The organism is Streptomyces sp. NPDC005070 (genome assembly GCF_053600395.1).
In genome coordinates this window covers 92840-149109 of the sequence record NZ_JBSFZS010000002.1, presented here as the reverse complement: position 1 = coordinate 149109, position 56270 = coordinate 92840, and the positions used below count along the sequence as shown (strand labels likewise).

Here is a 56270-nt window from a genome sequence, read left to right as displayed (position 1 = left end):
GAGAGGGCCCGGACCGGAGTCCTGGAGCAGGTCCGGTGCGCGTGCGGGCGGCGCGCGCACCGGGCCACCGGCGGATCAGCCGCCGGAGGTGTCCAGTTCGGCGTCCTCGGACACGCCCGCGCAGTCGTAGGGGTCCTTCAGCCAGCCGTCCGGCAGGACGACCCGGTTGTTGCCCGAGGTACGGCCGCGCGGTCCGTCGGCGCCCGACGGCCACGGCTGGTCCTGGTCCAGCTCGGCCAGCCCGTCGGAGAGTTCGGCGAGCGACGAGGTGATCGCGAGACGCTTGCGCATCTCCGAGCCGACCGAGAAGCCCTTGAGGTACCAGGCGACGTGCTTGCGGAAGTCGATGACACCGCGCGTCTCGTCGCCGATCCACTCGCCGAGGAGCGTCGCGTGGCGGACCATGACGGCCGCGACCTCGCGGAGCGTCGGCCGCGCGTAGGCGTCGGGGCGGCCCTCGAAGGCGGCCACCAGGTCGCCGAACAGCCAGGGCCGGCCGAGGCAGCCGCGCCCGACGACGACCCCGTCGCACCCGGTCTCGCGCACCATCCGCAGCGCGTCGTCCGCCGACCAGATGTCGCCGTTGCCGAGGACGGGGATCTCCGGCACATGCTCCTTCAGCCGGGCGATGGCGTCCCAGTCGGCGGTGCCGCCGTAGTGCTGGGCGGCGGTACGGCCGTGCAGCGCGATGGCCGTCACGCCCTCCTCGACCGCGATCCGGCCCGCGTCCAGGAAGGTGATGTGGTCGTCGTCGATGCCCTTGCGCATCTTCATGGTGACGGGCAGGTCCCCGGCGCCGCTGACGGCCTCACGCAGGATCGCGCGCAGCAGGTTGCGCTTGTACGGGAGGGCGGAGCCGCCGCCCTTGCGGGTGACCTTGGGAACCGGGCAGCCGAAGTTGAGGTCGATGTGGTCGGCGAGGCCCTCTTCCGCGATCATGCGGACGGCCTTGCCGACGGTGGCGGGGTCGACACCGTAGAGCTGGATCGAGCGCGGCTTCTCGGTCGCGTCGAAGTGGATGAGCTGCATGGTCTTCTCGTTGCGCTCGACCAGCGCCCGCGTGGTGATCATCTCGCTGACGAAGAGGCCCTTGCCACCGCTGAACTCGCGGCACAGCGTACGGAACGGCGCGTTCGTGATCCCGGCCATGGGGGCCAGGACGACGGGCGGCTGCGCCGTGTGGGGGCCGATCGAGAGCGAGGAGTTCAGCGTGGAGTCCACTGTGGACGTGGGCGTGGGCATTCCCCCATTGTGGCGTACCGCGCCGGATGCTCGCGCGAAAGATCATGTAGCGGTCATTAGTTAGACACACTATCGACAACGCCGTACGCTGAGGCCATGCCTGAGCTCAGCCACCGCCGCCGGATGCTGGTGCTCGCGATCTGCTGCATGAGTCTGCTGATCGTGAGCCTCGACGTGACGATCCTGAACGTCGCCCTGCCCTCGATGCAGCAGGAGCTGCACGCGAGCGTCGCGGGCATGCAGTGGACCATCGACGCGTACACCCTGGTACTGGCCTCCCTGCTGATGCTCGCGGGCTCCACCGCCGACCGCATCGGCCGGCGCAAGGTGTTCATGGCGGGCCTGGTCCTGTTCACCATCGGCTCGGTGCTCTGCTCCCTCGCCCCGAACCTCGACACCCTCATCGTCTTCCGGATGGTCCAGGCCGTCGGCGGCTCGATGCTGAACCCGGTGGCGATGTCGATCATCACCAACACCTTCACGGACCCGCGCGAGCGGGCCCGCGCGATCGGCGTCTGGGGCGCCGTGGTCGGTATCTCCATGGCCGCGGGACCGCTGGTGGGCGGACTGCTCGTCGACACCGTGGGCTGGCGGTCCATCTTCTGGATCAACCTTCCCGTCGGCCTCGCCGCGCTCCTGCTGACGCTCCGCTTCGTCCCCGAGTCCCGCGCCCCGAAGGCCCGCCGTCCCGACCCGGTCGGCCAGCTCCTCGTCATCGCGCTGCTCGGCTCCCTCACGTACGCGATCATCGAGGCGCCCACCTCCGGGATCGTCCCCACCCTGTCCTTCGGTGTGATCGCCCTCGCCGCGCTGCTCGGCCTCCTGTGGTACGAGCCGCGGCGCGACGAACCCCTCATCGACCTGCGGTTCTTCCGCTCGGTGCCGTTCAGCGGGGCCACCGTCATCGCGGTGAGCGCGTTCGCCGCCCTCAGTGGCTTCCTGTTCCTGTCGACGCTGTACCTGCAGAACGTGCGCGGTCTGAACGCCCTGCACGCGGGTCTGTGGATGCTGCCCATGGCGTTCCTGTGCTTCGTCTGCGCTCCCGTGTCGGGGCGCCTGGTCGGCAACCGCGGCCCCCGGCCGTCCCTGCTCATCGCCGGTGCCGCGATGACCGTGAGCGGTGTGCTGTTCGCGGCGTTCGAGGCCGAGACGTCGAACGTCACGCTCGTGATCGCCTACGTCTTCTTCGGCATCGGCTTCGGCTTCGTGAACGCGCCCATCACCAACACCGCCGTCTCCGGCATGCCCCGCTCGCAGGCGGGCGTCGCCGCCGCCGTCGCCTCGACCAGCCGGCAGATCGGCGGCACCCTCGGGGTCGCGGTCATCGGCGCTGCCCTCGCCTCCGGCATCCAGGCCTCCGCCTACCGGGAGACCTTCGTCGCGGCCTCGCTGCCCGGCTGGTGGATCATCACCGGCTGCGGTGTCGCCGTCCTCGTCCTCGGCTGGCTCAGCAGCGGACGCCGGGCCCGCGCGTCGGCCGAGCGTACGGCCCGTCTGCTGGAGTCCCCGGAGATCCGGGAGGCGGCCGGGGTGCGGGCGCAGGACGCGTCCGCCGCCTGACGGGAAGGGCGGATCGGGGCCGTCAGGTGGCGGGCCTGTGCGGGTCGAGGGCGAGCGGGGTCGAGGCCGAGCGGAGTCGGACCCGAGCGGGGTCGAGACCGAACGGGCGGAGCCCGAGCAGGTCACAGCCGAGCAGGTCACGCCCGAACAGGTCGAGGCCGAGCAGGCCGCGGGGTCCGGTCAGACCCCTCCCGGCACCTTCCCCCGGGGCCGCGCTTCGGCTCGGTCCCCGTCCTGGTCCCGGTCTCCGTCCTGGTCCCGGTCTCCGTCCTGGTCCCCGTCCCGGGCGCCCGCCTCCGCTTCGGCCTCCAGCGCGATGGCGTGCAGCCTCTCCAGCCGTTCGCGGCTCTCCTCGTCCTGGGGCGGGTACGTCACCATCCGGGCACCCAGGTCGGGGGCGAGCCACAGGTCCGTGTGATCGACGGTGACCAGGCCGACGTAGGGACTCAGGAACTTCTTCGTCTTCCCGCGGGTGGCGGCCACCTCGTACCGGTCCCAGTTCTCGCGGAACTCGGCCGACTCGGCCCGCAGCCGCTTCAGCAGGGTCTTCCAGGCGGGCTCCCCCAGGTGCCCGGCCATCGACGCGCGCAGCTTCGCGGCCATCAGCCGCGTGGTCTCGTCGAGCAGGACGATCGACTCGCGCCACTCCGCGTTGGTGTAGGCGAGGAGCACGCAGTTGCGGTCGGCGGGCGGGACCGTGCCGAGGTCGCGCATCATCAGCCGCGCGTAGGTGCGGTTGTACGCCAGGATGTCGTACCGGCTGTTCTGGATGCAGGCCGGGACCGGCTCCAGCTTCGTCAGGATCTGTCGCAGTGCCGGGGTGATCACCGCGCACTGCGCCGCGGGCGTGGGGTCGACCGCTCCGGCGAGCTGGAAGAGGTGGGCCCGCTCGCTGGTGTCCAGCAGCAGGGTGCGGGCCAGGGCGTCGAGAACCTGCTCGGAGACCTGGATGTCGCGGGCCTGTTCCAACCAGGTGTACCAGGTGACCCCGACGGCGGAGAGCTGGGCGACCTCCTCGCGGCGCAGGCCGGGCGTGCGCCGCCGACGCCCACGGGGCAGCTGCACCTGCTCGGGGGTGATGCGTTCGCGGCGGCTGCGCAGGAAGGTGGCCAGCTCGTGCCGCCGGATCTCACCCGCGCGGGACCCGACCCGTTCCGGGCCGGGGGGCGCCGGCTGTGGCGGGGCCTGGGTGGGGGGTGTCTCCCGCGTCATCGTCGTCATGCCTCCAGCCTGTCGCTCGGCTCAGCCTGTTGCCAGGTAGCGCTTGTACCAGGATAAGAAGACTCTGGTACCCGTCTGAGTACGGGAGAAGTCTGGAGGACGTGACCGAAACCGGAACTCTCACGACCACCGTCAGCGCCCCCGCCGCGCCACCCGGCCTCGGCGGCCTCGGACTCTTCACGGTGCTGCTCGGCGCGGCGCTGCCCCTGATCGACTTCTTCATCGTCAACGTAGCCCTTCCGACCATCGGGCAGGACCTGAACGCGAGTGAGGCCGTCCTCGAACTCGTCGTCGCCGGCTACGGGGTCGCGTACGCCGTCCTGCTCGTCATCGGCGGACGCCTCGGCGACCTGTTCGGGCGCCGTCGGCTCTTCCTCGGCGGCATGGCGGCCTTCGGCCTGACCTCGCTCGCCTGCGGGCTCGCGCCCACCGCGTGGACCCTCGTGGCGGCGCGGGTCGCCCAGGGCGCGGCCTCCGCGGCGATGCTGCCGCAGGTCCTCGCCACCATCCAGTCGGCGACCTCCGGGCCCCGCCGCGCCAAGGCGATGGGCCTGTACGGCGCCACGGCCGGGCTGTCCATGGTCGCCGGGCAGATCCTCGGCGGGCTGCTGGTCGCGGCCGACATCGCGGGCACCGGCTGGCGCTCGGTGTTCCTCGTGAACGTGCCCGTCGTCGTGCTCGGTCTCGTCCTGGCCCGCCGTGCCGTCCCCGAGACCCGCTCGCAGCGCCCGGAGCCGATCGACGCCCCCGGCACGATCCTGCTCGCGGTCGCGCTGCTGGCGCTGCTCGCCCCGCTCACCGAGGGCCGGGCCGCGGGCTGGCCGCTGTGGACCTGGGTCTCCCTGGCGCTGTTCCCGCTCGCTGCCGCCGGCTTCTACCGCGTCGAACGCCGTGCGGACCGGCTCGGCCGCACCCCTCTGGTCCCGCCGAGCCTGTTCGAGCTGACCTCGCTGCGCCGGGGCCTGATCATGATCGTGCCGTTCTCCATCGGCTTCAGCGGCTTCATGTTCGTGATCGCGGTGGCGCTGCAGCGCGGCGAGGGGCTCGGTCCCGTCCCGGCGGGGCTGGCCCTCGCTCCCATGGCGGTCGTCTTCTTCGTCACCTCGCTGTGCGGGCCCCGGCTGATCGCCCGCTACGGGACGCGGGTCGTGACAGCGGGCGGACTGATCCAGGCGGTGGGGCTGGGGCTCATCACCCTGGCCGCCTGGCGCTCGTGGCCGGACCTCGGGATGGTGGAGCTGCTGCCCGGAGCGGCCGTCGCCGGGGCGGGCCAGGCGCTCCAGCTCCCCGTCCTGATCCGGATCATCCTCTCCGAGGTGCCGGCCGTGCGGGCCGGCGTGGGCAGCGGTGTCATGGCCACCACCCAGCAGGCGGCGCTCGCCGTCGGGGTCGCCACCCTCGGCACCCTGTTCCTGTCCCTCGTCCCGTCCCACGGCATGCGGGACGCCCTGGTGACGACCCTCTTGGCCCAGTTGGCCGGCGTGGCCCTGACCACCGCCCTGAGCCTGCGGCTGCCGCGCACGATCCACTGAGGGCCCGGCCGGGCACCGGGTTCCTCGTGCGGGCCTCGCCGGTGCTCGTCGGTCCGGGGGGCGGACCGGTCGCCCCGGACGAGCGTGCCGGCGGCGCCGGCCGGCCGGTGCCCGACCCCCCGATCGGCCACCGGCATATGCACTGGCCATGAGGCTGTCGCCTTCCCCTCAGGGGCTGTTGACACCAGTGGTGCCTCATGTCGTACTGAGTCGCACCGAAGTCGAACGGAGCGTGCCCGGCGATGGCCGGGGTGTTCCGTCCGGCCTACCCGCGATCCACGATCCACGATCCGAGGAGACTCCGTGGCCGAGATCAAGATCCGCGCGCTGGACCGGAGAAGGACCCGGGACGACAGCAATTCCGGACACTGAGCTATCCCACGCCCGCCGACGTCACCCGCACCGCCGAGGCCCTGACCGCCCGGCATCCCGGCCTGTGCCGGCTGAGCACGATCGGCCACTCCCGGCACGGCCTCCCCCTGCGGATGCTGAGCGTCGGAAACGGGCCACGGCACGCCCTCGTGGTCGCGGGCGCACACCCCAACGAGTACGTCGGCGGGGGCACCCTCCTGGCGCTGGCCCACCGGGCACTGGACGGCGAACGGCCCGGCACCGTATGGCACTTGGTGCTGTGCCTCGACCCGGACGGAGCGCGCCTCAACGAAGGCGGACACCGGGCCGACACCCTGTTCGGCCACTACCGGTCCTTCTTCCGCCCGACCGCGGACGAACAGCCCGAATGGGCACCCGCGCTCCCCCGCCCGCGGTTCCTGCCGGAGAGCCGCGCCCTGCTCGACGTCATCCGCAGGCTGCGGCCCTACATCCAGATCTCCCTGCACAGCACGGACATCGGCGGCACCTTCGCCCAGCTCACCCGGGACGTCCCCGGCCTCGACCAGATCCTCGCCGCCTCCGCGGAACGGCTCGGCATCCCGGTCGAGAGGGCCCCACTGGACGCCCTGCACTGGCCCACCAGCGCGCCCGGCGTCTTCGTCCTGCCGCCGCCCGGAGCGCCCGAACGCCCCACCGCTTTCCCGGAGAACGCCCACCGCTCCACCTGGCTCGCCCCGCACGCCCACGGCGGCGTCACCGCGGTGCTCGAGGTACCGGTCTGGGCCGCCGCCGGATTCGCCGATCTCGCACCCCACCCCGCCCCGGAGCAGCGGCTGCGGCACTGGGCGGACCGACTGCGGGACTACGCCCACACCGTCCGCGGGCACTACGAACGGGCCCGCCCCCATCTCCCGGCCCCCGGCCCCGATCCGGCCTTCAGCATGCGCCGGGCCGTGGCCGAAACGCTGCGTGTGTGCGGCCCGTTGGCCGACAGCTGGGACCCCGCGCATCCGTCGTTCACCCCGCTCCCCGGACTCTCCCGCGCCCGCACGGCCAGCATCGAGGGCTTCGCCCGGCGCACCCCGCTCCGGGCCGCCGCCATGCTGCTGCGCCTCCTCGAGGAGTACGCGCCCGCTCCGGGGACCGTGGCCCAACGCACCGAGCTGGAAGCCCTCGTGGCACGCTGGTGCGCAGCCTACTCGGCGAGTTTCACGGCGACCTGGGTACCGGTGGACCGGCAGATAGAACACCAGGTCAATGTCACCACGGCCGCCGTCGAGGCCGCCGAGGGGCACCTCGCCCCGTCGTGACCACGGGCACGATCGCGCCCGGTCCCACCGAAGTCACCGCCGAAGAACCCCCGTTGATCTTCACCATGCTGCACACTCCTTGCTGCGCAGACGAAGCGGGAGAACCAGGAGGTGTCATGCTTCAGATCAACGCGAGCAAAGTGAGCCGCTGGGACCAGCACGGCCGCGAACACACCGTCCACGTGCAACGGGCGGGCGTCCAGCGCACCATCCGATGCGAGACGTGCGGCTGGCGCAAAAACACCCAGTTCCTGCCCTGGCTGAAGGCGGAGGAACACCTGGCCGAGGAGCACCAGGCGACGGTCGACCCGAAAGAGGCCTGAACCGCGGCACCGAGGGCGACCCCCCGGCCACTTTGGTCCAGACCTCTTGACGAAAGGTCTGGACCGCGCGACTGTCATGCCTACGACACCTCACCGCACCCCCACCGGGAGGCCTCGCATGATGCGCCGGAGACTGCGTCCGCTCGTCGTGGCACTGGCCACGGCCGTCCTCGTCCCGCTGTACGGCGCGGCTGCGCCCGGCGCCTTCGCCGCGGACACCTGCGCCGTGAAGTCCCGTCCCGCCGGAAAGGTTCTCCAGGGCTACTGGGAGAACTGGGACGGGGCGGCCAACGGTGTGCACCCGCCCTTCGGGTGGACACCGATCACCGACTCCCGTATCGCCGCGCACGGCTACAACGTGGTCAACGCGGCGTTCCCCGTCATCCGCTCGGACGGCACCGCGCTGTGGGAGGACGGGATGGACACGGGCGTGAAGGTCGCCACGCCCGCCGAGATGTGCGCGGCCAAGGCGTCGGGGCAGACGATCCTGCTGTCCATCGGCGGAGCGGCCGCCGGCATCGACCTCAGCTCGTCCGCGGTCGCCGACCGTTTCGTCGCGACGATCGTGCCCATCCTGAAGAAGTACAACTTCGACGGCATCGACATCGACATCGAGACCGGGCTCGTCGGCAGCGGCAGCATCGGTCAGCTCTCCGCGTCGCAGGCCAACCTGGTCCGGATCATCGACGGGGTGCTGTCCCGGATGCCGTCGAACTTCGGGCTGACGATGGCGCCGGAGACCGCCTACGTCACGGGCGGCAGCGTCGCGTACGGCTCGATCTGGGGCGCGTACCTGCCCATCGTGAAGAAGTACGCGGACAACGGGCGGCTGTGGTGGCTGAACATGCAGTACTACAACGGCAGCATGTACGGCTGTTCCGGTGACTCGTACTCCGCGGGCACCGTACAGGGCTTCACCGCCCAGACCGACTGTCTCAACAAGGGGCTTGTAGTGCAGGGGACCACCATCAAGGTCCCCTACGACAAGCAGGTCCCGGGGCTGCCGGCCCAGTCCGGCGCGGGCGGCGGTTACATGACGCCGGGCCTCGTCTCCCAGGCCTGGCGCCACTACGGCACCTCCCTCAAGGGCCTGATGACGTGGTCGGTCAACTGGGACGGCTCGAAGAACTGGACCTTCGGCGACAACGTGAAGGCGCTCCAGGGCCGCTGAGCACGCCGGGCCGAAGGACACCGGACGAAGGACGGCCCGGAAAGAGGACGCCCGGACACCCCATGGTCCGGGACACCGCGAAGCCCCCGCTTCCCTGCCCGGGAAACGGGGGCTTCGTGCAGCGCGTGGGTCAGCAGCCGACGAGACGGGCGGCCAGGTAGCCCTCGATCTGGTCGAGCGAGACACGCTCCTGCTTCATCGAGTCGCGCTCGCGCACCGTGACGGCGTTGTCGTCGAGGGTGTCGAAGTCGACGGTGACGCAGAACGGCGTGCCGATCTCGTCCTGACGGCGGTAGCGGCGGCCGATGGCGCCGGCGTCGTCGAACTCGATGTTCCAGTTCTGGCGCAGCGCGGCGGCGAGACCCTTGGCCTTCGGGGACAGCTCCGGGTTGCGGGACAGCGGCAGCACCGCGACCTTCACCGGGGCCAGACGGTGGTCGAGGCGCAGCACCGTGCGCTTCTCCATCTTGCCCTTGGCGTTCGGGGCCTCGTCCTCGACGTAGGCGTCGAGCAGGAAGGCGAGCATGGCGCGGCCGACACCGGCGGCGGGCTCGATGACGTAGGGGGTCCAGCGCTCCTGGGCCTCCTGGTCGTAGTAGGCGAGGTCCTGGCCGGAGGCCTTGGAGTGCGCGCCGAGGTCGTAGTCGGTGCGGTTCGCGACGCCCTCCAGCTCACCCCACTCGTTGCCGCCGAACTGGAAGCGGTACTCGATGTCGGCGGTGCGCTTGGAGTAGTGGGAGAGCTTCTCCTTCGGGTGGTCGTACCACCGCATGTTCTCCTCGCGCAGGCCGAGACCGGTGTACCAGTTCCAGCGCTGCTCCATCCAGTACTCCTGCCACTGCTCGTCCTCGCCCGGCTTGACGAAGAACTCCATCTCCATCTGCTCGAACTCGCGGGTGCGGAAGATGAAGTTGCCGGGCGTGATCTCGTTGCGGAAGGACTTGCCCATCTGCGCGATGCCGAACGGGGGCTTCTTGCGCGAGGTGGTCTGCACCTGGGCGAAGTTGGTGAAGATGCCCTGGGCGGTCTCGGGGCGCAGGTAGGCGACGGAGCCGCTGTCCTGGGTCGGGCCGAGGTGGGTGGAGAGCAGGCCCGAGAACTGCTTGGGCTCGGTGAACGTGCCCTTGTTGCCGCAGTTGGGGCAGTTGAGGTCGGCGAGGCCGTTCTCCGGGAGGCGGCCGTGCTTGGCCTCGTAGTGCTCCTCCAGGTGGTCGGCGCGGAAGCGCTTGTGGCACGAGGTGCACTCGGTCAGCGGGTCCGTGAAGGTGGCGACGTGACCGGAGGCGACCCACACCTCGGGGGCCAGGATCACGGACGAGTCGAGACCGACCACGTCCTCGCGCGACGTGACCATGTAGCGCCACCACTGGCGCTTCAGGTTCTCCTTGAGTTCGACGCCGAGCGGGCCGTAGTCCCAAGCGGCACGCTGTCCGCCGTAGATCTCACTACAGGGGAAAACGAAGCCACGGCGCTTGCTCAGGCTGACGATGGAATCGATCTTGTCGGCGGCCACGGTGCTCTCTTCATTACGAACGGACGGCAGCGAATGCTTCAGGTTACCGGCGTCGCCCACCCCCGCATCAAATCGGTTCCCGCGCTAGGCCGCTTCCTGCCGGTTGGATCCACTTGATACCCGTTGCAGGAGCGCGCGCGGGCACCCTCACGAGGGCTTGTTGACAATCGTTTCCAGATTTGTTGAAAATGACTGTCATGAACGTACGACGACGCCTCATATCGGGGTCCGCCGCCGCGGCGGCCATCGCCCTCGGCCTCGGCGCCCTCACGGCCTGCTCGGGTTCCGCGGCGGCCGGCGCCCGCAACGACGGCCGACTCGACGTGGTCGCGTCGTTCTACCCGCTCCAGTACCTCGCCGAGGAGATCGGCGGCTCGCATGTGAGCGTCACCAATCTGACCCGGCCCGGCCAGGAGCCGCACGACCTGGAGATCAGCGCCCGCGAGACCGCGCGGCTCCAGGAGGCCGACGCCGTCCTCTACCTCAAGAACCTCCAGCCGGCCGTCGACGACGCGGTCGCCCAGTCCGGGGTGCGGACCAAGGTCGACGCGGCCTCGCTGACCACGCTGGAGAAGCACGGCAACGAGGTCGGCGGGCACGCCGCCGCGCACGACCACAGCGAGGGCGAGGACTCCGGCGCCACCGACCCGCACGTCTGGCTCGACCCCGTGCGCTTCGGCCAGGTCGCCGAGGGCGTGTCGGCCGCGCTGAAGAAGGCCGACCCGAAGCACGCCGCGGACTACGACAAGAACATGGCCGCGCTGCGGAAGAAGTTCACCGCGCTGGACAAGGACTTCCGCGACGGGCTCGCGAACACGAAGACCAAGACCTTCATCACCACCCACGCCGCGTTCGGCTACCTGGCCGAGCGCTACGGGCTCACCGAGGAGGCCGTCAACGGCCTCGACCCCGAATCGGAGCCCAGCGCGAACCGGGTGAAGGCCCTGGAGAACCTGGCGAAGGCCGACGGCGTCACGACGGTGTTCTACGAGACGCTCGTCAGCGACAGGACCGCCGGCACGATCGCCCGGGACGTGGGGCTGCGGACGGATGTCCTCGACCCCCTCGAAGGCATCACCGACAAGTCCAGGGGCAGCGACTACATGCAGGTCATGCAGTCGAACCTGAAGGCCCTCCAGACGGCTCTGGGAACGAAGTGATCACTGTGGAGGACGCCGTGAACGAGTCCGTCGTATCCCTGCGCGGTGTCCGGGCGGAGCTGGGTTCGCGCCCGGTCCTGCGCGGCATGGACCTGACCGTGCGCCGTGGAGAGGTGGTCGCGCTGCTCGGCGCGAACGGCTCCGGCAAGTCGACCGCCGTGCGCAGCGTCATCGGCCAGGTCACCGTCAGCGCCGGTGAGATCGAGATCTTCGGCGTTCCGCGCCGCCGCTTCCGCGACTGGCACCGGGTGGGCTACGTCCCGCAGCGGACCACAGCCGCGGGCGGCGTGCCGGCGACGGTCACCGAGATCGTCGCCTCGGGCCGGCTGTCCCGCGCCCGCTTCGGCATCCTGCGCAAGGCCGATCACGCGGCCGTACGACGGGCCCTTGAGCTCGTCGGGATGGCGGACCGCGCCAAGGACTCCGTGAACGCCCTGTCGGGCGGACAGCACCAGCGGGTCCTCATCGCCCGCGCGCTGGCCTCCGAACCCGAACTGCTGATCATGGACGAGCCGATGGCGGGCGTGGACCTCGCCAGCCAGGAGGTGCTGGCCGCCACCCTGCGCGACCAGGTCGCCCAGGGCACGTCCGTGCTGCTCGTCCTGCACGAGCTGGGCCCCCTGGAGCCGCTGATCGACCGCGCGGTCGTCCTGCGGGACGGCTGCGTCCTGCACGACGGCCCGCCGCCACAGGCGGTCGGCCAGCACGCCCTGCCCGGCCACGACCACGTACACCCGCACGCGGCTCACGACGCCGAACCGATCCGGACGGGACTCCTGAGCTGATGGACATCCTCGACTACGCCTTCATGCAGCGGGCGCTGCTCGCCGCCGTCCTGGTGGGCGTCATCGCGCCCGCCGTCGGCATCTACCTCGTCCAGCGCCGTCAGGCCCTGATGGGCGACGGCATCGGCCATGTGGCGATGACGGGCGTCGGCCTCGGCTTCCTGCTCAACACGTCGCCGGTGTGGATGGCGACGGCCGTTTCCGTACTGGGCGCCGTCCTCATGGAGCTGATCCGCTGGTACGGAAAGACGCGCGGGGACATCGCGCTGGCCATGCTCTTCTACGGGGGCATGGCGGGCGGCGTGATGTTCATCAACCTCTCGCCGGGCGGCTCGAACGCCAACCTGACCTCGTATCTCTTCGGCTCGCTGTCGACGGTGAGCGCGTCCGACGTGACGGCGATCTGCCTGCTGGGCGCCTTCGTCATGGCGGTCACGCTGGGGCTGCGCCGCCAGTTGTTCGCGGTCAGCCAGGACGAGGAGTTCGCGCGGGTGACCGGTCTGCCGGTGCGGGCCCTGAATCTGCTGACGGCCGTCACTGCGGCGGTCACGGTCACCGTCGCGATGCGCGTGGTCGGCCTGCTGCTGGTGAGCGCGCTGATGGTGGTGCCGGTGGCGGCGGCCCAGCAGCTCACCCGGAGCTTCGCGGCGACGTTCGCCGTCGCGGTGGCGATCGGGGTGAGCGTGACGATCGGCGGCACGGTGACGTCGTTCTACCAGGATGTGCCGCCCGGCTCGACGATCGTGCTGCTGACGATCGGCGCGTTCATCGCGCTGACGGCGCTCGCGGCACCGCTGGCACGGCGCCGGGCCCGGGCCGTGGCCGCGGCGCAGGCCGCCGGGGATCCCGCGGAGTGCGCGATTCCGGCCACCCGCGGACCGGAGAGCGCCGTCGGCGTCTGACCGGGCCCTGCCCGGGCTGGCACAATGGCCGGGCAAGCGCAGACGCGAGGAGGCAACGGTGACAACCGCTGGATCGCCCGTCCGGGGCCGCTCCACCCGGCAGCGTGCCGCCGTGGCGGCGGCACTCGACGAGGTGACCGAGTTCCGCAGCGCGCAGGAGCTCCACGACATGCTCAAGCACAAGGGCGACTCGGTGGGGCTCACCACCGTCTACCGCACGCTCCAGTCCCTCGCCGACGCCGGCGAGGTCGACGTCCTGCGCACCTCGGAGGGCGAGTCCGTCTACCGGCGCTGCTCCAGCGGCGAGCACCACCACCACCTCGTCTGCCGCGTCTGCGGCAAGGCCGTGGAGGTGGAGGGCCCGGCCGTCGAGAAGTGGGCGGAGGCCATCGCCGCGGAGCACGGCTACGTGAACGTGGCGCACACGGTGGAGATCTTCGGTACGTGCGCGGAGTGCGCGGCGGCGAAGGGCTGAGCCCCAGGGGGCATACGCGCGTCGGGGCCCCGGAAGACTCAGACGCGCGTCAGGTTGTGGTCGAGGATCGCCCGCAGCCGGTCGACGTCCTCCGGGGTGCGCACGGCGCGCTTGGGCAGCACGGTGAAGCCGACGGCGTTCTTGTCGGGGCTGATCATGACGAAGACGTCCTTCGCCTCCCGGTAGCGGGGCTGCATGACCCAGTTGAGCGCCGTGACGGAGTTGTCCGTACGCACCGTCACCCCGGCGTCCGAGACGGTCACCCGGAACACGCCCTGACGCTCCGCGAGCCGCAGGACCTGGCGGGCCATGAGCCAGGGCGACAGCAGCATGAGCGGCACGAAGATCGCGAGCCAGACCCCGAGGAACAGTGACCCCCCGCGTCCGGCCAACACCTCCGCCATCTGTACGGCCGCCACGACAACGGCGCAACCGATCACCCAGTACTGTCGCCGCCCCGACGTGCTGACCCCTCTGCGAGCCCTCAGCGCCGATGCGAAGTCCCCGACGGTCGGCCGGTACTCCAACTCGACGGCGTCGGCCCCGTGCTCCCGCGGCTGTTCCGGCGACTCCTGCTGCTGCGCAGCGCCCTTGTCCTCGACCACGGCCCCTCCCCAGTTCGGTGGTGATGAGCCGTGATCGTAACGCCGGATTCGAACGACCCTGCGGGCGGCGGGGGTTAAGAGCCGTCGCCCCGCATGGCCTGCTCCATGGCGAGCAGTTGCTCGTTCGGGACGGCGCCGCCGAAGCGGCGGTCGCGCTGCGCGTACTCGACGCAGGCCCGCCACAGGTCACGCCGGTCGAAGTCGGGCCACAGCACGTCCTGGAAGACCATCTCGGCGTAGGCGCTCTGCCAGAGCAGGTAGTTGGAGGTGCGCTGCTCGCCGCTCGGACGCAGGAACAGGTCCACGTCCGGCATGTCCGGGAAGTACATGTACTTCTGCAGCGTCTTCTCGGTGACCTTGGACGGGTCGAGGCGGCCGGCCTTCACGTCCTCGGCCAGCGCCTGCGCCGCGTCGGCGATCTCGGCGCGGCCTCCGTAGTTCATGCAGAAGTACAGCGTGAGCGCGTCGTTGTCCTTGGTCTGCTCCTGGGCGACCTGGAGCTCCTTGGCGACCGACTTCCACAGCTTGGGCATCCGGCCCACCCAGCGCACCCGGATGCCGAGGCCGTCGAGGGTGTCGCGGGTCTTGCGGATGAAGTCGCGGTTGAAGTTCATCAGGAAGCGCACCTCGTCGGGCGAGCGCTTCCAGTTCTCGGTGGAGAAGGCGTACAGGGAGATGCTGCCGACGCCGACCTCGACCGCGCCCTGGAGCACGTCGAGGACGCGCTCGGCACCGACCTTGTGCCCCTCGGTGCGCGGCAGCCCGCGCTCCTTGGCCCAGCGGCCGTTCCCGTCCATGACGATCGCCACATGGTTCGGGATGAGCTCACCGGGGAGTTTGGGCGCGCGGGCACCGGAGGGGTGCGGTTCCGGTGCCTTGTAATCGCGGCGCCGGCCACCCAGGATCCCGCGTACGACCATGTGCTTCTCGTCTCCTTCTTGCTCGCGTGCGCCGGGCGCCCGTCTCGTTCTGCCTGCTGTTCTCTGCCGCTGTCGCGCGCCCGAAGCGCGCTCGTGCGCCTTCGCCGCCCCGGCCTGCCCGGGCGGCGCCTACTTCTCCACGTACCGCAAGGAGCGCAGTCCGCGCTCCAGATGCCAGTGCAGATAGGCCGACACCAGCCCGCTGCCCTCCCGGACGTGCCGCGGCTCGCACGCGTCCGCGGTCTCCCAGTCTCCCGTGAGCAGCGCGCCCAGGAGTTCGAGGGCCTGAGGCGAGGGTACGACGCTGCCGGGCACCCGGCAGTCGACGCAGACGGTTCCTCCCGCCGCGACCGAGAAGAAGCGGTTCGGTCCCGGCATGCCGCATTTGGCACAGTCGCTGAAGCTGGGCGCGTAGCCGTTGACCGCGAGGGAGCGCAGCAGGAAGGCGTCGAGGACGAGGTGCGGCTCGTGCTCGCCCCGGGCGAGGGTGCGGAGCCCGCCGACGAGCAGCAGATACTGCTGCACCGCGGGCTCCCCCTCGTGATCGGTGAACCGCTCGGCGGTCTCCAGCATCGCGGTCCCCGCGGTGTAGCGCGGGTAGTCGGTGACGATCCCGCCACCGTACGGAGCGATCGTCTCGCTCTGTGTGCACAGGGGCAGCCCGCGGCCGATCAGTTCACTGCCCCGCGCGAAGAACTGCACGTCCACGTGGGAGAAGGGTTCGAGGCGCGCCCCGAACTTCGACTTGGTCCGCCGGACACCGCGCGCCACCGCCCGTACGCGGCCGTGACCACGCGTGAGCAGCGTGATGATCCGGTCCGCCTCACCCAGCTTCTGGGTGCGCAGCACGATGCCGTCGTCGCGGAACAGACTCATGCGGCCCATTCTCGCCTACGGCACGCGCGGCCCGGCCCGGTCGGGCCGCATTGCTCCTGGGACCCTCGTCACGGCACCTCGCCGCGGCTGCGGGCGTTGGCGTACGCGGTCGCCGCGCTGATCCGTTCCGTCGGGGTCGCCTCCCGGACGGCCTCCGGCCGGCAGTCCCACTCCCTGCCGCCGCCGAGCGGTCTGAGCTGTACGTAGGGCCCCTCGTGCCCCATGACCACGCCGACCCTGCCCGTGCGGGTGTCGACGGCGCAGGAGCCGGTCGGCGGCGGCGCCGCCTTCATCGCGGGGCCGCCGCGAACCGGGCCGCGACCTCGACCCCTGCGAGCACCGTCCGTAAGTCCTGCACAGTCTCCTCCGTCTCTTCGACGCGGTGCGCCGAGTCCCGCCGCCCGTCAGGCGGCGTGTGTACGTGGGTCTGTCCGTGCGTTCGTCCGTGCTGTCGTCGTCCGTGCTGTCGCCCGTCCGTCGACGCCTGTGCTCGTGCGCGCTCTTCCTTCACCCGGCCCACCGGTCCTTGTCGATTTCACGCTTCGCATCTTCATCGTGACGCTCCGCATCTAGAATCGGCAGGGTTCCGTCCGCTACAAGCGCGGTGCAGTGCAAGGGGGTTGGCCCATGGCCAACGGTTCGCGGCAGGCCGCCTGGGAGTTTTTCGGTTCAGAACTGAAACGACGCAGGGAGGACACAGGTTTCACGCAAGTGGAACTGGGGGCTCGGGTCTTCGTCTCCGGTGGCTATATCGGCCAGTTCGAACAGGCCATCCGCAAGCCTCAGTTGGACGTGGCCCAGCGCATCGACACACTGCCGGGCGGCGACGGCTTCTTCGAGCGGATGTGGCACAAGCTCATCGACGACAAGCGCTACGCGGGGTATTTCGCGGCGGTGGTCGAACTGGAGCGGACGGCAACGAAGATCGCGGAGTTCGCGCCCGCGCTGGTGCCGGGTCTTTTGCAGACGGCGGGGTATGCGCGGGCCGTGACGCTGGCCGCGAATCCGTTCGCCACCGACGAGTACGTGGAGGAGAAGGTGACCGCCCGGCTCGAGCGGGCCCATGTACTGGCCGACGCTACAAGGCCGATGTATTGGGCGGTGCTGCACGAGCGTGCTGCGCATCCCGGTGGGCGGGGCGGCGACGATGTCCGGGCAGCTCGCCCACCTCGTGGGCGTGGTGCGTGAGCGGAGGGCCGCCGTCCAGGTGATCTCGTACGCGGCCGGGGCGCACGCGCTCATGACCGGGGATCTCCGGCTCATGGAGTTCGAGGACGCTCCGCCGACCGCCTATACGGAGACGTCCTTTTCGGGAACGCTCGTCGACGATCCGGCTGTGGTGAAGCGCGCACAGCACACCTACGATCTGCTCAGGGCCGTCGCACTGTCACCGGAGGCGTCCCTTGCCCTGATCGAGGCGACGGCGGAGGACTTCAGACGATGCGCGGCCACGACCTGAGCAACGCCCGCTGGCGCAAAAGCAGTCACAGCAACGGCGAGGGCGGCAACTGCCTCGAAGTCGCCGACGGAGTCCCCGGGCTCGTCCCCGTCCGGGACAGCAAGGTGCCGGACGGGCCCGTGGTGTTGATCGGCACGGACGCCTGGACCGCCTTCCTCGGCGGGCCGTTCACGGCCGGGGCGGGAAGTACCGGCGGGGCGTGACGCCCACGACGCGGTGGAACGCGGCCACGAAGGAGCTGGCGGAGGCGTAACCGGTGCGGCGGGCGACGGTCTCCAGGGCCAGGCCGTCGGCGAGGAGCGGCATCGCGGCCTGCATGCGCAGCCGTTCGCGCCACTGGCCGAAGGGCAGGCCCGTCTCGGCCACGAAGAGCCGGGCCAGGGTCCGCTCGGCGGCGCCGACTTCGGCACCCCACGCGGACATCGGGCGCCCGTCGGCCGGATCGGCGCTCAGCGCGTCGGCGACGGCGCGGGCCCGCGGGTCCCGGGGCACGCGCACCGCGACGCTCGTGACGGGGACGGGTGTCAGGACGTCCAGGAGCACGGCCTCGGCCCGGGAGCGGTGCTCGCCGGGGAGTCCGGGTCCCGCCAAGTGCTCGACGAGGGCGGCCTGGAGGGGTCCGACCGCCACGGCCGTCGGCTCCGTCCACGCGATCTGCGGACAGCACCCGGGGTCGACGTAGGCGCTGTGCATGACCGCGTCGCCCGCGGCCTCGGTGACGTGCGGCAGCCCGGCCGGGATCCACAGGGCGAGGGACGGCGGCAGCAGCCAGGAACCCCGTTCGCTGCTCACCCGTAGCAACCCGCGTATCGGAACGGCCAGTTGGTGGACGGGATGGGTGTGCGCGGCGAAGGCGGTGCCCCGGGGCATGGTGAAGTGCCCGACGAAAATGGCGGTGCCCGCCGCGGCCGGCCCCTGTCCGTATCGCGACATGGGTCGGCAGCGTAGCCCGTGGTGGACGTCGGGCCTGCTCGCCTAGCGTCGCTGTCATGCCGATGAACCGAGCGCACCGCAGAATCTGCAGCTCAGAGAACTGGGCGCGGAAAACCAAGGAGCACATCCTGCCCTGGGCCCTTGAGGGCGTGGAGCTGGGCGACGACGTGCTGGAGATCGGGCCCGGCTACGGGGCCAACCTGCGGGTCCTGATCGAGTCGGTGCCCCGTCTGACCGCCGCCGAGATCGACGCGGACACCGCGCGGCTGCTGACCGGGCAGTGGGGCGGACGGGCCACCGTCCTGCACGCGGACGGCGCCGAACTTCCGCTGCCGGACGCCTCGTTCGACTCCGTCGTCTGCTTCACGATGCTGCACCACGTGCCCACTGCCGCCCACCAGGACCGCATCTTCGCGGAGGCCGCGCGGGTGCTGCGCCCCGGCGGCGTCTTCGCGGGCAGCGACAGCCGGCCGAGCCTGCGCTTCCGGCTGCTGCATGTGCGCGACACGATGAACACCGTCGACCCGGAGGGGCTCCCGGCGCGGCTGGAAGCGGCCGGTTTCACGGACGTGTCCGTGGCCGTGCACCCGGACGGCGGCGTCCTCCGCTTCCGGGCGACCCGCCCCTAGGGAGAGCCCCGGGGGCCGGCCGGATCAGTCGCGTGCGCCGAAGCGGCGTACGTACGCGCGCTGCCACGGTGTCTCCACTGCGTGCCGGTCGTAGTGCCGGCGTACGTACCCCACCGCCTCCCGGGGCGGTACGCCGTCGAGGACGGCGACGCAGGCCAGGGCCGTGCCGGTGCGGCCCCGGCCGCCGTGGCAGGCGAGCTCGACGCGCTCGCCGGCCGCCCGTCGCCAGGCCTCCGTGAGCACCGCGCGGGCCTCCGCCCGGTCGGCGGGCAGCCGGAAGTCGGGCCAGCGCAGCCAGTGGGCCTCCCAGGGGACCGGGGGCGGCTGCCCGCCGAGCAGATGCACGGCGTACGTCGGCACGGGGCTCCCGTCGGCCGGAAGCGGCCGGCGCAGCGCCCGCCCCCGGATCAGCCGGCCGGAGGGCAGGGACAGCACCCCCGCGCCGTCCGCGTCCCAGAGAACGCTGTCGGCCGGGGAGTCGGGCGAGGAGTCGGGTTGGATGCCGGGCACGGGTCCAGCCTAGGGCGCGCCGGGGGTGGCGAACCCGGAGTGGGTGGGCGCGGGCGGCGCCGCCCGCGGGATGGCGCGAACCCGGGGCGCACGGACCGGTCGGTACCGGTGCCGACGGGACCCGGAGGGGGAGAGAGCAGGCTCGGAGCGTGGGCCCGCTTCAGCTCACGCCGCGGGAGCCCTGGGCGGCGCGGGCCTCGATGCCCCGGAAGTGGTCGGCCATCGCACGCTGAGCGCCCTCGACGTCCCGTACCCGCAGAGCGCTGAGGATGTCGCGGTGGCGGCGGGCCGTGACCTCCGGGGTGATGTCGTCGCTCCAGCCGCGCACCGCGGCGACCCGCCGGAAGACGGTCCAGAACGCGCCGAGCAGTTGGGGAACGAGCGGGTTGCCGAGCGAGGCGTACAGCAACTCGTGGAACCGGCTGTCGAGTTCGGGGAAGGAGCGGCCGTCGTCGCCCGCCGTCTCCATCTCGGTGACGACGGCTTCGAGCCGGTCCAGTTCCTCCTCGGTCAGCACCTGGGCCACCCGGCTTATCAGCCCCTCCTCCAGCACTTCACGGACCTGGAGGATCTCGGCCAGTGCCGCGGTCGGATCGTCCGGACGGGCGAGCGTGCGGAAGGTCAGTCCGTCGACGAACGGCGTCATGGACGCCTCACCCACATAGGTGCCGTAGCCGTGCCGGATCTCGACTATGTCGAGCGCCTGAAGTGCCTTGAGCGCCTCACGGACCGAGTTGCGGCTCACGCCGAGATCGCTCATCAGCTCGGTCTCGGTGGGCAGCGGCGCACCGGCCGGAAGCCCCTGGTCGAGGATCAGTTGCATGACCTCGCGCTGGATCCGGCCGCTCACCCGGCGCTCGGGCCGGCGCCGGTTCCCGGTCTCCTCAGGCATGCGCCGCATCGTACGCTCGCTGGACATCGGACGTTCCACCTCCGGGCTGATTAAACGCCAAGTTCGGCCAACTGCCCCTGTTTCATACCGCCATTGGTCGCACCTGTGGAAGATACGCCATTCGTGTGCGGGCCCTTGACCCCCTCAGCGCCCCCTCCTATGGTCGCGCTGCCCCCCATGACGTAGGACGTCGTATCTCCTGTGTCCCGGGCCGGCCGACCGACCGCTCCACCGCCTCACCGGACCGTTCAACTGGACCACTCCTTGCTGGAGGAACCGTGCGCGACGTGAACCCCACTCCGACGCCGCACCGCCGGTCGTTCCTGAAGTACACCGGGGCCCTGGGCGCGGCCGCCGCCCTCTCCTCGACGCTCGGCGCCTGCTCGTCCGGGCCGGAGTCGACGAACGACACCGGCGGTTCGGGCAGCGGACAGAACGCCACGCTGACGGCCGTGATCGGCTACGGGAACGACGGAAGCTGGGATCCGACACAGACCGCGTCCGCCTTCTGCATGGCCGCCAACAACCATGTCTACGAGGGCCTGCTCGACACCGACCCGATCTCCCGCGAGCCCTACGCCGCGCTCGCCACCCAGGTGCCCGCCGACCTCACCGGCACCTCCTGGAAGTTCACGCTGCGCGCCGGTGCCACGTTCCACGACGGGAAGCCGGTGACCGCCGACGACGTGGTCTTCGTCTTCGACCGGATACTCGATCCGAAGACCCAGACGCTCGCCAAGGGCTTCTTCGCCCCCTGGCTGAAGGAAGTGCGCAAGATCGACGCGCAGAACGTCGAGCTGGTCCTCAAGTTCCCGTTCCCCGAGGGGATCTCCCGGCTCACCCTGGCGAAGATCATGCCCCAGCACGTCTTCTCGCGGCCGGGCGCCTGGGACGACGCGATCAAGGGCAAGGCGGTCGGTTCGGGCCCCTACCGGCAGACCGCGCACCACCCGAAGTCCAACACGACGTTCGAGGCGTTCGCCGCCTACAACGGGCCGCGCAAGGCCGCCTTCAAGAAGATGAACTGGCTGACCATAGTGGACGCCGCGCCGCGCGTCGCGAAGATCTCCGGAGCGAGCGCCGGGGCCCAGATCGCCGACAACATCCCGTACGCCAACATCGCTCAGCTCCGCAAGGGCGGCATGACCGTCCAGGGCGGCGCCGGCATGAACAACCTGTTCCTGATGTTCAACACCCGGCACAAGCCGTTCGACGACGTCCGCGTCCGTCAGGCGCTGCACTACGCCATCGACACCGGCAAGATGGTCGAGGTCGCGCTCAAAGGGCACGGGAAGCCGTCGAGTTCCTTCCTCAACGAGGCCAACCCCTCCTACCGGCCCGCGAAGACCGTCTACTCCTACGACCCGGAGAAGGCCAAGAGGCTCCTGAAGGAGGCCGGGGTCAAGGGGCTGGAGATCGAGATCCTGTCGGTGAACGTGAGCTGGATCGTCGACTGCCTGCCGACCGTCAAGGCGTCCTGGGACGCGATCGGCGTGCGGACGACGCTGTCCCCGCAGGAGACCACGGCCGTGTTCACCAAGATGGACCAGAAGCAGGACTACCAGGTCGTCGCCGCCGCCTCGAACCCCAACCAGTTCGGCCTCGACGCCGACCTGATCATGCACTACAACTACGGCCCCCAGAACCTCTGGATGGGCTACGCCCGCTGGGCCGGCGACCCCGTCGCGAGGCAGCTCTTCAAGGACATGGACCGGGCGACCCAGGAACCGGACGCCGACAAGAAGAAGACGATGATCCAGGACTACATCGACGTCGTCGCCGAACAGGCCGTGCTCTACCCGGTCGTGCACAACGAGCTGATGACGGCGTGGAATCCGCGCCGGCTCGCGGGGATAAGGCCTCAGCCCTATCCGGGCATCAACCTGCTGCAAGCCAAGTGGGTCTAGGCGACAAGGGAGTTCGTACGTGGTCGCCATCGTCAGGATCCTGCTGCGCCGCGTCGCGCTGCTCGTGCCGCTGATGCTCGGGATCGTCCTGTTCGTGTTCCTGGTGATGCGGTTCTCGGACGTCGATCCGGCGTCCGCGTTCTTCCAGGGCGCCAACCCGACCCCGCGGCAACTGCACGACTTCAGAGAGCGGAACGGGCTGCTCGATCCGCTGCCCGTACGCTACGTCCACTTCGTGGGAGACCTGCTGCACGGCGACCTGGGCACCAGCGCCCTGACCAGGGCGCCGGTCGTCGAACAGGTCACCACCGCGCTGCCGCTCACCCTTCAGCTCACCTTCCTGGGGCTCGGCATCGCGGTGGTGCTGGCGCTGCTCGGCGGGGTGACGGCGGCGATCCACCGCGACCGGCTGCCCGACCAGATCATCCGGGTGGTGTCCCTGACCGGGGTCGCCGCACCGGGGTTCTGGCTGGCGCTGCTGATGATCCAGTACCTCGCCGTCGACCAGGGCTGGTTCCCGACCGGCGGCTACATCAACCCGGCCGACTCGCTGACCGGCTGGCTGAAGACCATGGCGCTTCCGGCGCTCGCGCTCTCCCTGCCGGTCGCCGCCCAGCTCACCCGGATCGTCCGGACGTCCGTGGTCGAGGAGCTCGACAAGGACTACGTACGCACCGCGATCGGCAGCGGGCTGCCGCCCCGGGTGGTCGTCGGCCGCAACGTCCTGCGCAACGCCCTGATGAACCCGCTCACCGTGCTGGGGCTGCGGGTCGGCTATCTGCTGGGCGGGGCGGTCGTCATCGAGACGATCTTCTCCCTGCCCGGCATGGGCAAGCTGATGATCGACGCCGTGCAGAACGGGGACCCGGCGGTCGTGCAGGGCGTCGTGCTGACCACGGCCATCGGCTTCGTGGTCGTGAACCTCGTCATCGACATCCTGTATCTGCTGGTCAACCCACGACTGAGGGAAGCGTCCTGATGTTCACGCGGAAGGAACTGGCCCTCGCCCTCGCCCGGCCCGGCATCCGGCTGCGCGGCCTGCGCAGACTGCCGCCGCTGTCGAGGATCGCGGTCTGCTTCCTGACCCTGGTCCTCGTGGTGGCGCTGTTCGCCCCGCTGCTCGCGCCGCACGACCCGCTCGACCAGCAGCCGCAGACGGACGGCACCGGGCATCCGTCGGCGGACCACTGGATGGGGCAGGACAGCCTCGGCCGGGACATCCTCAGCCGGCTGATGTACGGGGCCCGCTGGTCCCTGGCCATCGGGCTCGGCGCCACCGCGCTCGCCCTGGTCGTGGGCGCGCTGCTCGGCGCGCTCGCCGCGACCTCGCGCAAGGCGGTCGACGAGACGCTGATGCGCGCGCTGGACGTGGTGATGGCGTTCCCCGGCATCGCGCTCGCCGCCGTGCTCGTCGCCGTCTTCGGCGGCGGCATCACCGTGCTGATCTGCGCGATCGCGTTCCTGTTCACCCCGCCCGTCGCCCGGGTCGTGCGGGCGAACGTGCTCGACCAGTACGGCGAGGACTACGTCACCGCCGAGCAGGTGATCGGCGCCCGTACCCCGCACATCGTGCTCCGGCACGTGGCCGTCAACTGCGCGGCCCCGGTCCTGGTGTTCTGCACGGTGCAGGTCGCCGAGGCGATCGTGTTCGAGGCCTCGCTGTCCTTCATCGGCGCGGGCGTACGGCCCCCGGACCCGTCCTGGGGCAGTGTCATCGCCGACGGCAAGAACATGGTGCTGACCGGCGGCTGGTGGGCCACCGTCTTCCCCGGCCTGCTGATGCTGGTCACCGTGCTGTCGCTGAACATCCTCTCCGAGGGTGTCTCCGACGCGTGGGCCGCGCCGGCCGCCCGCGAGGTGTCGGTGCCGCCCGCCGGGGACCGGCTCGAAGCCCCGGAGCCGGGCAGCGGCACGGTCGTCGAACTGCCCGGTCTGGCGCGGGCCGCGGCCCGGCTGCGCGCGCGGGCCCGCCCGCCCGTCACGGACGGGCAGCCCGTTCTCGCCGTCGAGCGTCTGGCCATCGGCTTCGACCACCGGCACGGCGGTGTGGACATCGTCGACGGCATCAGCTTCGAGGTGTACCCCGGCGAAGTCCTGGGCCTGGTGGGCGAGTCGGGCTGCGGGAAATCGCTGACGGCCCTGACGGTGATGGGCCTGGAGCCCAAGGGCGCCCGGGTGCGCGGCCAGGTCCGGTTCCGGCAGCGGCAGTTGGTCGGCGAGCCGATGCGGGTACGGCGCCGGCTGCTGGGCCACGAGATGGCGATGGTCTACCAGGACGCGCTGTCGTCCCTGAACCCGGCGATGACGGTCAGGGCGCAGCTCAAGCAGGTGATACGGCGGGGCGGCAGGCGCACGGCGGCCGAGCTCCTCGCCCTGGTCGGTCTCGATCCCGAGCGGACCCTGCGCAGTTACCCCCACGAGCTCTCCGGCGGCCAGCGCCAGCGGGTGCTGATCGCGATGGCGCTGTCCCGCGAGCCGGCGCTGATCATCGCGGACGAACCGACGACGGCTCTCGACGTGACGGTCCAGGCGCAGGTCATGGAGCTGCTGCTGCGGCTGCGGGCGGAGCTGGACTTCGCCCTGGTCCTCGTCTCGCACGACCTGGCGCTGATCTCGGCGGTCACCGACCGGGTGGTCGTGATGTACGGCGGCCAGATCGTCGAGACGGGGGTGACGGCGGACCTGGTGGAGTCCCCGGCCCACCACTACACGCGCGGGCTGCTGGGCAGTGTCCTGTCCCTGGAGTCGGCGGCCGAGCGCATGACGCAGATCAGGGGAGTCGTCCCCTCCCCCGCCGACTTCCCGGCCGGCTGCCGGTTCGCCGACCGGTGCCCGATGGCCGACGAGGTGTGCCGGGCGACGGCGCCCGACCTCCTCGGCGCGCACACGCACACGGCGGCCTGCCACCACCCGGCCGTCGACCTGGTGACGACGGAGAGCGAGGCCGTGAAATGAGCACCTCCCCTGCGGACGCGCTCGTCCGCCTCTCCGACGCGCATGTCGTCCACAAGGCGCGCAGCGGCGGTGTGTTCACCCGCGACCGGGTGTACGCGCTGACGGGCGCCGATCTCGCCGTGGCGCCCGGCGAGACGATCGGCGTCGTCGGCGAGTCGGGCTGCGGCAAGTCGACGCTCGCGAAGGTGCTGGTGGGGGTGCAGCGGCCGACGTCCGGCACGGTGACCTTCCGCGGCCGTGACCTGTGGTCCCTGACACCGGACGAGCGGCGCACGGTGGTCGGCGCCGGCACGGGCATGATCTTCCAGGACCCGTCGACGGCCCTGAACCGCCGGCTGACCGTGCGCCGGATCCTGCGCGACCCGCTGGATGTGCACCGGCGCGGCAGCGCGGCCGAACGGGCCGACCGGGTGCGGGAGCTGATGTCCCTGGTCGGCCTGCCCCGGGCGCTCGCGGACGCGCTGCCCGGCCAGCTCTCCGGCGGTCAGCGCCAGCGGGTGGCGATCGCCCGCGCGCTGGCCCTGGACCCCGGTCTGGTGGTGGCCGACGAGCCGACGAGCGCGCTGGACGTGTCGGTGCGCGCGCAGATCCTCAATCTCCTGCTGGACCTGAAGGAACGCCTCGGCCTGGCACTGGTGTTCGTGTCCCACGACATCCAGACGGTGCGCCGGATGAGCGACCGGGTGATCACGATGTACCTCGGCCGGATCGTCGAGGAGTCCCCGGCGGGCGAGGTCACCGACGGCGCGCGTCACCCGTACACCCGGGCGCTGTTCTCGGCGACCCCGGGCCTGCTGGATCCCGTCGAGCCGATCCCGCTGACCGGGCCCGTCCCCTCGGCGACGCGCCCGCCGAGCGGCTGCCCGTTCCGCACCCGCTGCTGGAAGGCGGACACGGAATGCGCGACCCGGATGCCGGAGTTCACGGCCGCGTCGGCACCCGGCCACCGCTTCCGGTGCCACCATCCTGTCGAGGAGGGCCGGTCGACGCGCACCCTCGTCGCGCAGGCCGAGTCCGCCGCCCTGGCCGACGTTCCGTTCCAGCAGCACATCCGGGAGCCTTCATGACCTTCCCCGCCCCGCTGACCGGTGTCGTACCGCCCGTCTGCACGCCCCTGACACCGGACCGCGAGGTGGACGTCCCGTCGCTCACCCGGCTGATCGACCACCTGGTGAACGCCGGGGTGCACGGTCTGTTCGTCCTCGGCTCGACGTCCGAGGTGGCCTATCTGACGGACGCGCAGCGCCAAAGGGTGGTGGAGACGACGGTGGCGCATGTGGCCGGTCAGCTCCCGGTCCTGGCCGGCGCCATCGACATGACGACGCCCCGCGTCCTGGACCACGTGCGCACCGCCCGTGCCGCGGGCGCGGACGCGATCGTCGTCACGGCCCCCTTCTACACCCGCACCCATCCCGCGGAGATCGCCCGGCACTTCCGTGTCGTCGCCGCCCGCGCCTCGCTCCCCCTGTTCGCGTACGACCTCCCCGCCTCCGTCCACACCAAGCTGAGCCCCGAACTGGTCCTCGAACTCGCCGCCGACGGTGTCCTGGCGGGCCTGAAGGACTCCAGCGGCGACCTCGGCGCCTTCCGCGCGGTCGTCACCGGCGCCCGTACCCGCCCGGGCGCCGGCGGCTTCACCGCGCTCACCGGCTCCGAGGTGGTCGTGGACTCGGCGCTGGCCCTCGGCGCGGACGGCGTGGTCCCCGGCCTGGCCAACGTGGACCCGGTGGGCTACGTACGGCTGTACGAGCTGTGCGCGGCGGGCGACTGGCAGCGGGCGCGGGCGGAACAGGAGAGGCTGTGCGAGCTGTTCGGCCTGGTGGACGTCGGCGATCCGGCCCGGATGGGCGGCAGTTCCTCGGCGCTCGGCGCCTTCAAGGCCGCGCTGTCCCTGCGGGGCGTCATCGACTGCGCCGCGACAGCGGAACCCCAGGTGCCGCTGTCGCCGGGCGAGGTCGAACGCGTCGGGAAGTACCTGGCCTCGGCGGGACTGCTCTGAGCCAGAGCCTGTCGTCACCCGAGCGGCCCGCTCAGCGGCAGCCGCCGGAACTCGATGGTCTCGTACGGTCCCGCGTCGCCGGTCTCGTAGAGGATGCCGACCCGGGAGGCGCCGAGCTGGACGAGGTCCGAGTAGGCGGCTCGCCGCGTGGACAGGGTGGTCGCCTTGTCGAAGTCCGCGCCCGCGGTCGCGCTGCGCCAGACGGCCATGGACCGGCGGACGGTGGGGACGGAGGGACCCGAGAAGAGGAGCGGGGCGAAGCGGCCGGTGAGCTGGAGGACACTGCCCTGGACGACGGGGACGTCGTTCAGGTCGGGCTGGACGGCGAAGGGGCGGTCCAGGGTCTCGGCGCCGTCGCTTGAGTAGGAGTCGAGGCGGTTGCCCGTGCTCGTGCCGTTCTGGTCGCGCGAGGTGAAGTAGAGCCTGCCGTCGGGCAGTTCGGCGACCGAGCTCTCGTTGGCGTTGTCGGTCCCGTCGTAGGAGTCGTCGACGAAGCCGAGCCGCCAGGTGCGTCCGCCGTCGTCGCTGTAGAGCGCGTGCGCCCCGTAGTACCTGGCCTCCTGGCCGGTGTCCGTGGACCCGGCGGGCGGGGCGGCGGAGTGGTTGGCGGGCACGACCAGGCGTCCCGCGTGCGGTCCGTGGCGCAGGGCGATCGCGTGGCCGGGACCGGTGGCGTACCAGCGCCAGCCCGGCAGCTTCGTCTGATCGGTGATGTCCCGCGGGGCGGTGAAGTGGCGCCCGTCGTCACGGCTGGTCTGGACGAAGACGCGGCGGCTCTGCTCCGCCGTGACCTCGCCGCGCATGATCTGCGCCTCGGTGACCGCACCGCTGTTGTAGGAGGTGAGCAGCACGATCCGGCCGGTTCCGGGGTCCACCACCGGCGCCGGGTTGCCGCGGGTGTCGCCGTGTCCGGAGGCGACGACCCGCATCGGGCTCCAGGTGCAGCCGCCGTCGAAGGAGCGCTTGAGGACGACGTCGATGTTCCCGGTGTCGCCGGCGCCGCTGTGCCGCCCCTCGGCGAAGGCGAGCAGCGTGCCGGCTCCGGTCGTGACGGTCGCCGGGATGCGGTAGGTGTCGTAGCCGTCCTGGCCCGCGGTGTACGGGACGGAGGAGGTGCAGTCCCCGGCGCCCCGGGGCGCGGCGGAGGCGGCGTGACCGGTGGCGGCGAGGGCGGTGAGAAGTCCGGCGGCGGTGGCGAACGCGACCATGCGGCTCATGCTGGTCATGACACTCCCTGGACTACGTCGACGGCGTCGGACATGGAACGACGTGGGACGTGGGATGTCCCGGTGAACCTAATGTGCCCAGGGTGCCGCGGCAATACCCGTGCTTTCACGGCATGCTGATGGGACGTCAGTCATTTCGGATCACGCGTTCGGCCGCTGCTGCCGGGGTGGGCCCGGCCCCGGCCCGGCTCCGGCTCTCGGCCGCCGCCGGTCAGGCCCGGCCCGTGTCTCCGGGGGTCACCAGGCCCGACTCGTACGCCACGATGACGAGCTGGGTCCGGTCGCGGGCGCCCAGCTTGCCCATGATGCGGCTGACGTGGGTCTTCGCGGTGAGCGGGCTGAGCCCCAACGCCGCCGCGATCTCGGTGTTGTTGAGGCCGCGTGCGACGAGGGTGAGCACCTCGCGCTCGCGCTCGGAGAGCCCCTCGGGACCGCCCGCGGCGAGCGCGGGGACGGAGGGGGCGCGCAGGAAGCGGGCGACCAGGCGGGCGGTGGGGCCCGGCGAGAGCAGCGCGTCCCCGGCGGCCACGGTGCGGATCGCGTCGAGGAGTTCGGCGGGCCGGGTGTCCTTCACCAGGAAGCCGGAGGCGCCCGCGCGCAGCGCCTCCACGATGTGTTCGTCGGTGTCGTACGTGGTGAGCACGAGCACCCTGACCCCGGCGAGGTCCTCGTCGGCCGCGATGAGCCGGGTGGCCTCGATGCCGTCCAGGTCGGGCATGCGGATGTCCATGACGACCAGGTCGGCGCGTGCGGCGCGGGCCAGCTCGACGGCCTCCCGGCCGGTGGCGGCCTGCCCGACGACCTCCATGTCCCGTGCCGACTCCACGAGCATGGCGAACGCGGCCCGTACGAGGTTCTGGTCGTCGGCGAGGACCACCCGGATGGTCATCGGAGCCCGCCCTCTCCCGGCTCGGCCACGACCGCGGGACCGGTCCCGGGTGCGTGACGGTCGTCGCGTACGGCGTCGGCGTCACGTACGGACAGAGGCTCCGGACGCCGCTCCGGCACGGATCGACGGTCGGGGCCGGGGTCGGGCCGCTGGTCCGGCACCGATCCACGGCCGAGGTCGGGGTCGGGTCGCCGGTCCGGCACCGATCCACGGCCGGGGCCGGGGTCGGGCCGCTGGTCCGGCAGCGCTGTGCGCAGGGGCAGGACGGCCAGCACCGCGAATCCGCCCTCCTCCCGTGTCCCGGTCTCCACGGTGCCGCCCACGCTGCGGGCCCGCTCCCGCATCCCCACCAGACCGAAGCCGGGCGGGCCGCCCGCGTCCCCGATGCCGTCGTCGGTGACCCGCACGCGCAGCGCCCAGCCGTCCGTGTCCAGCTCCACGCGGACGCCCACCCCGGGGCCCGCGTGCCGTACCGCGTTGGTCAGCGCCTCCTGGACGATGCGATAGGCGGCGGCGCCCACGGCGGTGGGAACACCGTCGGCCCCCACCACGGACGACGCCTCCACCCGGGTGCCCGCCGAACGGGCCGCCGCCACCAGATCGGGCACGCCGTCGAGGCCGGGCAGCGGGCCCCGGCCGTCGCCGCCGCCGTGCTCGGTGTCACGCAGCACCTCCAGCGTGCTCCGCAGCTCGCCGCGCGCGGTCCGGCAGGTCTCGGAGATGTCGTCGAGGGCCTTGGCGACGGCCGTACGGTCCAGCCGGCCGGGGTCGGCGGCCAGGACGTGCGCGGCGACGGAGGTCTGCACGCCGATCAGGGTGATGCTGTGGGCGAGCAGGTCGTGCAGGTCCCGGGCGATGCGCAGCCGCTCCTCGGCGACCCGGCGGCGGGCCTCCTCCTCGCGGGTGCGCTCGGCGCGCTCCGCGCGTTCGACGACCGAGGCGAAGTACTGCCCGTGCACCCGGACGTACACGCCGAGCACGATGAACGCGACGATCCAGCCGGTGATCCGCAGCGCCTGGGCGCCCTCGGCGGCACCCTGCCCGAACTTGACCGTGAGCATGATGCCGATGACCCCGCCGCCGACGACCAGGGAGCGCAGCGGGCTCCCGGTGACGGCGACGGTGAACAGCGCGGTCATCGAGACGAGCAGCGGCGCGCTGTGGTCGAAGTCGAGCGCGTGGTACGGGGCGACGCAGGCGACGAGTCCGAGGAACGCGGCGAGCGGGGCACGCCGCCGGAAGATCATCGGAAGGTGGGCGGCGACCAGCAGGCTCCAGCCGAGCGCGTCCGGCCGGCGGCCGTCCGTGTTCAGGGTGAGCGCAACGGCGACGTCGAGGAGCAGCAGCGCGCCCGCGAGCAGCGCGTCCTGGCGCAGGACCCGCGCCGGGTCGGTGGTGCCCCGGTGTCCGAAGCCGGTGAGGTGCAGCATGCGTTTGACGTCCACCGCTTCATCTTCCGTGAGGGGGCGCCCCCGCGGGAGGCGGGGGCGCCCGATGTCCGTCGTCCGGTGGGTGCGGGTCAGCCGACGGGGACGGGGTCCTGTCGTCCGGCCTTCTCCGGGTCCGGCTCGCGGGAGAGGCCGCCCGGCCACCACACCTTCCGTCCCAGTGCCACGCTCGCGCTCGTCACCAGGTACGTACGGACGAGGAAGGTGTCGAGCAGCACCCCGACGGAGATGACGAAGCCGAGCTCGACGAGCTGGAGGAGCCCCATGTTCGTGAGCACCGCGAAGGTGGCCGCGAGGACGAGGCCGGCCGAGGCGATCACCCCTCCGGTGGTGCGCAGCGCGGTGAGCGCGGCGGCGGCCGGTTCGGCGCCGGCGAGGGATTCCTCCCGCATCCGGTGCATGAGGAAGATGCCGTAGTCGACGCCGAGGGCGACCAGGAACACGAAGGACAGCAGGCCGAGGCCGGGATCGGTTCCCTCGAACCCGAACAGCGGGCCGAAGACGAGGCCGCCGATGCCGAGGGCCGCGCCCCACACCGCGATGACGGCGGCGACGAGCAGCAGCGGCGCGACGAGCGAGCGCAGCAGCAGGATCAGGATCAGCAGCACCGAGACGAGCACGATCGGGACGACGACGAGCCGGTCGCGGGCGTTCGTGTCCTGGAGGTCGAGCTGCTGGGCGCTGGGGCCGCCGACGTACGATCCGCCGAGGTCCGCCCGCAGGGCCTTGATGGTGGCGGTCTCGGCCGCCGACTGCGGGGCGCCGCGGGCGATGACGGAGATCTCGGTCCAGCCTCCGCCACTGCGTCCGCGTTCGGCGCTCGCGACGCCGGTGTGCCCGCGTGCGGCGGACAGCGTGGCGTCCGCCCGTCCGGTGGGGGTGATCACGGTGATCGGCTGGGTGCCCTGCCCGGGGTAGGCGCGGGCGAGTGTCTCCATCGCGGTGACCGAGTCGGGCCGGTGGACGAAGGAGTCCTCCTGCTTGAGCGCGCCCGGCAGGTTGAGGGTGCCGAGGGCGAGCGCCCCGAGCAGGGCGCCTCCGCCCGCCAGGACGACGAGCGGCCGGCGGCCGGCCGAGGACCCCATCGCGGAGAACAGGCTCCGGCGTCGCCGGGGCTCGCTGCCGTAGGCGGGGACGAGCGGCCAGAACACCCGCCGGCCGAGCAGGACGAGGACGGCGGGCAGCAGGGTCAGCATGGCGAGGAGGGCGCAGAGCACACCGATCGTGCCGGCCGGGCCCATGCCCCGGCTGCTGTTGAGGTCGGCGGCGAGCAGGCACAGCAGTCCGGCCGCGACGGTCCCGGAGGAGGCGAGCACGGCGGGCCCGCAGCCGCGCAGTGCCTCCTTCATGGCGTCGTAGGGCCGCTCCACTCGCCGCAGTTCCTCCCGGTAGCGGGAGATGATCAGCAGGGCGTAGTCGGTTCCGGCGCCGAAGACGAGGATCGTCATCATGCCCGAGCTCTGGCCGGAGACGCTCGTGCCGAACGCCTGGTGCAGGCCGTAGGCGACGCCCATCGACAGATAGTCCGCGACGCCCGCGACGGCGAGCGGTACGAGCCACAGCAGCGGGCTGCGGTAGATGAGGATGAGCAGGACGGCGACGACGGCGACGGTGGTGTAGAGCAGCGGCCCGCCGAGCGAGTTGTAGACCTCGCCCGCGTCGGTGGCCAGGGCGCCGGGCCCGCCGACGACGACGCTCATCCCGCCGGTGTCCCGGGCCACGTCGCGGACGTCGTTCACAAACGCGTCGCGCTTCTTCTCGTCGGTGCCGGGCGCGTTGCTGGCGACCGGATACATCAGGGTGCTGCCGTCGGAGGACGGCACGGCCCGGGGGGTGCCGGTGAGCGGGTTAGCCCGGGTGATCGCGGCGACCTGGCGGGCCGCGGTGTCCCGGTCGGCCGGCCGGAGTCCTCCGTCGCGGTGGTAGACGAGCACCAGCTCGGTGGTCTCGCCTCCGGGCAGTCGGTCCTCGGTCTTCGCGACCCGCGTGGAGTCGGCGCTCGACGGCAGATAGTCGACGGCACGGTCGTGCTGCACGTCCGACAGCTTCGCCGCGAACGGGCCGACGACGGCCAGCAGTCCGATCCACAGCGCGAGCACCGCCCACGGCACGGCCCGCCGCCGCGACGGCGTACTTGTCTCTGCGGCCCCCATGGACAGGGCCTCCCTTCGGTCCGGATGTCTGGTTACCGAGTTCCAGACTTCCGGCCCGCCGGACGCCTTTCGTCGCTCGCGGGAGCGAGCCGGGCCCTACTGCGCCGGGTGTGCCGGGGCCGTCGTTACTCCCTGGGGAGTAGTGCGGCGGCGGGCGTCTACGACGGTGTGCGGGCCGTGGCCAGGAGGCGGGTCACGTCGTCGGAGCAGATCGTCAGGGCCGCGCCGACGGTGGCGAGGGCGTCGCGTTCGGCGGGGGTGTAGGGGCCGTCGGCGAGGGCGATGCGGGCGCCCTGGAGGAGGATCGCCTCGCGGCCCGCCGGGGCGAGGTGCGGGGCCAGCGGGTCCAGCGCCTCGTGGAGCTCTATGGCCAGGCTCGCTCCGCAGGGCTCGCCGAAGAAGCGGCCCGTGTCGGCGGCGAGGGCCTCGACGAGGGCGCTGAGCTGGTCCTCGGTGCAGTCGTCGAAGCCGGCCGAGCGGACGGTCGCGGCGGCGGTCTCCAGGGAGGAGCGGGCGCAGCCACCGCTCGCCGCGAGGACCGCGAGGGCGACGGTGTGGACGGCGTCGCGGAGCATCGCGGAGAAGCGGGTGGTGGTGGGGTGGTCGAGGACGTCCGCGCCGTAGTGGCGGCTGCAGGCCGCGCACTCGACGACGGGCCCCGTCTCGCCGCGCGGGAGGACGGGAACACCCAGAAGAGTGAAGCGGCGCCGGCCGGTGAGCCGCTGGTAGTTGCGGTCGCCGCCGCAGCCGGGGCAGAAGAACTCGCCGTCGCCGACGGTGCTCCACGCCGTACGGGTGCCCAGGAAGCGGGGAACCTGAACTGCACGACCGTTTCGTCCCCATCCTGGCAGCACGTCGCACACCTCCGTAACCACGCGGCAACATCGCCGCGCTGGCGTGATGTTAGCCACATTGTTGAGGTGTAGTCAGTACCTGGGACGAGACCTGCTTGTGACCTGCACACGATTTGGCCGGGATACGACCGGGCCCCGCCCGCCTCGAAAGGCGGACGGGGCCGGAAAGAACCAGGTGAACGGGGTCAGCGGGCCGCGCGGTTGACGGCGGAGACGACGGCCTTCAGCGAGGCGCGTGTCGTGTTCGCGTCGATGCCGATTCCCCACAGGACCTTGTCGCCGATCGCGCACTCGATGTACGACGCGGCCTGCGCGGAGGCGCCCTCGCTCATCGTGTGCTCCTGGTAGTCCAGCAGGCGGACGTCGATGCCGATGGACTGCAGGGCGTCGAAGAACGCGGAGATCGGGCCGTTGCCGGTGCCGCTCAGGACGGTGTCGGCGCCGTCGACCGTGGCCTCGACGGTCAGCGTGTCCACGCCGTCCTTGTCCGTGGTGGACTGGCCGTTCCTGACCTGGATACGACCCCACGGGTTGCCGGGGTTGGGCAGGTACTCGTCCTGGAAGGTCGCCCAGATGTCCTTCGGCGTGACCTCGCCGCCCTCGGCGTCGGTCTTCGCCTGGATGAGCTTCGAGAACTCGATCTGCATCCGGCGCGGCAGGTCCAGCTTGTGGTCGTTCTTCAGGACGTACGCGATACCGCCCTTGCCCGACTGCGAGTTGACCCGGATGACGGCCTCGTAGGAACGGCCGACGTCCTTGGGGTCGATGGGCAGGTACGGGACGGCCCACTCGATGTCGTCGACGGTGACGCCCTTGGCGGCCGCCTCGGCCTCCATGGCGTCGAAGCCCTTCTTGATGGCGTCCTGGTGGGAGCCGGAGAAGGACGTGTAGACCAGATCGCCCACGTACGGGTGGCGCGCGTGGACCTCCATCTGGTTGCAGTACTCCCACGTACGACGGATCTCGTCGATGTCGGAGAAGTCGATCTGCGGGTCGACGCCCTGCGAGAACAGGTTCATGCCCAGGGTGACCAGGTCGACGTTGCCGGTGCGCTCGCCCTGCCCGAACAGGCAGCCCTCGACGCGGTCGGCGCCGGCCATCAGCGCCAGCTCGGCGGCGGCGACGGCGGTGCCGCGGTCGTTGTGCGGGTGGATCGACAGACACACGTACTCGCGGCGGGACAGGTGACGGCCCATCCACTCGAAGCGGTCCGCGTGCGTGGAGGGGGTCGAACGCTCCACCGTGGCCGGCAGGTTGAGGATGATCTCGCGGCCCGGACCGGGCTGCCAGACGTCCATGACCGCCTCACAGACCTCCAGGGCGAAGTCCAGCTCGGTGTCGGTGAAGATCTCGGGGCTGTACTGGTACCCGAACTCGGTCTCGGGGCCCAGCAGTTTCTCCGCGTACTCGACGACCAGACGCGTGCCGTCGACGGCGATCTGCTTGATGTCGTCCTTCGAGCCGCGGAAGACGACGCGGCGGAAGACCGGCGCGGTGGCGTTGTACAGGTGCACGTTGGCGCGCTTGGCGCCCTTCAGCGACTCGACGGTCCGCTCGATCAGGTCCTCGCGGGCCTGGGTCAGCACGGAGATCGTCACGTCGTCCGGGATCGCGGTCTCGTCCTCGATGATCGAGCGGACGAAGTCGAAGTCCGTCTGGCCCGACGCCGGGAAGCCGACCTCGATCTCCTTGTAGCCCATCTTGACCAGCAGGTCGAACATCTCGCGCTTGCGCGCGGGCGACATGGGGTCGATCAGGGCCTGGTTGCCGTCGCGCAGATCCGTGGAGAGCCAGCGGGGAGCGACGGTGATCCGGTTGTTCGGCCAGTCGCGGTCGGGGATGTCGACCTGGTCGTACCGGCCGTACTTGTGGACCGGCATCGACGTGGGCCGCTGACGGTTGATGCGGGCGTGCTGGCTGATCTGGCTGTCCGCCATGATGCGTAGGCTCCTCAGGATGTCCGAAAGGACGGCCGACGGCGCAACGCCAGACTCCGCGGGGAGGGGGTCGGCCTCGACTACAGGCCCTCGCCGCGGCAGCTAAGAAGAAGCAGCCCGAAACGCATAATGCTCCGCAGCCTAGCGGAGCCACGCTCCGTGCGGAGGGCTGTATCAGTATGCGGGATCGCGCGCCCCAAAAAGGACAAAAAGTGCGCCATACCACTTCCAGCCGGAATCTCCGGCTCCTTATCTCCGCATTTCACCAATCATGGTTGCACGTAGTGACATACACATCACTCAGTGCAAGGGTGCCGGGCATGACGACCAACGGGGGCTTCGAGCCCGTCCACTGCACCATCGTTCCGCCCCATGTCCTCGACAAGCTCGCGCGGCACGAGGACCCCGCGCTCTCCGGTCCCGCGCGCCAGACCCTGGAGCGCGACGCGTACGAGCGCACCCACCGCCGGCTGACCACCGTCATCGGCGCGCCCGCCGTCGCCGCGCCGGCGGGGGCCGACGACCACGCGCCGCACCGCACGATCTACGACGCCCGACACCGCCAGGACCTCCCTGGCAAGAAGGTCCGCGGCGAGGGCGACAAGCCCGGCAAGGACGCCACCGTCAACCGCGCGTACGCCGGCCTCGGCGCGACCTTCGAGCTCTATCTGAACGCCTACGGACGCACCTCGATCAACGGCGAGGGACTGCCGCTCGACGCCACCGTGCACTTCGACAAGGGCTACAACAACGCCTTCTGGAACGGCGAGCAGATGGTGTTCGGCGACGGCGACGGCGAGATCTTCCTCGACTTCACCCTCCCGGTCGACGTGATCGGCCACGAGCTGACGCACGGCGTCACCCAGTACACGGCGAACCTCACGTACTTCGGTCAGCCGGGCGCCCTGAACGAGTCCATGTCGGACGTCTTCGGCTCGCTGATCAAGCAGTACACGCTCGGCCAGACCGCCGGCGAGGCCGACTGGCTGATCGGGGCCGGGCTGCTCGCCCCGCGGGTCACCGGCACCGCCCTGCGCTCCATGAAGGCACCGGGCACCGCCTACGACGACGACGTGCTCGGCAAGGACCCGCAGCCCGGAACGATGGACGCCTACGTCCGCACAGGCCGGGACAACGGCGGCGTCCACATCAACTCCGGCATCCCCAACCACGCCTTCTACCTCGCCGCCCAGGCCCTCGGCGGCCACGCGTGGGAGCGGGCCGGACAGATCTGGTACGACGTGCTGACCGGCGGGGAACTGCCGCAGCAGGCCCTCTTCTCGGACTTCGCGCGGCTCACCCTCGCCGCGGCGCGGACCCGGTACAACGAGGGGGAGGAACTGCAGGCGGTGACGAAGGCCTGGGAACAGGTCGGCGTGCCGTCCGCCTAGGCCCGGCGGAAAGGGTCGTAGCCCCGGGCGCCCGACTCGTACTAGACAGGACCCCATGCGTATCGAAGTGCGGCGTACGGGCGGGTTCGCGGGCATCGAGCGCCGTGCCGAGGTGGACACCTCGGCACGGCCCGACGCCCCCGAGTGGCACGCACTGGCCGAGCGGGCACTCGCCGCCGGACGGGACACGCCCCCGGCCGGCGTCCCGGACGGCTTCCACTACGAGATCACCGTGGACGGCAGGACCGTCCACGCCGCCGACCCGGCACTTACGGAGGGCCAGCGCGAGCTGATCTCCCGGGTCTTGAAGGAGGGCGCCTGAAGGGCGGTGCCTGAAGGAGGGCACATGAAGGAGGGAGCCTGAACACGGCCGACCGCGGGTTCACGCCGACCCGTTGACTTCTGTTACCGCGGGTACAGATGATCGCGCATGGCGACGAACCCGCTCCCCCAGTTCCCGTCCGGCTTCCTCTGGGGCGTGTCCACCTCGGCCCATCAGATCGAGGGGGCCGTGGACGAACGCGCCCCCTCGGTGTGGGACACGTTCACCGCCGGGCCCGGTCACATCAAGGACGGCTCCACGGCGGCGGTGGCCTGCGACCACGTCCACCGCTACCCCGAGGACGTGGCGCTCCTGGCCGGCCTCGGCGTGGACGCGTACCGCTTCTCCGTCTCCTGGCCCCGGGTGAACTCCCCCGGCGGTCTCGACTTCTACGACCGCCTGGTCGACGCGCTGTGCGCGGCCGGCGTACGCCCCGTGCCGACCCTCTTCCACTGGGACCTGCCGGCGGAGCTGGACTGGGCGGACCGGGACACCGCCGAGCGGTTCGCCGCGTACACCTCGGTCGTCGCGGAGCGCCTCGGCGACCGCGTCAAGAAGTGGATCACTCTCAACGAGCCCGCCGAGCACACCCTGCTGGGGCACGCCCTCGGCGCGCACGCCCCCGGCAAGCAGCTCATGTTCGACGCCCTGCCGGTGGCCCACCACCAGCTCCTCGCCCACGGTCTCGCCGTACGGGCGCTGCGCGCGGCCGGGGCCGGCGACATCGGGATCGCCAACTCGCACGGCCCGACCTGGGCGGCCTCGGACCGCACCGAGGACGTCGAGGCGGCCGATTTCTACGACCTTCTGCTCAACCGGCTCTTCGCCGACCCCGTCCTGCTGGGCCGCTACCCCGACGGCATCGACGCGTTGATGCCCGGCGACGTCGAGGCGGACCTGAAGATCATCGGCGAGCCGGTCGACTGGTACGGGATCAACTACTACCAGCCGACCAGGGTGGGTGCCCCCGAGGGCGCGGAGATCGAGTTCGGCGGGCTCACCCTGCCCGCCGAACTGCCCTTCACCGTCAAGGAACTGGAGGGGTACCCGGTCACCGACTTCGGCTGGGCGGTGGTGCCCGAGGGGCTCACGGAGCTGCTCACCGGCTTCCGCGAGCGCTACGGCGACCGGCTCCCGCCCGTCGTCATCACCGAGAACGGCTGCAGTTACGACGGCATCGACGACCAGGAGCGGATCACCTTCCTGGACGGTCATGTCCGGGCGCTGCACCGGGCGTTGGAGCAGGGCGTCGACGTACGCGGCTATTTCGTCTGGTCGTTGATGGACAACTTCGAGTGGGCGGAGGGGTACGCGCGCCGCTTCGGGCTCGTGCATGTCGACTACGACACCCTGGAGCGGACCCCGAAGGCCTCGTACGGCTGGCTGCGGGACGCCCTGCGGGCGCAGAGATGACCGCGGCCGACCGGGTCGCGCCCCTGTCCGCGCTCGCCGAGCCCGTCGAACGGGTCGGCCGGGGCTGGACGTCCGCGCTCTCGCTCGCCAACGGGGCGATCTGGGTGGGCTGGTACGGCCCGCTGCAGATCCTCCTCGCCTCCCAGGCGGAGGACTTCGCGCCCGGCAGCGGCATGTCCAAGGAGACGATGCTGGCCTGGGTGACGGGTGCGGGCGCGGTCGTCTCGCTGGTCGCCAACCCGCTCTTCGGCGCGCTGTCCGACCGTACGACCGCGCGCCGGGGCCGCCGGACGCCGTGGATCGTGGCCGGAGCGGCCGGGGGCGCGCTGTCCCTGCTGCTCCTCGCGGGCGCGGGGGGCGTGTGGACGATGGCGGCGGGCTGGTGTCTGGTCCAGCTCACCCTGAACGCCGCGTTCGCCGCGGTCACGGCGGCCGTGCCCGACCGGGTGCCGCGGCTCCAGCGCGGCAGCGTGGGCGGCTGGCTGGGGGCGGCGCAGATCCTCGGCGTGGTCGGCGGCACCGGGCTCGCGACGGTGGCCGGGGGCACCGGCGGCGGGTACGCGGCGTGCGCGGTGTTCACGCTGGTGGGCGTCCTGCCGTACGTACTGCGCCACGAGGACCTGCGGCTGCCCGTGTCGGCCCGGCCGCCCTGGTCGGGGCGGGAGTTCCTCGCCTCCTTCCGGCTGAGCCCGCGCGAGCACCCCGACCTGGCGTGGGCCTGGCTGACCCGCTTCCTGATCAACCTCAGCAACGCCCTCGTGCTGCTGTACCTGCTCTACTACCTGCGCGACAGGCTGCGCCTCGACGACCCCGAGCAGGGGGTTCTCGTCCTCACCGCCGTGAACGGGATCACGCTTCTCGCCACGGTCGTGGTGGGCGGGGTGTGGTCGGACCGGCTGGGGCGCCGCAAGCCGTTCGTGATCTGGTCCGGCGTGCTGATGGCGGTGGCCACGGCATTGCTGGCCTGCTGGCAGACCTGGCCCGGCGCGATCGCCGCCGCGGCGGTCCTCGGCGTCGGGTTCGGCGTCTTCACCTCCGTCGACTTCGCCCTGATGACCGACGTGCTGCCCAAGGCCCTCGACCGCGGCAAGGACCTCGGCGTCATCAACATCGCCAACGCTCTTCCCCAGGTCGCGGCCCCGGTCCTGGCCGCCCCGATCGTGACCTACCTGGGCGGTTACCGGGTCCTGTACCTGGTCGCGGCGGTGATCGGCCTCGCGGGTGCGGTGCTGGTGGTGCGGATCAAGGGGGTGGACTGAACCGGCGGCGCTCCCCGGACGGGTGCCGGGAGAGGGCCGCCGGGCAGGTCACAGGGCGCCGGCGTCGCGGGCCGTCCACAGGGACGGGTACACCGGGCGGAAGCCCAGGTCGTGGCGGATGCGATCGGTGGACACGATGCCGTTCCAGGGGTCGGGGTCGGTGCGCTCGTACAGGGCGGGCGGCACCTCGACCCCGTTGATCCGGTGCAGGTCGACGGTGGTCACGGGGGCGTCGTCGGCGATGTTGTAGACCGGGGTGCCGCCCACGCCGGGGGCCTGGAGCAGCCGGAGCAGGCCCTGGGCGACGTCCGCGTGGTGGACCATCTGAAGCCGCTGGGTGGCGGCCCACTGCCCGGCCCACCTCAGCGAGGCGGCGAGATGCGGGTCGCCCTCCCCGTACACGAAGGGCAGGCGGCCGATCCGGACCTCCATGCCGCCCTCCAGGGCGAGCAGGCCCCGCTCCGCCTCCGCCTTGGAGGCCGGGTAGGCACCCCACATCTCGCCGCCGGGCACGCTCGGGTCGTCCTCGGTGAGCGGGCGGCCCCGGCCGGTTCCGTACACCAGATTGGTGCTGGCCTGCACGAACCTGCGCACCCCCGCGGAGACGGCGGCGCGGCCCAGTTCCAGCGCGGCGTCGCGGTTGACCGCCCAGGCCTCGTCGTCCGGGACGCCGCGGAAGGCGGCCGCGATGTTCACCACAGCGTCCACGCCCGCCAGGGCCTTGCCCAGGGTCTCGGAGTCGCGCAGGTCCCCGACGGCGATCTCCGGCCCGCGGCCGGTCGGGCCGGTGAGTCCGGCCAGGGCCGTCGCCCGGGACTCGTCGCGGACCAGGATCCTCACCCGGTCGCCGGCGGGTGCCTGCCGCAGCAGACGGGGTACGAAACGGCGTCCGACCTCGCCGGTGGTTCCGGTCACCAGTGTCAGCATGATGTGTTCCTCTCGTCGGCCTCCACCGTCCCCCCGTGCCGGGCGGGGCGGGAGAGACCTCCTGATCCAGGGACCGGCGGTCCCTGGATAAGACCGGTGGCCTGCGTCACCCTGGAGTGGTGGACCGATCCGAGACAGCCGACTTCCTGCGCCGCGGCCGGGCCCGTCTGGAGCCCTCCGACGTGGGGCTCCCGGCCGGCTCCCGGCGCCGCACCCCCGGCCTGCGCCGCGAGGAGGTGGCGGCGCTCGCGGGCATGTCCGTGGACTACTACACCCGGCTCGAACAGGCCCGCGGGCCGCGCCCCTCCCGTCAGATGCTGGGCGCGCTGGCACGGGCTCTGCGGCTCACCGGCGACGAGCGGGACCATCTCTTCCATCTGGCCGGCGAGGAACCTCCCCGCGCCGCGGGCGCCTCCTCGCACGTGCGCCCGGGGCTCCTGCTGATCCTCGACCGGCTGCACGACGCGCCCGCCCAGGTCGTGACCGACTACGGCGAGCTGCTCGCGCAGAACGCGATGGCGGCGGCGCTGACGGGCCAGGCCGAACCCGGGCGCAATCTCGTGCGCCGGTTCTTCACCGACCCGGCCTCCCGGTCCCTCTTCCCGCCCGAGGACCGCCCCGAGCACGCCCGCTCCCATGTCGCCAACCTGCGCGCGGTCACCGCGGCCCGCCCCACCGACCCCGCCCCGGCCGCCCTGGTGGCCGAACTCCGCTCCACGAGCGAGGAGTTCGCGGAGCTCTGGGAGTCCCACGAGGTCGCCGTACGGCGCTCCGCGACGAAGCGGTTCCTGAACCCCACGGTCGGCCTGCTGGAACTCGACTGCGAGATCCTGCTCAGCTCCGCCGACAACCAGCTCCTCGTCGTCCACACGGCACGCCCCGGCACCGAGTCCCACGAGCGTCTGCGGCTGCTGCGCGTGGTGGGCCTGCAGGACCTCGCTCCCGCCACCGGCCGGCGGTGACCTCCCGGGCCGCGGAACCGAGTCACCGGCGGCCTTCCCGACCGGGTCCAACTTCGGCCACTTTTCACGACCGTTGAAGGAAAGGGCTCCCTTCCCTTGCAATCGCGAGGCACCCGCGCCTCAATGGGAACCGCACATTCCGACGGACCGTCGGACACGCCTCCGCACGGCGTCCCGCACCCCCACCCGCGGACGGTCCGCGTACACGTCTCCCCGCACCCTCACCGGGCACAGAGGTGAGGAGCCCGTGTGCCCGGACCAGGGCGGACGGCTCCGTCCCGACCATCCCCACATGGCAATTCCCCCACAAGGGAAGGGATTTCGATGAGAGGCAAGCGACTCGCAACAGTCTCGGCGTTAGCCGCCGGCACCCTCGCCGCGACCGGTCTGGCCTTCGCGCCGGCCGCCGCGGCCGTCACTCCCCAGACGGCCACCATCAACGCGACCTGCACCATCGGCGGCGGTGGCACGGCCACCCTCACGGCCACCCAGGACGGCACGGCCGCGACCATCACCCTCAGCTCGACCGCCATCACGGCCCCGATCCCGATCGCCGCGAACTCGGTCACCTCGACGCTCTCCCTGGTGAACGCGAACGGCGGGACCACCGCCTTCACCGGCAAGAAGAACCCCGCGATGGCGGCCGGCAGCGGTGTGTCGGTGGGCCCCCTCGACGGCACCGTCGCCTCCGGCGACAGCCTGGAGTTCTACGGCGGCTCGCTGAAGATGACGATCTTCGGCATCACGATCACCTGCACGGCGGACGCACCGCAGTCCCCGGGCCCGTTCGTCTTCGACTGATCCAGTGAGCCACTGAGCGGTTGAGTCGCTGAGCCGCCGATCCACAGAGCAGCCGATCCACCGCTCCACGACGTGAAAAGGGCCGGTGCCGCCCGCGCGCAGCGGCACCGGCCCGGCTCCCCCGCAGCCCCGCAATCGCCACGTCGGGCGGCAACTCCGGCCCGTGTGAGCCGAGTCGGCGACCATGACAGAAACTGATGGGCCATCAGTCGCTGCGCCGGGTCTCCATTGACTTCTCACACGACCGGCACATCAATGTCCCCCTGTCGGCGCAGACGAGCCGCTGCGCCCGCATCCCTCAGGAGGGGGGCAACACCCATGTCAACCACGGGTCCGACAAGCCGAAGACGCCGTATCGCGGCACTGCTCGGGGCGACCGTACTCGCGCTCACCGTGGGAGGCGCACTGGCCGCTCCGGCCGGAGCCGCACCCACGAACGTGGACTTCCCCACGCACTGCATCCCGCCTGCGATCGCGGGCATCCCGCCGATCGACGGCACCACCACCGCGAAGATCGCGGTGGACAACGCCAGCCCCAAGGTCGGCGACACGGTCACCGTGACCTACACGGTGGTCAGTCCCGCCGCCAGCAACCCCACCGACCTCGCCCTGCCGGCCGACATCATGACGCCGACCGGCAAGGTCACCGTCGGCGGTGCGCAGACGGCCAGCGTCACGGTCACGGGGCCGAAGAAGAACGACCCGGTGCCGGGGCGAGGCGCCTTCCCGTCGTTCTCCATGACCGGCACCTTCACGGTCACCGCTCCCGGCGCGATCACTCTCTCGCCCGGCGACTACAACATCCACACCAGCTACATCCTGGAACTGGACACCCCGTGCACGGTCACCAACCCGCCCGCCCCGGTGTCGGAGACGGTCACCGCGACGGGTGGACAGACCAACACCCGTGCCATCCAGCTCGGTTCGGCCTCCGGCAACCCCGGTGACAGCGTGACCGTCACCGGCAGCGACTTCACCCCGGGTGCCAGCGTCACCCTCGCCGGACGGTCCGGGGCGACCCAGACCGCCGACACGGCGACCGTGACCGCGAACGCCCAGGGCTCCTTCAGCGGCTCGCTCGTCGTCAACGACAAGACGACGACCGGCGTGGTCGCGTACGAGGGAGGAAGCTGGAACCCGGACACCGGAGCCGGTCCCGCCGCCTATGTCGTCATCGACAACACGCCCGTCCCCGACGGCAGTCAGAAGCTCACCACCACGGTGAGGGCGGGAACCCTGTCGATGACCCAGGCCGGTGACGCCGTCGCACTGTCGGCGGTCGACTACGGCACGGGCGGTGCCTCCACGGGCGCCCTGCAGACGGTGACGGTCAAGGACTTCCGCGGCGGGCCCGCGGGCTGGTCCCTGACCGGCAAGGTCACCGACTTCACCGGCCCCGGCGCGAAGATCGGCGCCGGTGCCCTGAGCTGGACCCCGGCCTGCACCACCAAGGCCGGCAGCCCGAGCACCTGCCAGGCCGGTTCGTCCGGCACGGTCGGCACCTCGGGAGCGACCCTGGCATCCACCCCCAACGGGACCCTCACCGGTGGTGAGTTCACCGTGGACGCCGGACTGTCGCTGAACGTACCGGAGTTCACGCCGCCAGGCTCCTACTCCGGAGTGCTCACGCTGACGCTGAGCTGACCGGTCCGCCATTCGACCGGTCGTCCGCACTCCCGGTGGCCGGGCGCGCACCCGCCCGTCCACACAGGGGCGCTCACGCACGACGAGAGCCGCCAGTCCGCCGATGCCGTCCGCGGGGGTCCGCACCCATGCGCAAGCCGTACGCCCTCCTCCTGAGCGCGATCCTGGTCCTGCCCGCCCTCGTGGCCCTCCTGGCCACGCCCTCGTACGCGGCCGACAACGGGAGCTGGTCGGTCTACCCGGTCTCCTCGCGCATCGCCGAGCGGCCCTACTTCTATCTGTCCGCCGACCCCGGCCAGACCCTCAGGGACAAGGTCACCGTCGCCAACAAGACCGGCGGTCCGCTGACGTTCCGGCTCTACGCGGCCGACGCCTACAACACCGCCCGCGACGGCGGTTTCGCCGTCCGCACCCTGTCGGAGAAGCAGCGCGGGGTGGGGGCCTGGGCCGAGCCCGCCCGCGCCCGGGTCACCGTGCCCGCGCACGGCCACGTCACCGTGCCGTTCACGCTCCACGTCCCGGAGGGGGCCGAACCCGGCGACCATCCGGGCGCGCTGGTGGCGCTCGACGAACGGATCGAGAAGGGCTCGGGCTCCCTCTCGGTCGGGGTCCGGCGAGCCGTCGCCGCCCGGGTCTACCTCCGCGTCGGCGGGCCCACCGTCCCCGCCCTCGCCGTGGAGAAGGTGCGCCTCACCCATCACCAGCCGCTGATCCCCGGCATCGGATCCGGCTCGGCCACCGTCTCGTACACCCTCCACAACACGGGCAACGTGACGCTGAACCCGAAGGTGCGGCTGAAGGCCGAAGGCCTCTTCGGGCGGACCCTGCTGTCCCGCGAGCTCGCGGGCATCCCCTCGGAGCTGCTCCCCGGCCAGCGGGTCCGGCTCACCGCGCCCTGGCACGGGGCGCCCCAGCTCGACTGGGGCGACGTGACCTTGACGGCCAGCGCGCCGGGTACCCGGGAGTCGGCGAGCGTGTCGTTCCTCGCGGTGCCGTGGCTCGTGGCCGTGCTGGCGGTCCTCGCGTTCGCCGCGGCCGTGGTGACGCTCAGAGTGCGTCGGGCCCGCGTTCGCCCGTCCGTACCCGTACGACCGTCTCCACGGGTACGGACCACACCTTTCCGTCTCCGATCTTTCCGGTCTGCGCGGCCTTCACCACCGCGTCGATGACCGCGTCGGCCACCGCGTCCTCGACGACGACCTCGATCCGGACCTTGGGAACCAGGTCGACCTGGTACTCGGCGCCGCGGTACACCTCGGTGTGCCCACGCTGACGCCCGTATCCGCTGGCCTCGGTGACGGTCATCCCGTGCACACCGAGCTCCTGCAGGGCGGACTTGACCTCGTCGAGTCGGTAGGGCTTGACGATCGCGGTGATGAGCTTCATGCCTGGGGCTTGACCTTCTGCGCGGCGGGAAGGGACGACGACACCGGGGCGCCGTGGCCCAGGACCCCGTGATCGTAGGCGCTCTCGGCGTGCACCGTAAGGTCCAGGCCGGTCCGCTCGTGCTCCTCCTCGGCCCGCAGCCCCATGAGCCGGTCGATGACGCGGCCGATGCCGTACGTGGCGGCGAACGCGTACGTCCCGACGGCCAGCACACCGACGAGCTGCCGGCCGAGCTGCCCGAGACCCCCGCCGTACAGCAGCCCCTCGGCCCCGCCGGTCATCCCGTGGACGGCGAAGACGCCGATGAGCAGGGTGCCGATGACACCGCCGACCAGATGCACGCCGACGACGTCCAGCGAGTCGTCGTAGTTCAGCTTGAACTTCCAGCCCACGGCGTACGAGCAGACGGCACCGGCGGCGAGCCCGATCGCGAGCGCGCCCAGCAGGGACACCACTCCGCACGAGGGGGTGATGGCGACCAGGCCGGCGACCGCGCCCGAGGCCGCGCCCAGCGTGGTCGGGTGGCCGTCGCGGCGCTGCTCGACGAGGAGCCAGCCGAGCAGGCCCGTGCAGCCGGCGGCGAGCGTGTTGAGGAAGGCCGCCGCGGCCAGACCGTTGGCGCCGAGGGCGGACCCGGCGTTGAAGCCGAACCAGCCGAACCACAGCAGACCGGCGCCGAGCATGACCATCGGGAGGTTGTGCGGGCGCATGGCGTCCTTCTTGAAGCCGAGCCGCGGTCCGAGCACCAGGCACAGCGCCAGTCCCGAGGCTCCCGAGGCGATCTCGACCGGCATGCCGCCCGCGAAGTCGAGGGCGCCGAGACCGTCCCGGATCCAGCCGCCCGGGCCCCACACCCAGTGCGCGACGGGAACGTATACGAGCAGCGCCCAGACGGGCACGAACACGAGCCAGGCCCCGAACTTCGCCCGGTCGGCGACCGCCCCGCTGATGAGCGCGGCGGTGATGATCGCGAAGGTGAGCTGGAACGTGGCGAAGAGCAGGGTGGGGACGGACCCCTGCACGCTGTCCGGCCCGAGCCCGGCCATCCCGGCGTGCTCCAGACCGCCGACGAGTCCGCCGAACGCGTCCTCGCCGAAGGCCAGGGAGTATCCGGCGGTCAGCCACACCACCGTGACCAGGGCGATCGACACGAAGCTCATCATCAGCATGTTGAGCACGCTCTTCGCGCGGACCATGCCGCCGTAGAACAGGGCGAGTCCTGGGGTCATCAGGAGCACGAGCGCGGTGGCGGCTAGCAGCCAGGCTGTGTCGCCGGTGTCGATCCGGGAAGCGGCCAGGGTCACGGTCTCTCCAGCGGAGTGGGGGGCACGGGGCCGGGGGGGCACGGGTGGAGCAGGGCGGGGCACGGGGTGGGGGCGTCGTCAGAGCGTCGTGGGCGTGCGTTTCCGGTTGCGCACGCCCACGTTTCCGGTGTGTTTCATTGCGTCGTGATTACCGATTCCTCACCTTCGAGGCGAGCGGCGCCCGGCCCGGATCACCCCGCGCACGGGAACCGGAACGACAGGTTCACGGCTATCGAACGGCTTGGTACGGCGGGCACCCGACGATCAGGGACAATGGGCGCCATGAGCGTTCGCAACCAGTCATCCGAGCCGTCAAAGGACAGGGGCACCTCTCACGCCCTCGACCCGGTGGAGAACCACCGCGCCGGCTTCGCCTGTTTCGTGGGCCGCCCCAACGCGGGCAAGTCCACCCTCACGAACGCTCTGGTCGGCCAGAAGGTCGCGATCACCGCGAACCAGCCGCAGACCACCCGGCACACCGTGCGCGGCATCGTGCACCGGCCGGAAGCGCAGCTGATCCTGGTCGACACCCCCGGCCTGCACAAACCGCGCACCCTGCTGGGCGAGCGGCTCAACGACATCGTCCGCACCACCTGGGCGGAGGTCGACGTGATCGGCTTCTGTCTGCCCGCGAACGAGAAGCTCGGCCCGGGTGACCGTTTCATCGCGAAGGAACTGGCGTCGATCAAGAAGACGCCGAAGATCGCGATCATCACGAAGACCGACCTCGTCGACAGCAAGACGCTCGCCGAGCAGCTCATCGCGATCGACCAGCTCGGCCGGGAGCTCGGCTTCGAGTGGGCCGAGATCGTCCCGGTGTCGGCGGTCGGGGACACGCAGGTGGGCCTGCTGGCCGACCTGATCGTCCCGCTGCTGCCGGAGGGGCCCGCCCTCTACCCCGAGGGCGATCTGACGGACGAGCCGGAGCAAGTCATGATCGCGGAGCTCATCCGCGAGGCCGCGCTGGAGGGCGTCCGCGACGAGCTTCCGCACTCCATCGCCGTCGTGGTCGAGGAGATGCTGCCGCGTGAGGACCGCCCGGCCGACAAGCCGCTCCTCGACATCCACGCCTTCGTCTACATCGAGCGCCCCAGCCAGAAGGGCATCATCATCGGCCCCAAGGGCAAGCGCCTGAAGGACGTCGGCATCAAGTCCCGCAAGCAGATCGAGGCCCTGCTGGGCACGCCGGTCTTCCTCGACCTGCATGTGAAGGTCGCCAAGGACTGGCAGCGCGACCCCCGGCAGCTCCGCAAGCTCGGCTTCTGAGGCGGCCCGGCAACGTACGGCATCGCCCCGGGGGAGCTCGGTTCCCCCGGGGCGGAGTCGTGCTCAGCCCGCGGTCACCGTCGTGTGCACGGCGCCGTCGAGCCCGGCCAGCAGCACCGGTGTGGCGGGCCCGCCGAGATCCCGTACGGCCGCGCGGTCCGCGTCGGTGACGGCGGCGGCCTCGGACACCACGGCCGCCGACTCCAGGGACTTCGCCCCGGACGCCACGGCCATCGCCACGGCCGTCTGCAGGGCGCTCAGCCGCAGGGACTCCAGCTCCACGGTCCCGGCGACGTAGGTACGTCCCGTCTCGTCGCGTACGGCCGCACCCTCGGGCACACCGTTGCGGGCCCGCGCGGAACGGGCCAGGGTGACGATCTTGCGGTCCTCGGGGTCGAGCGCGCTGCTGTCGGTCATGACCAGAGCATACGAAGTGCCGGCACCGCCCTCCGCCGACGGGTCAGCCGGCCACCGGATACATCGAGCCGCGGCGGCCCTCCGGCGAGGCGAGCCACTCCAGCTTCGCGGCCGTGTTCGCCTCCGGCAGCGGGGTGTGCAGCACGATCGTGAGGTCGGGCCTGACCGGCACCTTCATCGCGGTGGACTCGACCGCGAGCAGTCCCACAAGGGGATGGTCGAGCTCCTTGCGGATCTGCCCGGCGTCCTCGATGTCCCGCCGCTCCCACAGTTCCGCGAACTCGGCGCTGGCCCCGGTCAGCCGGGTCAGCAGCTCGCGGAACCCCTCGTCGTCCGGCGCGGCGGCGCACGACGCGCGGAACTGGGCCACGACGGTACGGGCGTTGAGCTCCCAGGTGCGGGAACGGCCGCGGTAGAGCGGGTCGGTGAAGAAGTCGACGACGCAGTTCTGGGTGATCTCCGGACGCATGCCGAGGACCACCGCGGCGGCGTCGTTGTACAGGACGCAGTTGTAGTACGGGTCCATGATGTGCGCCGGATACGGCATCCACGTGTCGATCAGCCGCCGCAGCCCGTCGCACATGTCCCGGTCCCCGGGGGCGACTTCGGGCGCGGGCGGGTTCAGTCCGGCCAGCGTGTACAGGTGGCGCCGCTCGGTGTTGCTGAGCCGCAGCACGCGGGCGACGGAGTCCAGGACCTGCGGCGACACGGATATGTCCCGCCCCTGTTCGAGCCATTGGTACCAGGAGGCGCCCACGCCGGCGAGGACGGCGACCTCCTCGCGGCGCAGCCCCGGTGTGCGGCGGCGGGCTCCGCCGCCCGGGAGTCCGGCCTCGGCCGGTGAGACCCGCGCCCGGCGGCTCATGAGGAACTCGCGCAGTTCCGGGCGTCGTTGGGATTTCGGCGCGTCCTCCGTCACGTGTCTCCCCCTTCGGTGACTGGTGGTGCGGCCACCAGCATAAGTTCCGGCTCCCCACGGATGTTCCGGCCGCAGCAAGCTCGTGCCATGACCACGAACACGACCACCGAGTCCAGCGCCCGCACCCCCGGCACCGGCACCGGCACCGGCACCGGCACACCGGGCATCGATCCGGGCACCACGAACGGCCCCCGGGCCGACACCTCCACCGCTTCCCCCGCCCGTGCGAAGGACGGCGGGCCACCGCGCCCGGACCGGCTGTCGGGCCGCGACGCACTCGTGCTCTTCGTGCTGTGCGCCGCCCAGTTCATGGTCGCGCTGGACTTCTCCGTCCTGAACGTGGCGCTGCCCGTGCTCGGCCGGGACCTCGGCATGAGCCCGTCGGCGCTCCAGTGGGCGGTCACCGCCTTCGCGCTGCCGTCCGGCGGGTTCCTGCTCCTCTTCGGCCGGATCGGCGACCTGTTCGGCCGCCGGGGGCTCTTCCTCGCCGGGCTGACCGTGTTCGGGGCGGCCTCGCTCCTCGCGACCCTCGCCTGGGACCCGGCGTCCTTCCTGGCCGGACGGGCGCTGCAAGGACTCGCCGCGGCGGCGATCGTGCCGGCCGGTATGTCGCTGCTGACCACGACCTTCCCCGAGGGCCCCGCCCGGGACCGCGCGCTCGGCATCTCCGGCACGCTCCTGTCCCTCGGCTTCACGGTCGGCATGGTGGCGGGCGGTGTCCTGACCGACGTGCTGGGCTGGCGTTCGACGATGGGGCTGCTGTCGCTGTTCGCGCTGGTCGTGCTGCCGCTCGCCGCCGGTCTGCTGCCCGCGGCCGGCCCGCGGCACACGGGCACCGCGGACCGCCCCCGCCTGGACATCCCCGGCGCGGTCACCGTCACCGGCGGACTGCTGGCTCTGATCTACGCCCTGTCGTCGGCGGCGGACCGCGGTTTCGGCGGGGCGGACGTCGTCACGACACTCGCCGCGGGTGTGCTGCTGCTCGTCGCCTTCGTCCGGATCGAGTCCCGCGCCGACGCCCCGCTCGTCAGCCTGAGGATGCTGCGCCGCCCCACGGTGGCGTGGGGCAATCTGGGCGGCCTGGTCACCTTCTCGATGATGTCGACGGTCGTCTTCGTACTGACCCTGTACCTCCAGGAGACGCTCGGCCTCTCGGCCTTCGAGACCGGTCTGGTCTTCGGCACGCAGGGTCTGCTGTCGGCCGTCGCCGGGATGTACGCGCCGAAGGTCATCGGCCGCTTCGGCGCCCGGCGCACGCTGGCCGCCTCGCTCGCCGGCCAGGGCCTGTTCGTGTCGGGGATGCTGCTCCTGAACGCGCACACCTGGTCGGTCTGGATCGCCACCGCCGGGGTGTCGCTGGCCAGCATGTGCCACCTGGGCGCGATCATCTCGTACGGCCTGACCGTCACCTCGGGCGTCCCCGACGAGGAGCAGGGCCTGGCCACCGGTCTGGTGACCTCCACCCAGCAGGTGGGCATCACCGTCGGCATCCCGCTCCTCGGCGTCCTCGCGACCACCTCCGGCGACCTGCTGAGCGGAGTGCACACGGTCCTCGCCCTGGACGCGGCGATCGTGCTCGGGGCGGCGGCGCTGGTCGCGGCGGGACTCGGACGGCGGGGCGCGGCGCGCGCCCGCTGAGGGCGGCGCCGGGCCGTCCCGGGCCAGGAGCGGTCGGCCCTGGGTCAGGAGGGGTCGGCCCTGGGTCAGGAGGGGTCGGCCCTGGGTCAGGGACGGTCGAGGCGCAGCCGCTCGGCCCGCGGCAGGCCGGCCACGACGAGATCGTACGAATCCTCGACGAGCTCCTGGACCAGGCGGTCCGGGAGCTCGCCGTCGACGGTCACCGTGTTCCAGTGCCGCTTGTTCATGTGATAGCCGGGGACGATCAGTCCCGGGTGCTGCTCGCGCAGCCGGAGCGCGTCGTCCGGGTCGCACTTCAGGTTGACCGTGAGCGGGCGTCCGTCGAGGTTCGTCAGCGCGAAGAGCTTGCCCAGCACCTTGAAGACCGAGGTCTCGGGGTTGAAGGGGAAGTCCTCGGCGGTGGCGTTGAAGGACAGGCAGAACGCGCGCAGCTCCTGAGGGGTCACTCCTGCTTCTCCTCCCGAGGGGGCCCGGCCGGGCCGACGGGCTCGACGAGCACGGTGACGATCTTGTTCCGGCGGCCGGCGGCGGCCTCCGCGGTGAGCCGCAGCTCGCGTCCGTCGGGCAGTTCGACCACCGAGGAGGCACCGGCGATGGGTACCCGTCCCAGGGCCTTGGCGAGCAGCCCGCCGACGGTCTCCACGTCCTCGTCGTCGTAGGCCTCGAAGCCGTACAGCTCGCCGAGGTCGCCGATGTCGAGGCGGGCCGTCACCCGGAAGCGGTCGTCGCCGAGCTCCTGGACGGGCGGCAGCTCGCGGTCGTACTCGTCGGTGATCTCGCCGACGATCTCCTCGAGGATGTCCTCGATGGTGACGATGCCGGCGGTGCCGCCGTACTCGTCGATGACGACGGCGACGTGGTTGCGCTCCTGCTGCATCTCGCGCAGCAGATCTCCGGCGTTCTTGGTGTCGGGCACGAACGTGGCGGGCCGCATGGCCGTGGACACCAGCTCGGACTCGGCGTCCCGGCTGATGTGCGTCTTGCGGGCCAGGTCCTTGAGATAGACGATCCCGACGATGTCGTCCTCGTTCTCGCCCGTGACGGGTATGCGGGAGAAACCGGAGCGCAGGGCCAGGGTGAGGGCCTGCCGGATGGTCTTGTAGCGCTCGATGACGACGAGGTCCGTGCGGGGCACCATGACCTCGCGCACGAGGGTGTCGCCGAGCTCGAAGACGGAGTGCACCATGCGGCGCTCCTCGTCCTCGATGAGCGACTCCTTCTCGGCGAGGTCGACCATCGCCCGCAGCTCCGCCTCGGAGGCGAACGGGCCGCGCCTGAAGCCCTTGCCGGGGGTGAGCGCGTTGCCGATCAGGATCAGCAGCGGCGGGATCGGCCCCATGATCCGGGCGAGCGGCAGCAGGACGTAGGCCGCCGCGGTCGCGGTGTTCAGCGGGTGCTGGCGGCCGATGGTGCGCGGCGAGACACCGACCGCGACGTACGACACGAGGACCATGACGGCGATCGCGACCCCGAGGGCCTGCCAGGTCTTGTCGAACTCCTTGAGGCAGGCGAAGACGACGAGCGCGGCGGCCGCCATCTCGCAGACCACGCGGACCAGCAGCGCCACGTTCAGATAGCGCGTCGGGTCCGCGGTGACCTGCGCGAGCTTGGCGCTGCCGCGCCGGCCGCCGCGGACCGCCTCCTCGGCGCGGAAGCTGGAGACACGCGCGAGGCCCGCCTCCGCGCAGGCGGCGAGCCAGGCGACGACGACCAGGACGATGGCACCGACGACAAGCTGAAGGCTCATGACACGGTCGGGGCCGGAGACGGTCCCGTGATGCCCTTCTCCGCGCGCCAGCCGTCCACGATGGCGGCCTGCAGGCCGAACATCTCGGCCTTCTCGTCGGCTTCCTCGTGGTCGTAGCCGAGGAGGTGCAGCACGCCGTGGACGGTGAGGAGCTGGAGCTCCTCGTCCATGGAGTGCTGCGTCGGGGCGTCCTTGCCCTGCTGCTCGGCGACCTCGGGGCAGAGCACGATGTCGCCGAGCAGCCCCTGCGGCGGCTCGTCGTCGTCCTTCGACGGCGGGCGCAGCTCGTCCATCGGGAAGGACATGACGTCCGTCGGTCCCGGCAGATCCATCCACTGGATGTGGAGCTGTTCCATGGCGTCGGTGTCCACGACGATCACCGAGAGCTCGGAGAGCGGGTGGATGCGCATCCGAGCGAGCGCGTAGCGGGCGATGTCGAGGATCGCCTGCTCGTCGACCTCGGTTCCGGACTCGTTGTTGACGTCGATCGACATGGCGGTGCTGGTCTACTTCCCCTTGTGGCCCCGGCTCTTGTGGGAGCCGCTCTCGGTGCCGTTCTCGCTGTCGTACTTCTCGTACGCGTCGACGATACGGCCGACCAGCTTGTGCCGGACGACATCCTGGGACGTGAGCCGCGAGAAGTGGACGTCGTCGAGGCCCTCCAGGATGTCCTGGACCTGCCGCAGACCCGACTTCGTGCCGCTCGGGAGGTCGACCTGCGTCACGTCACCCGTGATCACGATCTTCGAGTCGAAGCCGAGCCGGGTGAGGAACATCTTCATCTGTTCGGCGCTCGTGTTCTGGGCCTCGTCCAGGATGATGAAGGCGTCGTTGAGGGTCCTGCCGCGCATGTACGCCAGCGGCGCGACCTCGATCGTCCCCGAGGCCATCAGCTTCGGGATCGAGTCCGGGTCGAGCATGTCGTGCAGCGCGTCGTACAGCGGGCGCAGGTACGGGTCGATCTTCTCGTAGAGCGTGCCGGGCAGGAAGCCCAGACGCTCGCCGGCCTCGACCGCCGGGCGGGTCAGGATGATCCGGTTGACCTGCTTCGACTGGAGCGCCTGGACGGCCTTCGCCATGGCGAGGTACGTCTTGCCCGTACCGGCGGGGCCGATGCCGAACACGATCGTGTGCTTGTCGATGGCGTCGACGTAGCGCTTCTGGTTGAGCGTCTTGGGGCGGATGGTGCGGCCTCGCGAGGACAGGATGTTCTGCGTGAGCACCTCGGCCGGAGTCTCCTGGCCGTCGCCCTCCCCGTTCTCGCTCGCCCTGAGCATGGCGATCGAGCGTTCCACTGCGTCCTCCGTCATGGGCTGCCCCGTGCGGAGCACCAGCATCATCTCGTCGAACAGGCGCTGGACGAGAGCGACTTCACCGGCGTCGCCGACCGCACTGATCTCGTTTCCCCGGACGTGGATGTCGGCCGCCGGGAAGGCCTTCTCGATCACGCGCAGCAGGGCGTCTCCGGAACCCAGAACGGTCACCATGGGGTGCTTGGCCGGGACGGTGAAGTGCGCGCGCGCCTGCCCCTGTGCGGGGCCGTGAGCTGTGGGTGTCTGAGTCATGGGCCGGCTCTGTAGGCCTGCGTATCCTCCTCGGTCGGCACGCTTGCCACACGGGCAGCCTTGCGGTTCCCAGCGTACGTCGCGGCGCACACGGACCCGTAGGGCTTTTCCCGCGGTGACGAGGTCGTGACCTGAGGAGGCCCCTCGGCCCCTCGGAGCGAGCGGCCCTCAGACCGAGCGGCCGAAGCCGATCGTCGGTACCGCCCGGCGCAGCGGCCAGGGGCGGGTGACCTCGGGGAGCAGGCCCTCCAGGAAGGCGTACCGGCTCAGGGCCGCGGGGTCCTGGTCGGCGACCGAGTGGACCCGGCGCCACCAGGCGGCGATCTCCGACCAGCCGGGCGCCGACAGCGATCCGCCGAACTCCTGGACCGAGAGCGCGGCGGTCAGCCCCGCGAGGGCGAGCCGGTCGGCGAGCGGCCAGCCGGCGAGGGTCCCCGTGACGAAGCCGGCGACGAAGACGTCCCCGGCGCCGGTGGGGTCCAGCGCCTCGACGGCGATCGCGGGGACCTCGGCGCTCTCGCCGGAGCGCCCGTCCACGGCGTAGGCGCCGTCGGAGCCGAGGGTGACGACGGCCAGCGGCACGTGCTCGGCCAGCGCGTGCGCCGCCGCGCGGGGGCAGTCGGCGCCGGTGTAGCGCATGGCCTCCTCGGCGTTCGGCAGGAACGCCTCGCAGTGCGCCAGATCGGCGAGGCCCGCCAGGTCCCAGCGGCCGGTGTCGTCCCAGCCGACGTCCGCGAAGATCCGGGTGCCCCGGCTCGCGGCCTGCTCGATCCAGGGCGCGGTGACCCCCGGGGTCAGCGAGGCGACGGCGGCCCGCGCGTGCGGCGGGAAGTCCGGCGCGGGCTCCTCCAGGGGTGCCTCGTGCCCATGGCTGACCATGGTCCGCTCGCCCTCGTACGCCATCGACACGGTGACCGGCGAGTGCCAGCCCGGCACGGTCCGCGACGGCGTGAGGTCGATGTGCTCGCCCTGCTCCAGGGCGTCCCAGCAGTACTCGCCGTAGTGGTCGTCGCCGAAGGCGGCGGCGAGGGAGGTCCGCAGGCCGAGTCGGGCGAGGGCGGTGGCCATGTTCGCGACGCCGCCGGGGCTCGATCCCATGCCCCGCGCCCAGGACTCGGTGCCGCGCACAGGGGCGGAATCGAGCCCGGTGAAGATGATGTCCAGGAAGACCGTGCCCGTCAGGTAGACGTCCCAGGGCGGGTCGTCTGCCGTGCGCAGCCCGGCGAGCGGGTCGACATGGGCCTGGAGGAACGGTCCCTCGCCGTTGATCACGGTGCGCTCCCTGGGGTGGTACGGATCTGGCCAGTGTGCACCACACCACCCGCCCGGGCCCATGCTCGCCGCCGTGACACCAGCGCTCCACGAGACGGGCGAGACGCACCCCACCCGCCCTCCACCCCACCCCGCCCGGCCCGAGGACCCGCCCGTCACCGGCCAGTCCCACGTCCGGTACCTACCCGGCCCCCGTGCGGGACCCGTCTGACCCTCGTGCCGGACCCGTCTGACCCCCGTGCGGGACCCGTCTGACCCCCGTGCGGGACCCGTCTGACCCCCGTGCGGGACCCGTCTGACCCCCGTGCGGGACCCGTC

At 71.6% G+C, this 56270-nt stretch carries 50 protein-coding genes and 3 pseudogenes; 27 read left to right on the top strand and 26 right to left on the bottom strand.

Features of this window, described 5'->3' with window-relative positions; all coding sequences use genetic code 11:
- Window positions 1-75 precede the first annotated feature (75 nt).
- Entirely contained in the window at window positions 76-1242 is a 1167-nt protein-coding gene (dusB, locus tag ACWEBX_RS01460) for a tRNA dihydrouridine synthase DusB (RefSeq protein ID WP_451882861.1), read from the bottom strand.
- 96 nt (window positions 1243-1338) lie between these two features.
- Here dusB and ACWEBX_RS01455 point away from each other — a divergent pair, with 96 nt between their 5' ends.
- Complete coding sequence (locus ACWEBX_RS01455) at window positions 1339-2802, top strand: MFS transporter (RefSeq protein WP_451882860.1); 1464 nt, start codon at window positions 1339-1341, stop codon at window positions 2800-2802.
- A 180-nt stretch (window positions 2803-2982) separates the two neighbouring features.
- Here the strand turns inward: ACWEBX_RS01455 and ACWEBX_RS01450 are convergent, their stop codons facing one another.
- Complete coding sequence (locus ACWEBX_RS01450; RefSeq protein WP_451882883.1) at window positions 2983-4014, bottom strand: helix-turn-helix transcriptional regulator; 1032 nt, start codon at window positions 4012-4014, stop codon at window positions 2983-2985.
- Window positions 4015-4124: 110 nt separating this feature from the next.
- On the opposite strand from ACWEBX_RS01450, the gene ACWEBX_RS01445 reads away from it, so the two are divergent.
- The 4 genes from ACWEBX_RS01445 to ACWEBX_RS01430 all read left to right on the top strand — a co-directional run bounded on the left by ACWEBX_RS01445 (window position 4125) and on the right by ACWEBX_RS01430 (window position 8692).
- A complete protein-coding gene (locus tag ACWEBX_RS01445) occupies window positions 4125-5555 on the top strand; it encodes an MFS transporter (protein WP_451882859.1) in 1431 nt (476 codons plus the stop codon).
- 242 nt (window positions 5556-5797) lie between these two features.
- Window positions 5798-7198, top strand: coding sequence for a M14 family zinc carboxypeptidase (locus ACWEBX_RS01440; protein WP_451882858.1), 1401 nt, complete (start codon window positions 5798-5800; stop codon window positions 7196-7198).
- 116 nt (window positions 7199-7314) lie between these two features.
- On the top strand, window positions 7315-7521 hold the full coding sequence (locus tag ACWEBX_RS01435) for a hypothetical protein (RefSeq protein WP_355763986.1): 207 nt from the start codon (window positions 7315-7317) through the stop codon (window positions 7519-7521).
- Between the two features lie 118 nt (window positions 7522-7639).
- Complete coding sequence (locus ACWEBX_RS01430) at window positions 7640-8692, top strand: chitinase (RefSeq protein WP_451882857.1); 1053 nt, start codon at window positions 7640-7642, stop codon at window positions 8690-8692.
- A 130-nt stretch (window positions 8693-8822) separates the two neighbouring features.
- Here the strand turns inward: ACWEBX_RS01430 and ACWEBX_RS01425 are convergent, their stop codons facing one another.
- Window positions 8823-10205: a glycine--tRNA ligase gene (locus tag ACWEBX_RS01425; RefSeq protein ID WP_355976406.1), complete on the bottom strand. Its 1383-nt coding sequence runs from the start codon at window positions 10203-10205 to the stop codon at window positions 8823-8825.
- A 197-nt stretch (window positions 10206-10402) separates the two neighbouring features.
- Between ACWEBX_RS01425 and ACWEBX_RS01420 the strand changes: the two genes are divergently transcribed.
- Genes ACWEBX_RS01420 through ACWEBX_RS01405 form a run of 4 tightly spaced genes read left to right on the top strand, consistent with a single transcriptional unit; the run spans window position 10403 to window position 13527 of the window.
- Window positions 10403-11365, top strand: a complete 963-nt coding sequence (locus tag ACWEBX_RS01420; protein ID WP_451882856.1) for a metal ABC transporter solute-binding protein, Zn/Mn family — start codon at window positions 10403-10405, stop codon at window positions 11363-11365.
- Window positions 11365-12150, top strand: a complete 786-nt coding sequence (locus ACWEBX_RS01415; protein WP_451882882.1) for a metal ABC transporter ATP-binding protein — start codon at window positions 11365-11367, stop codon at window positions 12148-12150. Before ACWEBX_RS01420 ends, ACWEBX_RS01415 begins: the two co-directional genes overlap by 1 nt.
- A complete protein-coding gene (locus ACWEBX_RS01410; RefSeq protein WP_451882855.1) occupies window positions 12150-13052 on the top strand; it encodes a metal ABC transporter permease in 903 nt (300 codons plus the stop codon). Before ACWEBX_RS01415 ends, ACWEBX_RS01410 begins: the two co-directional genes overlap by 1 nt.
- 58 nt (window positions 13053-13110) lie before the next feature.
- Window positions 13111-13527, top strand: a complete 417-nt coding sequence (locus tag ACWEBX_RS01405) for a Fur family transcriptional regulator (RefSeq protein WP_328555661.1) — start codon at window positions 13111-13113, stop codon at window positions 13525-13527.
- Between the two features lie 38 nt (window positions 13528-13565).
- On the opposite strand, the gene ACWEBX_RS01400 is transcribed toward ACWEBX_RS01405, so the two are convergent.
- From ACWEBX_RS01400 to ACWEBX_RS01385, 4 genes are all read right to left on the bottom strand, one after another.
- Window positions 13566-14132: a hypothetical protein gene (locus tag ACWEBX_RS01400; protein WP_451882854.1), complete on the bottom strand. Its 567-nt coding sequence runs from the start codon at window positions 14130-14132 to the stop codon at window positions 13566-13568.
- A 74-nt stretch (window positions 14133-14206) separates the two neighbouring features.
- Window positions 14207-15052, bottom strand: a complete 846-nt coding sequence (locus ACWEBX_RS01395) for an isoprenyl transferase (protein WP_451882853.1) — start codon at window positions 15050-15052, stop codon at window positions 14207-14209.
- A gap of 129 nt (window positions 15053-15181) precedes the next feature.
- On the bottom strand, window positions 15182-15928 hold the full coding sequence (gene recO, locus ACWEBX_RS01390; RefSeq protein ID WP_339129238.1) for a DNA repair protein RecO: 747 nt from the start codon (window positions 15926-15928) through the stop codon (window positions 15182-15184).
- A 68-nt stretch (window positions 15929-15996) separates the two neighbouring features.
- Complete coding sequence (locus ACWEBX_RS01385; protein ID WP_451882852.1) at window positions 15997-16221, bottom strand: hypothetical protein; 225 nt, start codon at window positions 16219-16221, stop codon at window positions 15997-15999.
- Between the two features lie 334 nt (window positions 16222-16555).
- Here ACWEBX_RS01385 and ACWEBX_RS01380 point away from each other — a divergent pair.
- A pseudogene (locus ACWEBX_RS01380) lies at window positions 16556-17387 on the top strand (helix-turn-helix domain-containing protein).
- On the top strand, window positions 17369-17590 hold the full coding sequence (locus tag ACWEBX_RS01375; RefSeq protein ID WP_451882851.1) for a DUF397 domain-containing protein: 222 nt from the start codon (window positions 17369-17371) through the stop codon (window positions 17588-17590). The pseudogene ACWEBX_RS01380 and the gene ACWEBX_RS01375 overlap by 19 nt, the downstream one beginning before the upstream one ends.
- On the opposite strand, the gene ACWEBX_RS01370 is transcribed toward ACWEBX_RS01375, so the two are convergent.
- Window positions 17556-18320, bottom strand: a complete 765-nt coding sequence (locus tag ACWEBX_RS01370; RefSeq protein ID WP_451882850.1) for an AraC family transcriptional regulator — start codon at window positions 18318-18320, stop codon at window positions 17556-17558. The two genes, ACWEBX_RS01375 and ACWEBX_RS01370, sit on opposite strands and share 35 nt — an antisense overlap.
- A 56-nt stretch (window positions 18321-18376) precedes the next feature.
- On the opposite strand from ACWEBX_RS01370, the gene ACWEBX_RS01365 reads away from it, so the two are divergent.
- Entirely contained in the window at window positions 18377-18949 is a 573-nt protein-coding gene (locus tag ACWEBX_RS01365) for a class I SAM-dependent methyltransferase (RefSeq protein ID WP_451882849.1), read from the top strand.
- A 24-nt stretch (window positions 18950-18973) separates the two neighbouring features.
- Here the strand turns inward: ACWEBX_RS01365 and ACWEBX_RS01360 are convergent, their stop codons facing one another.
- Together ACWEBX_RS01360 and ACWEBX_RS01355 are read right to left on the bottom strand one after the other, a co-directional pair.
- The gene (locus ACWEBX_RS01360; RefSeq protein WP_451882881.1) at window positions 18974-19450 is read right to left on the bottom strand and encodes a protein-tyrosine phosphatase family protein; all 477 of its coding nucleotides are present in this window, start codon (window positions 19448-19450) and stop codon (window positions 18974-18976) included.
- A 169-nt stretch (window positions 19451-19619) separates the two neighbouring features.
- A complete protein-coding gene (locus ACWEBX_RS01355) occupies window positions 19620-20360 on the bottom strand; it encodes a FadR/GntR family transcriptional regulator (protein WP_451882880.1) in 741 nt (246 codons plus the stop codon).
- 269 nt (window positions 20361-20629) lie between these two features.
- On the opposite strand from ACWEBX_RS01355, the gene ACWEBX_RS01350 reads away from it, so the two are divergent.
- From ACWEBX_RS01350 to ACWEBX_RS01330, 5 genes are read left to right on the top strand one after another with little or no spacing between them, the layout of a single operon-like run.
- Window positions 20630-22258 carry an ABC transporter substrate-binding protein gene (locus tag ACWEBX_RS01350; protein ID WP_451882848.1) on the top strand — a complete coding sequence of 543 codons (1629 nt, stop codon included), beginning with the start codon at window positions 20630-20632 and terminating at the stop codon, window positions 22256-22258.
- Between the two features lie 19 nt (window positions 22259-22277).
- The gene (locus ACWEBX_RS01345) at window positions 22278-23237 is read left to right on the top strand and encodes an ABC transporter permease (RefSeq protein WP_451882847.1); all 960 of its coding nucleotides are present in this window, start codon (window positions 22278-22280) and stop codon (window positions 23235-23237) included.
- Window positions 23237-25213, top strand: a complete 1977-nt coding sequence (locus ACWEBX_RS01340) for a dipeptide/oligopeptide/nickel ABC transporter permease/ATP-binding protein (protein ID WP_451882846.1) — start codon at window positions 23237-23239, stop codon at window positions 25211-25213. Before ACWEBX_RS01345 ends, ACWEBX_RS01340 begins: the two co-directional genes overlap by 1 nt.
- Window positions 25210-26280, top strand: a complete 1071-nt coding sequence (locus ACWEBX_RS01335) for an oligopeptide/dipeptide ABC transporter ATP-binding protein (RefSeq protein WP_451882845.1) — start codon at window positions 25210-25212, stop codon at window positions 26278-26280. The genes ACWEBX_RS01340 and ACWEBX_RS01335 overlap by 4 nt, the downstream gene beginning before the upstream one ends.
- Window positions 26277-27212 (top strand): dihydrodipicolinate synthase family protein, encoded by a 936-nt coding sequence (locus tag ACWEBX_RS01330; RefSeq protein WP_451882844.1) that lies wholly within the window; start codon window positions 26277-26279, stop codon window positions 27210-27212. Before ACWEBX_RS01335 ends, ACWEBX_RS01330 begins: the two co-directional genes overlap by 4 nt.
- Window positions 27213-27226: 14 nt before the next feature.
- On the opposite strand, the gene ACWEBX_RS01325 is transcribed toward ACWEBX_RS01330, so the two are convergent.
- The 6 genes and pseudogenes from ACWEBX_RS01325 to leuA all read right to left on the bottom strand — a co-directional run bounded on the left by ACWEBX_RS01325 (window position 27227) and on the right by leuA (window position 35719).
- Entirely contained in the window at window positions 27227-28438 is a 1212-nt protein-coding gene (locus ACWEBX_RS01325) for a sialidase family protein (protein WP_451882843.1), read from the bottom strand.
- 211 nt (window positions 28439-28649) lie between these two features.
- Window positions 28650-29327 carry a response regulator gene (locus ACWEBX_RS01320; RefSeq protein WP_451882842.1) on the bottom strand — a complete coding sequence of 226 codons (678 nt, stop codon included), beginning with the start codon at window positions 29325-29327 and terminating at the stop codon, window positions 28650-28652.
- A gap of 254 nt (window positions 29328-29581) precedes the next feature.
- A pseudogene (locus ACWEBX_RS01315) lies at window positions 29582-30757 on the bottom strand (sensor histidine kinase); the annotation flags it as partial.
- A gap of 89 nt (window positions 30758-30846) precedes the next feature.
- Window positions 30847-32928 carry an MMPL family transporter gene (locus ACWEBX_RS01310; RefSeq protein WP_451882841.1) on the bottom strand — a complete coding sequence of 694 codons (2082 nt, stop codon included), beginning with the start codon at window positions 32926-32928 and terminating at the stop codon, window positions 30847-30849.
- Window positions 32929-33086: 158 nt separating this feature from the next.
- The gene (locus ACWEBX_RS01305) at window positions 33087-33782 is read right to left on the bottom strand and encodes a TerB family tellurite resistance protein (protein ID WP_451882840.1); all 696 of its coding nucleotides are present in this window, start codon (window positions 33780-33782) and stop codon (window positions 33087-33089) included.
- Window positions 33783-33967: 185 nt separating this feature from the next.
- A complete protein-coding gene (gene leuA, locus ACWEBX_RS01300) occupies window positions 33968-35719 on the bottom strand; it encodes a 2-isopropylmalate synthase (protein WP_451882839.1) in 1752 nt (583 codons plus the stop codon).
- 320 nt (window positions 35720-36039) lie between these two features.
- On the opposite strand from leuA, the gene ACWEBX_RS01295 reads away from it, so the two are divergent.
- The 4 genes from ACWEBX_RS01295 (at window position 36040) to ACWEBX_RS01280 (ending at window position 40104) form a co-directional block, all read left to right on the top strand.
- Window positions 36040-37110 (top strand): M4 family metallopeptidase, encoded by a 1071-nt coding sequence (locus ACWEBX_RS01295; RefSeq protein WP_451882838.1) that lies wholly within the window; start codon window positions 36040-36042, stop codon window positions 37108-37110.
- Between the two features lie 55 nt (window positions 37111-37165).
- Complete coding sequence (locus ACWEBX_RS01290) at window positions 37166-37432, top strand: protealysin inhibitor emfourin (RefSeq protein WP_451882837.1); 267 nt, start codon at window positions 37166-37168, stop codon at window positions 37430-37432.
- Between the two features lie 108 nt (window positions 37433-37540).
- The gene (locus ACWEBX_RS01285; RefSeq protein ID WP_451882836.1) at window positions 37541-38845 is read left to right on the top strand and encodes a GH1 family beta-glucosidase; all 1305 of its coding nucleotides are present in this window, start codon (window positions 37541-37543) and stop codon (window positions 38843-38845) included.
- Window positions 38842-40104, top strand: coding sequence for an MFS transporter (locus ACWEBX_RS01280; protein WP_451882835.1), 1263 nt, complete (start codon window positions 38842-38844; stop codon window positions 40102-40104). Before ACWEBX_RS01285 ends, ACWEBX_RS01280 begins: the two co-directional genes overlap by 4 nt.
- A 48-nt stretch (window positions 40105-40152) precedes the next feature.
- Here the strand turns inward: ACWEBX_RS01280 and ACWEBX_RS01275 are convergent, their stop codons facing one another.
- Window positions 40153-41031, bottom strand: a complete 879-nt coding sequence (locus ACWEBX_RS01275; protein WP_451882834.1) for an NAD-dependent epimerase/dehydratase family protein — start codon at window positions 41029-41031, stop codon at window positions 40153-40155.
- Window positions 41032-41150: 119 nt separating this feature from the next.
- Between ACWEBX_RS01275 and ACWEBX_RS01270 the strand changes: the two genes are divergently transcribed.
- The 4 genes and pseudogenes from ACWEBX_RS01270 to ACWEBX_RS01255 form a co-directional block, all read left to right on the top strand.
- Window positions 41151-41993, top strand: coding sequence for a helix-turn-helix transcriptional regulator (locus ACWEBX_RS01270; protein WP_451882833.1), 843 nt, complete (start codon window positions 41151-41153; stop codon window positions 41991-41993).
- A 324-nt stretch (window positions 41994-42317) separates the two neighbouring features.
- Window positions 42318-42794 (top strand): hypothetical protein, encoded by a 477-nt coding sequence (locus ACWEBX_RS01265; protein ID WP_451882832.1) that lies wholly within the window; start codon window positions 42318-42320, stop codon window positions 42792-42794.
- A 318-nt stretch (window positions 42795-43112) separates the two neighbouring features.
- Window positions 43113-44438, top strand: a complete 1326-nt coding sequence (locus ACWEBX_RS01260; protein WP_451882831.1) for a beta-xylosidase — start codon at window positions 43113-43115, stop codon at window positions 44436-44438.
- A gap of 128 nt (window positions 44439-44566) precedes the next feature.
- A pseudogene (locus tag ACWEBX_RS01255) lies at window positions 44567-45589 on the top strand (COG1470 family protein); the annotation flags it as partial.
- Here the strand turns inward: ACWEBX_RS01255 and ACWEBX_RS01250 are convergent.
- Window positions 45486-45824 (bottom strand): P-II family nitrogen regulator, encoded by a 339-nt coding sequence (locus ACWEBX_RS01250; protein WP_451882830.1) that lies wholly within the window; start codon window positions 45822-45824, stop codon window positions 45486-45488. The pseudogene ACWEBX_RS01255 and the gene ACWEBX_RS01250 sit on opposite strands and share 104 nt — an antisense overlap.
- Window positions 45821-47128 (bottom strand): ammonium transporter, encoded by a 1308-nt coding sequence (locus tag ACWEBX_RS01245; protein WP_451882829.1) that lies wholly within the window; start codon window positions 47126-47128, stop codon window positions 45821-45823. The genes ACWEBX_RS01250 and ACWEBX_RS01245 overlap by 4 nt, the downstream gene beginning before the upstream one ends.
- Before the next feature lie 273 nt (window positions 47129-47401).
- On the opposite strand from ACWEBX_RS01245, the gene era reads away from it, so the two are divergent.
- Window positions 47402-48394: a GTPase Era gene (gene era, locus ACWEBX_RS01240; RefSeq protein ID WP_451882828.1), complete on the top strand. Its 993-nt coding sequence runs from the start codon at window positions 47402-47404 to the stop codon at window positions 48392-48394.
- 63 nt (window positions 48395-48457) lie between these two features.
- Here the strand turns inward: era and ACWEBX_RS01235 are convergent, their stop codons facing one another.
- Entirely contained in the window at window positions 48458-48811 is a 354-nt protein-coding gene (locus ACWEBX_RS01235; RefSeq protein ID WP_451882827.1) for a cytidine deaminase, read from the bottom strand.
- Window positions 48812-48854: 43 nt separating this feature from the next.
- A complete protein-coding gene (locus tag ACWEBX_RS01230; RefSeq protein ID WP_451882879.1) occupies window positions 48855-49676 on the bottom strand; it encodes a helix-turn-helix transcriptional regulator in 822 nt (273 codons plus the stop codon).
- 141 nt (window positions 49677-49817) lie between these two features.
- Here ACWEBX_RS01230 and ACWEBX_RS01225 point away from each other — a divergent pair, with 141 nt between their 5' ends.
- The gene (locus ACWEBX_RS01225) at window positions 49818-51368 is read left to right on the top strand and encodes an MFS transporter (protein ID WP_451882826.1); all 1551 of its coding nucleotides are present in this window, start codon (window positions 49818-49820) and stop codon (window positions 51366-51368) included.
- Window positions 51369-51454: 86 nt separating this feature from the next.
- On the opposite strand, the gene ACWEBX_RS01220 is transcribed toward ACWEBX_RS01225, so the two are convergent.
- The 5 genes from ACWEBX_RS01220 to ACWEBX_RS01200 form a co-directional block, all read right to left on the bottom strand.
- Entirely contained in the window at window positions 51455-51814 is a 360-nt protein-coding gene (locus ACWEBX_RS01220; RefSeq protein ID WP_451882825.1) for an MmcQ/YjbR family DNA-binding protein, read from the bottom strand.
- Entirely contained in the window at window positions 51811-53115 is a 1305-nt protein-coding gene (locus ACWEBX_RS01215) for a hemolysin family protein (protein WP_451882824.1), read from the bottom strand. Before ACWEBX_RS01215 ends, ACWEBX_RS01220 begins: the two co-directional genes overlap by 4 nt.
- Window positions 53112-53609 (bottom strand): rRNA maturation RNase YbeY, encoded by a 498-nt coding sequence (gene ybeY, locus ACWEBX_RS01210; protein ID WP_326787904.1) that lies wholly within the window; start codon window positions 53607-53609, stop codon window positions 53112-53114. The genes ACWEBX_RS01215 and ybeY overlap by 4 nt, the downstream gene beginning before the upstream one ends.
- Before the next feature lie 12 nt (window positions 53610-53621).
- On the bottom strand, window positions 53622-54680 hold the full coding sequence (locus ACWEBX_RS01205; protein WP_451882823.1) for a PhoH family protein: 1059 nt from the start codon (window positions 54678-54680) through the stop codon (window positions 53622-53624).
- A 168-nt stretch (window positions 54681-54848) separates the two neighbouring features.
- The gene (locus tag ACWEBX_RS01200; protein ID WP_451882822.1) at window positions 54849-55952 is read right to left on the bottom strand and encodes a carbohydrate kinase family protein; all 1104 of its coding nucleotides are present in this window, start codon (window positions 55950-55952) and stop codon (window positions 54849-54851) included.
- Between the last annotated feature and the right edge of the window lie 318 nt (window positions 55953-56270).

Bases quoted from the DNA above. Each gene is read 5' to 3' on its own strand.
- dusB (WP_451882861.1), bottom strand. From the start codon at position 1,242: ATGCCCACGCCCACGTCCACAGTGGACTCCACGCTGAACTCCTCGCTC.
- ACWEBX_RS01455 (WP_451882860.1), top strand. From the start codon at position 1,339: ATGCCTGAGCTCAGCCACCGCCGCCGGATGCTGGTGCTCGCGATCTGC.
- ACWEBX_RS01450 (WP_451882883.1), bottom strand. From the start codon at position 4,014: ATGACGCGGGAGACACCCCCCACCCAGGCCCCGCCACAGCCGGCGCCC.
- ACWEBX_RS01440 (WP_451882858.1), top strand. From the start codon at position 5,798: ATGGCCGGGGTGTTCCGTCCGGCCTACCCGCGATCCACGATCCACGAT.
- ACWEBX_RS01435 (WP_355763986.1), top strand. From the start codon at position 7,315: ATGCTTCAGATCAACGCGAGCAAAGTGAGCCGCTGGGACCAGCACGGC.
- ACWEBX_RS01430 (WP_451882857.1), top strand. From the start codon at position 7,640: ATGATGCGCCGGAGACTGCGTCCGCTCGTCGTGGCACTGGCCACGGCC.
- ACWEBX_RS01420 (WP_451882856.1), top strand. From the start codon at position 10,403: ATGAACGTACGACGACGCCTCATATCGGGGTCCGCCGCCGCGGCGGCC.
- ACWEBX_RS01410 (WP_451882855.1), top strand. From the start codon at position 12,150: ATGGACATCCTCGACTACGCCTTCATGCAGCGGGCGCTGCTCGCCGCC.
- ACWEBX_RS01395 (WP_451882853.1), bottom strand. From the start codon at position 15,052: ATGGTCGTACGCGGGATCCTGGGTGGCCGGCGCCGCGATTACAAGGCA.
- recO (WP_339129238.1), bottom strand. From the start codon at position 15,928: ATGAGTCTGTTCCGCGACGACGGCATCGTGCTGCGCACCCAGAAGCTG.
- ACWEBX_RS01385 (WP_451882852.1), bottom strand. From the start codon at position 16,221: ATGAAGGCGGCGCCGCCGCCGACCGGCTCCTGCGCCGTCGACACCCGC.
- ACWEBX_RS01375 (WP_451882851.1), top strand. From the start codon at position 17,369: ATGCGCGGCCACGACCTGAGCAACGCCCGCTGGCGCAAAAGCAGTCAC.
- ACWEBX_RS01370 (WP_451882850.1), bottom strand. From the start codon at position 18,320: ATGTCGCGATACGGACAGGGGCCGGCCGCGGCGGGCACCGCCATTTTC.
- ACWEBX_RS01365 (WP_451882849.1), top strand. From the start codon at position 18,377: ATGCCGATGAACCGAGCGCACCGCAGAATCTGCAGCTCAGAGAACTGG.
- ACWEBX_RS01355 (WP_451882880.1), bottom strand. From the start codon at position 20,360: ATGCGGCGCATGCCTGAGGAGACCGGGAACCGGCGCCGGCCCGAGCGC.
- ACWEBX_RS01340 (WP_451882846.1), top strand. From the start codon at position 23,237: ATGTTCACGCGGAAGGAACTGGCCCTCGCCCTCGCCCGGCCCGGCATC.
- ACWEBX_RS01335 (WP_451882845.1), top strand. From the start codon at position 25,210: ATGAGCACCTCCCCTGCGGACGCGCTCGTCCGCCTCTCCGACGCGCAT.
- ACWEBX_RS01330 (WP_451882844.1), top strand. From the start codon at position 26,277: ATGACCTTCCCCGCCCCGCTGACCGGTGTCGTACCGCCCGTCTGCACG.
- ACWEBX_RS01325 (WP_451882843.1), bottom strand. From the start codon at position 28,438: ATGACCAGCATGAGCCGCATGGTCGCGTTCGCCACCGCCGCCGGACTT.
- ACWEBX_RS01320 (WP_451882842.1), bottom strand. From the start codon at position 29,327: ATGACCATCCGGGTGGTCCTCGCCGACGACCAGAACCTCGTACGGGCC.
- ACWEBX_RS01310 (WP_451882841.1), bottom strand. From the start codon at position 32,928: ATGGGGGCCGCAGAGACAAGTACGCCGTCGCGGCGGCGGGCCGTGCCG.
- leuA (WP_451882839.1), bottom strand. From the start codon at position 35,719: ATGGCGGACAGCCAGATCAGCCAGCACGCCCGCATCAACCGTCAGCGG.
- ACWEBX_RS01295 (WP_451882838.1), top strand. From the start codon at position 36,040: ATGACGACCAACGGGGGCTTCGAGCCCGTCCACTGCACCATCGTTCCG.
- ACWEBX_RS01290 (WP_451882837.1), top strand. From the start codon at position 37,166: ATGCGTATCGAAGTGCGGCGTACGGGCGGGTTCGCGGGCATCGAGCGC.
- ACWEBX_RS01285 (WP_451882836.1), top strand. From the start codon at position 37,541: ATGGCGACGAACCCGCTCCCCCAGTTCCCGTCCGGCTTCCTCTGGGGC.
- ACWEBX_RS01280 (WP_451882835.1), top strand. From the start codon at position 38,842: ATGACCGCGGCCGACCGGGTCGCGCCCCTGTCCGCGCTCGCCGAGCCC.
- ACWEBX_RS01275 (WP_451882834.1), bottom strand. From the start codon at position 41,031: ATGCTGACACTGGTGACCGGAACCACCGGCGAGGTCGGACGCCGTTTC.
- ACWEBX_RS01265 (WP_451882832.1), top strand. From the start codon at position 42,318: ATGAGAGGCAAGCGACTCGCAACAGTCTCGGCGTTAGCCGCCGGCACC.
- ACWEBX_RS01260 (WP_451882831.1), top strand. From the start codon at position 43,113: ATGTCAACCACGGGTCCGACAAGCCGAAGACGCCGTATCGCGGCACTG.
- ACWEBX_RS01250 (WP_451882830.1), bottom strand. From the start codon at position 45,824: ATGAAGCTCATCACCGCGATCGTCAAGCCCTACCGACTCGACGAGGTC.
- era (WP_451882828.1), top strand. From the start codon at position 47,402: ATGGGCGCCATGAGCGTTCGCAACCAGTCATCCGAGCCGTCAAAGGAC.
- ACWEBX_RS01235 (WP_451882827.1), bottom strand. From the start codon at position 48,811: ATGACCGACAGCAGCGCGCTCGACCCCGAGGACCGCAAGATCGTCACC.
- ACWEBX_RS01230 (WP_451882879.1), bottom strand. From the start codon at position 49,676: ATGAGCCGCCGGGCGCGGGTCTCACCGGCCGAGGCCGGACTCCCGGGC.
- ACWEBX_RS01225 (WP_451882826.1), top strand. From the start codon at position 49,818: ATGACCACGAACACGACCACCGAGTCCAGCGCCCGCACCCCCGGCACC.
- ACWEBX_RS01215 (WP_451882824.1), bottom strand. From the start codon at position 53,115: ATGAGCCTTCAGCTTGTCGTCGGTGCCATCGTCCTGGTCGTCGTCGCC.
- ybeY (WP_326787904.1), bottom strand. From the start codon at position 53,609: ATGTCGATCGACGTCAACAACGAGTCCGGAACCGAGGTCGACGAGCAG.
- ACWEBX_RS01205 (WP_451882823.1), bottom strand. From the start codon at position 54,680: ATGACTCAGACACCCACAGCTCACGGCCCCGCACAGGGGCAGGCGCGC.